At 39.1% G+C, this 55,670-nt stretch carries 53 protein-coding genes; 32 read left to right on the forward strand and 21 right to left on the reverse strand.

Going from position 1 to position 55,670, the window contains the following annotated elements:
• Positions 1–376 precede the first annotated feature (376 nt).
• Genes LRP81_RS17495 through LRP81_RS17505 form a run of 3 tightly spaced genes read left to right on the forward strand, consistent with a single transcriptional unit; the run spans position 377 to position 4,551 of the window.
• Positions 377–2,491: an MMPL family transporter gene (locus tag LRP81_RS17495; RefSeq protein WP_230503506.1), complete on the forward strand. Its 2,115-nt coding sequence runs from the start codon at positions 377–379 to the stop codon at positions 2,489–2,491.
• On the forward strand, positions 2,492–3,163 hold the full coding sequence (locus LRP81_RS17500; RefSeq protein WP_230503508.1) for a response regulator transcription factor: 672 nt from the start codon (positions 2,492–2,494) through the stop codon (positions 3,161–3,163).
• Positions 3,160–4,551, forward strand: coding sequence for a sensor histidine kinase (locus LRP81_RS17505; RefSeq protein ID WP_230503510.1), 1,392 nt, complete (start codon positions 3,160–3,162; stop codon positions 4,549–4,551). The genes LRP81_RS17500 and LRP81_RS17505 overlap by 4 nt, the downstream gene beginning before the upstream one ends.
• A gap of 47 nt (positions 4,552–4,598) precedes the next feature.
• Here LRP81_RS17505 and LRP81_RS17510 read toward each other — a convergent pair whose 3' ends face one another.
• From LRP81_RS17510 to LRP81_RS17525, 4 genes are all read right to left on the reverse strand, one after another.
• The gene (locus tag LRP81_RS17510) at positions 4,599–6,029 is read right to left on the reverse strand and encodes a four-carbon acid sugar kinase family protein (protein WP_399207997.1); all 1,431 of its coding nucleotides are present in this window, start codon (positions 6,027–6,029) and stop codon (positions 4,599–4,601) included.
• Positions 6,029–6,931 (reverse strand): 2-hydroxy-3-oxopropionate reductase, encoded by a 903-nt coding sequence (gene garR / locus LRP81_RS17515; RefSeq protein ID WP_230503511.1) that lies wholly within the window; start codon positions 6,929–6,931, stop codon positions 6,029–6,031. Before garR ends, LRP81_RS17510 begins: the two co-directional genes overlap by 1 nt.
• Positions 6,932–7,083: 152 nt before the next feature.
• Positions 7,084–8,451, reverse strand: a complete 1,368-nt coding sequence (locus tag LRP81_RS17520; RefSeq protein ID WP_230503514.1) for a GntP family permease — start codon at positions 8,449–8,451, stop codon at positions 7,084–7,086.
• 24 nt (positions 8,452–8,475) lie between these two features.
• The gene (locus LRP81_RS17525) at positions 8,476–9,321 is read right to left on the reverse strand and encodes a MurR/RpiR family transcriptional regulator (RefSeq protein ID WP_230503516.1); all 846 of its coding nucleotides are present in this window, start codon (positions 9,319–9,321) and stop codon (positions 8,476–8,478) included.
• 161 nt (positions 9,322–9,482) lie between these two features.
• On the opposite strand from LRP81_RS17525, the gene LRP81_RS17530 reads away from it, so the two are divergent.
• Positions 9,483–10,319, forward strand: coding sequence for a class II fructose-bisphosphate aldolase (locus LRP81_RS17530; RefSeq protein ID WP_230503518.1), 837 nt, complete (start codon positions 9,483–9,485; stop codon positions 10,317–10,319).
• A gap of 112 nt (positions 10,320–10,431) precedes the next feature.
• Here LRP81_RS17530 and LRP81_RS17535 read toward each other — a convergent pair whose 3' ends face one another.
• Positions 10,432–10,773, reverse strand: a complete 342-nt coding sequence (locus LRP81_RS17535; protein ID WP_230503519.1) for a winged helix-turn-helix transcriptional regulator — start codon at positions 10,771–10,773, stop codon at positions 10,432–10,434.
• 173 nt (positions 10,774–10,946) lie between these two features.
• Between LRP81_RS17535 and hxlA the strand changes: the two genes are divergently transcribed.
• Positions 10,947–11,579 (forward strand): 3-hexulose-6-phosphate synthase, encoded by a 633-nt coding sequence (gene hxlA / locus LRP81_RS17540; RefSeq protein ID WP_230503521.1) that lies wholly within the window; start codon positions 10,947–10,949, stop codon positions 11,577–11,579.
• Positions 11,580–11,582: 3 nt separating this feature from the next.
• On the forward strand, positions 11,583–12,140 hold the full coding sequence (hxlB, locus tag LRP81_RS17545; protein WP_230503523.1) for a 6-phospho-3-hexuloisomerase: 558 nt from the start codon (positions 11,583–11,585) through the stop codon (positions 12,138–12,140).
• A 357-nt stretch (positions 12,141–12,497) separates the two neighbouring features.
• Here the strand turns inward: hxlB and LRP81_RS17550 are convergent, their stop codons facing one another.
• Both LRP81_RS17550 and LRP81_RS17555 read right to left on the reverse strand, forming a co-directional pair.
• On the reverse strand, positions 12,498–12,983 hold the full coding sequence (locus tag LRP81_RS17550) for a PH domain-containing protein (protein ID WP_230503525.1): 486 nt from the start codon (positions 12,981–12,983) through the stop codon (positions 12,498–12,500).
• Between the two features lie 333 nt (positions 12,984–13,316).
• Positions 13,317–13,937 carry a hypothetical protein gene (locus LRP81_RS17555; RefSeq protein WP_230503602.1) on the reverse strand — a complete coding sequence of 207 codons (621 nt, stop codon included), beginning with the start codon at positions 13,935–13,937 and terminating at the stop codon, positions 13,317–13,319.
• A gap of 296 nt (positions 13,938–14,233) precedes the next feature.
• Here LRP81_RS17555 and LRP81_RS17560 point away from each other — a divergent pair, with 296 nt between their 5' ends.
• The 8 genes from LRP81_RS17560 (at position 14,234) to lpdA (ending at position 23,378) form a co-directional block, all read left to right on the forward strand.
• On the forward strand, positions 14,234–15,232 hold the full coding sequence (locus tag LRP81_RS17560; RefSeq protein WP_230503527.1) for a DctP family TRAP transporter solute-binding subunit: 999 nt from the start codon (positions 14,234–14,236) through the stop codon (positions 15,230–15,232).
• Positions 15,233–15,359: 127 nt separating this feature from the next.
• Positions 15,360–15,839 (forward strand): TRAP transporter small permease, encoded by a 480-nt coding sequence (locus tag LRP81_RS17565; protein ID WP_230503529.1) that lies wholly within the window; start codon positions 15,360–15,362, stop codon positions 15,837–15,839.
• Complete coding sequence (locus tag LRP81_RS17570; RefSeq protein ID WP_230503531.1) at positions 15,836–17,122, forward strand: TRAP transporter large permease; 1,287 nt, start codon at positions 15,836–15,838, stop codon at positions 17,120–17,122. The genes LRP81_RS17565 and LRP81_RS17570 overlap by 4 nt, the downstream gene beginning before the upstream one ends.
• Positions 17,123–17,141: 19 nt before the next feature.
• Positions 17,142–18,602 (forward strand): MocR-like pyridoxine biosynthesis transcription factor PdxR, encoded by a 1,461-nt coding sequence (gene pdxR, locus LRP81_RS17575; RefSeq protein ID WP_230503604.1) that lies wholly within the window; start codon positions 17,142–17,144, stop codon positions 18,600–18,602.
• An 80-nt stretch (positions 18,603–18,682) separates the two neighbouring features.
• The gene (locus tag LRP81_RS17580; protein WP_230503533.1) at positions 18,683–19,675 is read left to right on the forward strand and encodes a thiamine pyrophosphate-dependent dehydrogenase E1 component subunit alpha; all 993 of its coding nucleotides are present in this window, start codon (positions 18,683–18,685) and stop codon (positions 19,673–19,675) included.
• Positions 19,668–20,645 (forward strand): alpha-ketoacid dehydrogenase subunit beta, encoded by a 978-nt coding sequence (locus LRP81_RS17585; protein ID WP_230503535.1) that lies wholly within the window; start codon positions 19,668–19,670, stop codon positions 20,643–20,645. Before LRP81_RS17580 ends, LRP81_RS17585 begins: the two co-directional genes overlap by 8 nt.
• A 23-nt stretch (positions 20,646–20,668) precedes the next feature.
• Positions 20,669–21,991 carry a dihydrolipoamide acetyltransferase family protein gene (locus LRP81_RS17590; protein WP_230503537.1) on the forward strand — a complete coding sequence of 441 codons (1,323 nt, stop codon included), beginning with the start codon at positions 20,669–20,671 and terminating at the stop codon, positions 21,989–21,991.
• A 4-nt stretch (positions 21,992–21,995) separates the two neighbouring features.
• Entirely contained in the window at positions 21,996–23,378 is a 1,383-nt protein-coding gene (gene lpdA / locus LRP81_RS17595; protein ID WP_230503539.1) for a dihydrolipoyl dehydrogenase, read from the forward strand.
• 59 nt (positions 23,379–23,437) lie between these two features.
• On the opposite strand, the gene LRP81_RS17600 is transcribed toward lpdA, so the two are convergent.
• Both LRP81_RS17600 and LRP81_RS17605 read right to left on the reverse strand, forming a co-directional pair.
• On the reverse strand, positions 23,438–24,199 hold the full coding sequence (locus LRP81_RS17600) for an SDR family NAD(P)-dependent oxidoreductase (RefSeq protein ID WP_230503541.1): 762 nt from the start codon (positions 24,197–24,199) through the stop codon (positions 23,438–23,440).
• A 74-nt stretch (positions 24,200–24,273) separates the two neighbouring features.
• On the reverse strand, positions 24,274–25,203 hold the full coding sequence (locus tag LRP81_RS17605) for a bile acid:sodium symporter family protein (RefSeq protein WP_230503543.1): 930 nt from the start codon (positions 25,201–25,203) through the stop codon (positions 24,274–24,276).
• Positions 25,204–25,303: 100 nt separating this feature from the next.
• On the opposite strand from LRP81_RS17605, the gene LRP81_RS17610 reads away from it, so the two are divergent.
• On the forward strand, positions 25,304–26,071 hold the full coding sequence (locus LRP81_RS17610) for an SDR family NAD(P)-dependent oxidoreductase (RefSeq protein WP_230503545.1): 768 nt from the start codon (positions 25,304–25,306) through the stop codon (positions 26,069–26,071).
• Positions 26,072–26,208: 137 nt separating this feature from the next.
• On the opposite strand, the gene LRP81_RS17615 is transcribed toward LRP81_RS17610, so the two are convergent.
• Positions 26,209–27,387: an MFS transporter gene (locus LRP81_RS17615; RefSeq protein ID WP_230503547.1), complete on the reverse strand. Its 1,179-nt coding sequence runs from the start codon at positions 27,385–27,387 to the stop codon at positions 26,209–26,211.
• Between the two features lie 78 nt (positions 27,388–27,465).
• Between LRP81_RS17615 and yeiL the strand changes: the two genes are divergently transcribed.
• Positions 27,466–28,137, forward strand: coding sequence for a transcriptional regulator YeiL (gene yeiL, locus LRP81_RS17620; protein ID WP_230503549.1), 672 nt, complete (start codon positions 27,466–27,468; stop codon positions 28,135–28,137).
• Between the two features lie 283 nt (positions 28,138–28,420).
• Here the strand turns inward: yeiL and cntE are convergent, their stop codons facing one another.
• The 6 genes from cntE to nikA all read right to left on the reverse strand — a co-directional run bounded on the left by cntE (position 28,421) and on the right by nikA (position 34,876).
• The gene (gene cntE, locus LRP81_RS17625) at positions 28,421–29,590 is read right to left on the reverse strand and encodes a staphylopine family metallophore export MFS transporter CntE (RefSeq protein WP_230503551.1); all 1,170 of its coding nucleotides are present in this window, start codon (positions 29,588–29,590) and stop codon (positions 28,421–28,423) included.
• A 378-nt stretch (positions 29,591–29,968) separates the two neighbouring features.
• Positions 29,969–30,730: an ABC transporter ATP-binding protein gene (locus tag LRP81_RS17630; RefSeq protein ID WP_230503553.1), complete on the reverse strand. Its 762-nt coding sequence runs from the start codon at positions 30,728–30,730 to the stop codon at positions 29,969–29,971.
• Entirely contained in the window at positions 30,727–31,527 is an 801-nt protein-coding gene (locus LRP81_RS17635) for an ABC transporter ATP-binding protein (protein ID WP_230503555.1), read from the reverse strand. Before LRP81_RS17635 ends, LRP81_RS17630 begins: the two co-directional genes overlap by 4 nt.
• Positions 31,527–32,372: a nickel transporter permease gene (gene nikC / locus LRP81_RS17640; protein WP_230503557.1), complete on the reverse strand. Its 846-nt coding sequence runs from the start codon at positions 32,370–32,372 to the stop codon at positions 31,527–31,529. The genes LRP81_RS17635 and nikC overlap by 1 nt, the downstream gene beginning before the upstream one ends.
• Entirely contained in the window at positions 32,372–33,316 is a 945-nt protein-coding gene (gene nikB / locus LRP81_RS17645) for a nickel ABC transporter permease (protein ID WP_230503558.1), read from the reverse strand. The genes nikC and nikB overlap by 1 nt, the downstream gene beginning before the upstream one ends.
• Positions 33,317–34,876 carry a nickel ABC transporter substrate-binding protein gene (nikA, locus tag LRP81_RS17650; RefSeq protein ID WP_399208009.1) on the reverse strand — a complete coding sequence of 520 codons (1,560 nt, stop codon included), beginning with the start codon at positions 34,874–34,876 and terminating at the stop codon, positions 33,317–33,319.
• 268 nt (positions 34,877–35,144) lie between these two features.
• Between nikA and LRP81_RS17655 the strand changes: the two genes are divergently transcribed.
• Both LRP81_RS17655 and LRP81_RS17660 read left to right on the forward strand, forming a co-directional pair.
• A complete protein-coding gene (locus tag LRP81_RS17655) occupies positions 35,145–35,618 on the forward strand; it encodes an RNA polymerase sigma factor (protein WP_230503560.1) in 474 nt (157 codons plus the stop codon).
• A gap of 5 nt (positions 35,619–35,623) precedes the next feature.
• Positions 35,624–36,148: a hypothetical protein gene (locus LRP81_RS17660; RefSeq protein WP_230503562.1), complete on the forward strand. Its 525-nt coding sequence runs from the start codon at positions 35,624–35,626 to the stop codon at positions 36,146–36,148.
• A gap of 46 nt (positions 36,149–36,194) precedes the next feature.
• On the opposite strand, the gene LRP81_RS17665 is transcribed toward LRP81_RS17660, so the two are convergent.
• The 4 genes from LRP81_RS17665 to LRP81_RS17680 form a co-directional block, all read right to left on the reverse strand.
• Entirely contained in the window at positions 36,195–36,719 is a 525-nt protein-coding gene (locus tag LRP81_RS17665; RefSeq protein WP_230503564.1) for a hypothetical protein, read from the reverse strand.
• A gap of 39 nt (positions 36,720–36,758) precedes the next feature.
• On the reverse strand, positions 36,759–37,289 hold the full coding sequence (locus tag LRP81_RS17670) for an AAA family ATPase (RefSeq protein WP_230503567.1): 531 nt from the start codon (positions 37,287–37,289) through the stop codon (positions 36,759–36,761).
• A gap of 132 nt (positions 37,290–37,421) precedes the next feature.
• On the reverse strand, positions 37,422–37,964 hold the full coding sequence (locus LRP81_RS17675) for an HAD-IIIA family hydrolase (RefSeq protein ID WP_230503569.1): 543 nt from the start codon (positions 37,962–37,964) through the stop codon (positions 37,422–37,424).
• A 32-nt stretch (positions 37,965–37,996) separates the two neighbouring features.
• Positions 37,997–38,392, reverse strand: a complete 396-nt coding sequence (locus tag LRP81_RS17680; RefSeq protein WP_230503571.1) for an NUDIX hydrolase — start codon at positions 38,390–38,392, stop codon at positions 37,997–37,999.
• Positions 38,393–38,542: 150 nt separating this feature from the next.
• Here LRP81_RS17680 and LRP81_RS17685 point away from each other — a divergent pair, with 150 nt between their 5' ends.
• Complete coding sequence (locus LRP81_RS17685) at positions 38,543–39,022, forward strand: GNAT family N-acetyltransferase (protein ID WP_230503573.1); 480 nt, start codon at positions 38,543–38,545, stop codon at positions 39,020–39,022.
• A gap of 327 nt (positions 39,023–39,349) precedes the next feature.
• Here LRP81_RS17685 and LRP81_RS17690 read toward each other — a convergent pair whose 3' ends face one another.
• Positions 39,350–40,189 carry a polysaccharide deacetylase family protein gene (locus tag LRP81_RS17690; protein ID WP_230503575.1) on the reverse strand — a complete coding sequence of 280 codons (840 nt, stop codon included), beginning with the start codon at positions 40,187–40,189 and terminating at the stop codon, positions 39,350–39,352.
• A gap of 180 nt (positions 40,190–40,369) precedes the next feature.
• Between LRP81_RS17690 and LRP81_RS17695 the strand changes: the two genes are divergently transcribed.
• The 13 genes from LRP81_RS17695 (at position 40,370) to LRP81_RS17755 (ending at position 55,348) form a co-directional block, all read left to right on the forward strand.
• Positions 40,370–41,605: a hemolysin family protein gene (locus LRP81_RS17695; protein ID WP_230503577.1), complete on the forward strand. Its 1,236-nt coding sequence runs from the start codon at positions 40,370–40,372 to the stop codon at positions 41,603–41,605.
• Positions 41,606–41,809: 204 nt separating this feature from the next.
• The gene (locus LRP81_RS17700; RefSeq protein ID WP_230503579.1) at positions 41,810–42,841 is read left to right on the forward strand and encodes a serine hydrolase domain-containing protein; all 1,032 of its coding nucleotides are present in this window, start codon (positions 41,810–41,812) and stop codon (positions 42,839–42,841) included.
• Positions 42,842–42,918: 77 nt separating this feature from the next.
• Positions 42,919–43,665 carry a methionine ABC transporter ATP-binding protein gene (locus LRP81_RS17705; RefSeq protein WP_230503582.1) on the forward strand — a complete coding sequence of 249 codons (747 nt, stop codon included), beginning with the start codon at positions 42,919–42,921 and terminating at the stop codon, positions 43,663–43,665.
• Positions 43,658–44,320 carry a methionine ABC transporter permease gene (locus tag LRP81_RS17710; RefSeq protein WP_230503583.1) on the forward strand — a complete coding sequence of 221 codons (663 nt, stop codon included), beginning with the start codon at positions 43,658–43,660 and terminating at the stop codon, positions 44,318–44,320. Before LRP81_RS17705 ends, LRP81_RS17710 begins: the two co-directional genes overlap by 8 nt.
• A gap of 21 nt (positions 44,321–44,341) precedes the next feature.
• A complete protein-coding gene (locus tag LRP81_RS17715) occupies positions 44,342–45,163 on the forward strand; it encodes a MetQ/NlpA family ABC transporter substrate-binding protein (protein WP_230503585.1) in 822 nt (273 codons plus the stop codon).
• Between the two features lie 161 nt (positions 45,164–45,324).
• The gene (locus LRP81_RS17720) at positions 45,325–47,091 is read left to right on the forward strand and encodes a sensor histidine kinase (RefSeq protein ID WP_230503608.1); all 1,767 of its coding nucleotides are present in this window, start codon (positions 45,325–45,327) and stop codon (positions 47,089–47,091) included.
• The gene (locus LRP81_RS17725) at positions 47,066–47,800 is read left to right on the forward strand and encodes a LytR/AlgR family response regulator transcription factor (protein ID WP_230503587.1); all 735 of its coding nucleotides are present in this window, start codon (positions 47,066–47,068) and stop codon (positions 47,798–47,800) included. The genes LRP81_RS17720 and LRP81_RS17725 overlap by 26 nt, the downstream gene beginning before the upstream one ends.
• A 141-nt stretch (positions 47,801–47,941) precedes the next feature.
• Entirely contained in the window at positions 47,942–49,747 is a 1,806-nt protein-coding gene (cstA, locus tag LRP81_RS17730) for a carbon starvation CstA family protein (RefSeq protein ID WP_230503589.1), read from the forward strand.
• 171 nt (positions 49,748–49,918) lie between these two features.
• Positions 49,919–51,511 carry an ATP-binding protein gene (locus LRP81_RS17735; RefSeq protein WP_230503591.1) on the forward strand — a complete coding sequence of 531 codons (1,593 nt, stop codon included), beginning with the start codon at positions 49,919–49,921 and terminating at the stop codon, positions 51,509–51,511.
• A complete protein-coding gene (locus LRP81_RS17740) occupies positions 51,508–52,185 on the forward strand; it encodes a response regulator (protein ID WP_230503593.1) in 678 nt (225 codons plus the stop codon). Before LRP81_RS17735 ends, LRP81_RS17740 begins: the two co-directional genes overlap by 4 nt.
• A 221-nt stretch (positions 52,186–52,406) precedes the next feature.
• Positions 52,407–53,354, forward strand: a complete 948-nt coding sequence (locus tag LRP81_RS17745; protein ID WP_230503610.1) for a tripartite tricarboxylate transporter substrate binding protein — start codon at positions 52,407–52,409, stop codon at positions 53,352–53,354.
• A 12-nt stretch (positions 53,355–53,366) separates the two neighbouring features.
• Complete coding sequence (locus tag LRP81_RS17750; protein ID WP_230503596.1) at positions 53,367–53,825, forward strand: tripartite tricarboxylate transporter TctB family protein; 459 nt, start codon at positions 53,367–53,369, stop codon at positions 53,823–53,825.
• Between the two features lie 20 nt (positions 53,826–53,845).
• Positions 53,846–55,348, forward strand: coding sequence for a tripartite tricarboxylate transporter permease (locus tag LRP81_RS17755; RefSeq protein ID WP_230503598.1), 1,503 nt, complete (start codon positions 53,846–53,848; stop codon positions 55,346–55,348).
• Positions 55,349–55,670 lie beyond the last annotated feature (322 nt).

A 55,670-nucleotide genomic window follows, 5' to 3' on the forward strand; every position in this document is an offset into this window, starting at 1 on the left:
CTCCTGCGGGAGAAGTGGCCAATGTGAGACCCCGCAGGCGAAGCCGAGGAGGCTCGCGGGTCACCCGCGGAAAGCGAAGTCTTGCACGGAAATCAATAGCGGTATTTATTGTCGGCCATTAAATTGTTCGTCTTTTTGTTTGTGTTCTTTAGTTTTGTCCCAGCCTCTTTATTTTGATAAAAGTCATTCATACTTACTTCCATAAAATATGTGGGTTAGAGAATACTCTTTGAGCAGAGACGATGCCGTTCATAATTGTCATATTTATGAACTTTCCGCCATTTCTTGGGACAAATAGCCTGATGACTACCTTAAATTTATATAAAGTTTATATATGAAATATATACTGGAAAGGGTGATGAAAAGGAGGAAGATCATGAATTTTTTAAGATCATTTACAGATAAAGTAGCTACAAGAAAAGGTGCATGGATAACGGTTGTACTTTGGCTAGTTTTCATGATTGGCATTAGTGCAGGACCTAGATTGGGTGATTATAAAGTAACCAATTTTCAATCATTACCTGATGAAGCGCCATCTATCATTGCACAGAATAAATTAGATGAGTATTTTCCGAATGATCAAGGTACACCTGGGATATATGTATTCCATCACCCTAATGGAGAATTGGATATAGAAGAGGTTACTACCATTATTGCTGGCATTAAAGAAGCAAATATTGAGGGGATAGAAGAAATTTTAGATATTACTGCATTACCTCCTCAAGCATTATCGGGATTCTTATCAGAAGATAAAACGACTATGATTGTTCCGATGAATCTTCAATCTGGTTTAGGTAGTGCAGAATATGCAGAAATTAATGATGAAGCGACCGAAATTGGTACCAAAATAGCGGCAGATTTAAATACAGACTTTTATATCACTGGCCCAGCAGGTATTGCAGGAGATACTGTAAAGTTGTTTGAATCTGCAGATTTCCAGCTTTTATTGGCGACGATCGGTATCATTTTAGCTTTATTAATTGGAATTTATCGTTCGCCATTATTAGCGATCATTCCTTTATTTGCAACAGTAGTGGTGTATCAAATAGTCAATCAAACCTTGGCCTTACTAGGTGCAGGTGGACTTGAAATCAATAACGCGACAACCTCCATCATGAGTATCTTATTGTTTGCGGCTGTTATTGATTATTCACTATTTGTATTCTCTCGTTATCGGGAAGAATTAAATCATTATGAAGATAAATACGAAGCAATGAAAGTGGCCATGCATGCAACTGCGACACCGGTATTATTTGCTGGTGGTACGGTATTTGCTGCCATGATTATTCTATACTTTGCGGATTTCCGCGATTATCAAAACTTTGCCCCGGTCTTCGGTACAGCCATGATAATCATAATGATGGCATCTGTCACACTTATTCCTGCTTTATTTGCATTATTTGGTCGTAAAGCATTCTGGCCGAAAGTACCTAAATATGGTGAAGCAAAAGAAGTGAAACATGGTATTTGGGGACCTGTTGCAAAGTTTGTGGTAAGTAAACCTGGTTTAGTTGGCGGTGTGGTATTACTATTTTTAGTAGTGACATCTGCCAATGTATTTAATTTAAATTATGAATTCAACTCAGTGAAAAATTTCCCGGAAGATTTACCATCTCGTGTAGGATTTGAAATAGTAGAAGAGAAGTATAACAAAGGGGATTTGGCTCCAATATCGGTACTGGTTACTGGTAAAGAGTTAACGCAAGAACACTTACAAGAAATCTCCACCTTCTTCTCAGACAATGCCCAGATTGGATCTGCTCGACCATCTGGATTAACAGAGGATGCAGAATACGGTAAAATTACGGTAGCATTAAAGGATAATCCTTATAGTAAAGAAGCTATTGATTTTTTATCAGATTACCGTGAAGATTATGCAACCTATCGTTTATCAAATGATCAAGTAGTGGAGCTTTCTTATGCTGGCACAACGGCAAAATTAGTTGACGAACAACAAATTAATAATCAAGATATCATTAAAATTGTGATTCTTGAAACACTCCTGATTTTTGTGTTGTTACTGGCTCTTACACGCTCTATTAAAATGCCAGTTTATATGATGGCAACGATTTTAATTTCATTTGTATCAGCTTTAGGTCTAGGGATTTTCTTGGTAGATGTATTATTTGGATTTGATGCTATTTCCACACGTGCACCTGTGTATGCCTTTATATTTTTAGTGGCCCTTGGTATTGACTATAACATTATTCTTGTAAGTCGATTCTTGGAAGAGCGAAAGAATCTAAACGTTAAAGATGCCTTAGAAGTAGCTTTACGCAATACAGGTGGGGTAATTTCGTCTGCAGGTATTATACTTGCAGCAACATTTGCTGCATTAACGACCATGCCGATTATTGATTTATTTGTTTTCGGATTTATCGTAGCAATCGGAATTGTCATTGATACTTTTTTAGTTCGGGGTATGCTATTACCATCACTCATTTTATTTTTTGAAAAAGACAATAGGAAATCTATAAAGGAGGAAATGTAATTGCCCATATTAATCGTCGATGATGACGAGGTCATTTTGCAATTAGTTTCCATCCATTTAGAAAAGGCTGGATATACCGTGGAGAAAGCAAGCAATGCCGAGGCAGCGCTTGCTTTTTTGCAAAAACAATCATTCGATTTAACGATCATCGATGTCATGATGCCTGGAATGGATGGATTTCAACTAGCAAACATCGTCACTAACCAATATGAAATTCCTGTTATTATGTTAACGGCAAAAGGGCAAATGGAAGATAAGGAAAAGGGCTTTGAACAAGGAATTGATGATTATATCGTGAAGCCTTTTGAAACAAAAGAGTTACTTTTTCGTGTTCGCGCCATTTTACGTCGTTATCAAAAAGCATATCAAGCTCAAAGTGTAGTGGGGAATGTCAAAATGGATAAGGACACCTGGGATCTTAGGATTGGAGAGAAACAATATATTTGGCCGATGAAGGAATTAGAGATTTTATTATACTTTTTGCAACGGTTAGGCAGAAATGTGAATCGTTGGGATTTAATTGATGAAATATGGGGTGAAACATTAGATCAACCAGAATTTACTTTAAATACCCATATCAATCGGGTTCGGGAGAGATTAAAGAAAGCCGAGGCAACAATTGAAATCGTTACAATACGGGGTTTAGGCTATCGTCTTGAGGTAAAAGGATGAAATTACTGCAACGTTTTATTTTATATACCTTTATTATTATCTGTATCAGTGTTTTCATTGGTTTTATCTGTTCGAATATCATTTATGTCTCTTTTGTAAAAGAAAATTTGAATAATCGTTACTTAGCTATTGCGGAACAATTAACAGAGCAAATGGAAGAACATGAGATGACTCTTCAAGCGTCTTCTGATTTTCTTCAAACAATGAGTCACTTAGGGTACCAAATTGCCTTAGTGAAAGAAGATGGGGAACAGATTGTATTTGGAGAACCCTTTCGTCAAAATCAATTAAATGATCAGATGGTTTCATTATTTGAAGGAGAAGAATCGTATCATGGTGTCGAATCTTTTAAAAACTCCTATTTGATGATGAGTCATTTTGAAAATAATATAAAAAATACTGTTGGGACAAAGCTGGAGCTTGAAGGGGAAGAATATGCTTTATTTTTACGTTCCAATAATACAAGCTTCTTTACAGAGTTCCATTTAATTATTTTTGGATTTATATTTTCAGTCTTTTTTAGTAGCATTATTGGAATTTTATTAATTTCACGGAAGCTTACCCAATCATTATCTGAGTTAACGAGTGCCACGCAGGAAATTGCCAATCATAATTTTGAGTATCCGTTAATGATTAATCGAAAAGATGAAATCGGACAGCTCGCAGATAGTTTCCGTATAATGCAACATAGGTTAGCGAATACAGATAAAGCTAGGAAAAATTTTGTGAATAATGTATCCCATGATTTTCAATCACCACTTTTGAATATTCAAGGGTATTCAGAGTTATTAGATCAAGAGATAACTTCAAGCGAAGGTAAAAAATATAACCAGATTATACAAACAGAAGCAAAAAGGCTATCAAATTTAACAAAACAATTGCTTGTCCTTACCTCTATTGATCAAGGAACATACCCAATTAATAAACAAATAGTAAGAATAGATGAGCAGCTTCATCAGGTTGTACATTCTATGCTTTGGCGTATAGAAGAGAAAGGACTTGAAATTAAGATTGATTTGCAGCCTGTAAAGGTTTATGCTGATCGCTCGTTGTTAATGAATGCATGGGAAAATTTAATTGGAAACGCGATTAAATACAATAAAGAAAATGGGGAAATAAGCATTCGATGTTATGAAGAGAAATCCCAGGTTATTGTGGAAATTAAAGATACGGGTATTGGGATTGAAGAGCAGGCATTGGATAAAATATATGATCGATTTTATCGCGTCGATAAGGCGAGAAACAAAGAAGGAATGGGATTAGGGTTATCCATTGTTAAAGAGGTCTTGTCCTATCATCATGCATCCTTTCATGTTGAAAGTATGGTAAACGAAGGAACTACTTTTGTGATCGTTTTTCAAGAAGAAAAGCACCTTTCCACTGTGTGAGAAGGTGCTTTTTTATCAACTGAAGTTCGTAAAAATCGCCATTATTATTACTTACCTTCCAAAACCTCCACAACGTCCTTCAATGTCTTAGGCTGTCCAACGTTTCCAGGAAAAATCACATAAGCCGAGCCTGGGAATTTACTCTCCTCGCCTGTTTTCCAAACGGGAATTCCTGGCTTTACTTGGCCCATTACATCCGCTCGCTTTACAGACAAGCCCTCGGTACCAATGGAGCTTGAAGTGATTCCACCTTTAGCGACAATATAGGAAGGCTTCACTTGTAAATCTTTGACGATGCTTGTTACAGCGTCAGAGATTTTTACAGATAGCTTGAGCTCTTCTTCCTTCATATTTTCGCCAAGGTCGAGACGTTCACGGCGAGTGTAGTAGACGACAGATTGTCCGTTAGCAATCGCTTCTTCACATGCAAGACGTACACGTTTTGTTTCGTTTTGGAACTTTTCCTCATCTAAAACGAGGTGAACATCGAACTCAATGCCTTTCACTAATCCACTTTCTAGAAGGTGACCTAGTTGTTGGGTCGTTTTCTGCACATGTGATCCAACTGCAATCAATCCGCCATTGGTTGTACCAGCATCCACTAAATCTTGACGGGTTAGCAATGCCTTATCAGGAATCCCACCCAAGACCTTCGTTAAGGCTGCTGCACTTCTGCATAAGAATTGCTTGCCAGCTTTTAGGGCTTGTAAAAAGGCAGTGGAGAACACTTCTACGTCTTCGTAACCAACTGCATTGACAACAATCTTTTGGAAAGAGCTTGCCTTCAGAAGTTGGTCTTTAATTTTTTCGACACGTTGGTGACGTAAATCATCCAATGAGATGTAAATGGTTTGTTCTTTAGTAAAACGTCCTTCTGTTTTCTCTTCTACCCACTCACCTAGATGAGAAGACTGAAAGCCAAATGTGCGATCTTTTGCAAATTCGGTTTGGCCAGCTGGAACTAACACGTCACCATCTTGTACGTAATGCACGTTATCGATTGTAAAGCGTCCACCTTCTTTAAAGAATGGAATAATCACTTCTCCATCAAAAGAAACAGCAGAGTTTGCTTCAATTGTATCTTTGAGTACTTCTGTTTCTAATGGGTAATGCCCACGTAATGTTGAGTCACCGCGACTAATAATCACATATGGAATGTTTTCTTCGTCAGATACCTCTTGTACCCGTTTAGCAATTTCTTCATGAGCAGTTGTTGTTTCTTTCTCCGTAAAGCTACGAGAATTCGTTAAGATGAAGAACATCGAGTTTTCTTCTGAAAATCCTTGTTTAATCGAATCTTTTTCCCAATCGGTATAAACTGAAATACCATGAACGGTTTGAATACCAGTCGGATCGTCGTCTAATACGACAATTTTATATGGAGAGTTGTCTAGCTCCTTTTGTAAGGCGCTTTGTGTTTCTTTACGGCTTACAAAAGGTATAGTAGTCATAGTTGTCGTTACATCTAGTTGTTTCATTATGCGTTCTCCTTTCGAGATACCGTTACATTCGCCATTTTCTCGTAGTGTTGAACGATGCTTGCGTGGTCAAGTGCTTCCTTTCCATCAGCTGCAAGGGAGTGGAAAATCTCCAGCAATTGACTTGATAATGGAAGCGGGACATGCAATTCATGCGCAGTATTCATCACATTTGTTAAGTCTTTCATGTTAATGTCTACTCGTCCACCAGCTTGGAAATTACGGTCAAGCATCATCGGGATTTTTGCGTCCATTACGGTGCTTCCAGCTAGACCGCCACGAATCGCTTGGTACATTTTTTCAAGATCAATCCCTGCTTTTGAAGCAAGTGTTAATGCTTCAGAAACAGCAGCAATATTAAGGTTTACAATGATTTGATTTGCAAGCTTGGCAGTGGTTCCGCAACCAGATTCACCAACTAGCACGATATCTGTTCCCATTGCAGTAAGCACTGGCTTTACTGTTTCAAATACATTTTCTTCTCCACCAACCATAATCGCAAGTGTTCCATCAATTGCCTTTGGTTCTCCACCACTTACTGGAGCATCAAGGAAATGAACGCCGGCTTGTGCAGCAAGTGTAGCCATTTGTTTGGAATCAACAGGAGATACAGAGCTCATATCGACAATAATAAGCCCTTCAGAAGCTCCTTCCATCACACCGTTATCACCAAATACAGCGGCACGAACATGTTCCCCTTTCGGAAGCATCGTAAACACTACTTCGCTATTTTGAGCTACTTCTTTACTAGAAGAGGCAGGTGTAGCACCAGCAGCTGTAATGGTTTGGACAGCTGCTTCGTTTAAATCAAAAGCAGTCACCTGATATCCAGCTTTCAAGAGGTTTCTTGTCATTGGCATTCCCATAATTCCAAGTCCGATAAATCCGATTCGTTGTTTCATTTATATCTCCACCTTATTTAAAAATTTAGTAAAGTTTAGGGTTGGTTTTTAACAACCTAGCTGCTGATTGGAGCACAAGACTCCACAAGCGTCCGACAAAAAGCGAAGCCTTGTGCGGAAATTAACAGCTGTGTTTATATAAAGTTTTAATTTTATAGTCCAGGTAAAACCCCTGAAATCGCACTTAATAAGTAAATAAAAGTTAATGCTGTTACACCAGCGATAAAGCCACCAATACTCCAAACACGGATTGTTTCAGGAACTGTTAAGCGTCCGAATTTAGATACAACCCAGAACCCAGAGTCGTTCGGAAGGGATAAACCGATACCACCCGCACAAATTGCAAGTCCAAGTAAGACAGGTGATACGCCAAGGTCAACTGCCATAGGCCCAAGGATAGTTGCTGTTGTCACTAGGGCAACAGTTGCACTACCAAGTGATGCACGTAAAATTTGTGCAAAGACGAATCCAAGTAATAACGCAGGCATATTTAATCCTTGCATGACATTAATTATTAAATCACCTAGGCCAGTTTCCTGTACGACTTTTCCGAATGCTCCACCCGCACCAGTAATTAATAAAATCATCCCTGATGCTTCAAAGGCATGCTTCATCACATCAGCTGTGCTTTCTTTTATGAAAGGTTTAAGAACAAAGATGGCAACGATTACACTGATAAGCAAGGCACTGTTTTTATCACCGATAATGGCAAATAATGTTGGGATAAACGCCTCTTGGTTGCCGCGGAAGACGACATTGTTCATTACTGTATTCGATAAGATAAGTACAATTGGCAGTGCAAGCATTGCATATGCTAACCATGTTGGTATTTCTTTGCGGTTAGTCGTCTCAACTGTTTCGTTTAAATCTTCTACTACATCATTTAACTTATCACCAGTAGGTATGCGCTTTCCTATGAATTTCCCGTAAAGCACACCACCAACAAGTGTTGCAGGAATTGCTACTAATAAACCGTATAGGAAGAATACTCCGATATCAGTTCCCATTTGATCCGCTACCACAAGAGGTCCAGGAGTAGGAATAATCAAACTGTGGGAAACGATTAATCCAATTGCTAAAATGGCTACTAATGTAGCAAGGGAGATTCTTGTTTTTAACGATAAGCTATATACTAGCTTGTGTAGAATAATGAATGCTGCATCAAAAAATACAGGGATGGCAACGGTTACAGAGGTTGCCGCAAGTGCATAAGGTGATTTTTTTACACCAAAAGCTCGAAGCATGGAGTTGGCAATCTTTTCAATCGCTCCTGATGATGCCAAAAACTGCCCAAAGATAATACCAAGACCAATAAGTATTCCAACACCAGTCAAGGTAGCTCCAAATCCTTCTGCAATAACGATTGGTACCGTTCTAGCAGGAATAGCAGAAACTAATCCTAACCCAATGGCAACCACTAAAAGGGCAACAAATGCATCCCATTTAAATTTAATAATAAGTACAAATAGTAATATTAAGGCGATGATAAAACCAATGATAAGTCCATTACCTGTTAACATAAGTGTCACCTCTAATTTAGTATATTATTTTTTCATTCTTGTTACGGCAAGATGAGAACGGCTAATATTCTCTTTTACAACTAGATCAGACTCTGCTGCTACTTTAGTAAAAAGAGTGTCCATTAAAGACAATTGAATGAGCCTAGAAACGTATGCTCCTGGTTGTTTCATGGTTTCCTGAGCGTGTGTCACAAGAACCATATCTGCAAGCTTAGCAAGTGTTGCATGCTTACTGGAAGTAATGACAATTACATAAGCATTATTATCTTTTGCTATTTCACATACGTTAATGGTGTCAATAGTTTCACCAGAGTGAGAGATAGCAATAACTACATCTTTGTTTGTCATATGTGTTGCATAAATTGCTTGATAATGCGGGTCCTTCACAGCCATTACCATACCGCCAAGACGCAAAAACTTATGGGCACCATCCTCTGCCATCGTTCCAGATAATCCTTGGCCAAAGAAGTAAATACCTTTTGCATCCTTAAGCTTTTCAATCGCAACGTCTAATTGCTCTAAAGGTAAGTTCTCTTTTGTTAATGAAACCGCTTGAAAAAATTGCGAGCCGAATTTCTCAAAAATTACGTCGACGGAATCGTCGGGTAAAATATCTAAGTCACTTTGAGATGGTGTACGAAATTCTGCTTGTTCTTGGGCAAGCGCCACTTTTAATTCTTGATAGCTCTTGTAACCGAGTTTTTTATAAAGTCGAACAACACTAGGTTCACTTACCTCACTTAACATGGCCAATTCATTCATTGAAAGAAGAAAGGGCTTTTCGTGCTGTTTTAATTGAAAAATTATTTTATCTTCTGATTGTGTAAGCGTATTCTTTTTTGCCGTACAACGGTCAAGAAAGCTTTCCATTGACATACCTCCCACGTAATATGTAGTAATTTTACTACAATTACATTCTGTATTACAAGTGGTTTTTTAATATTATACTAGAATCGCTTGTTTTTGTAGGTGAAAACGTTATATTATGAAGGTATAAATGTAGTTTTACTACAAAGATAAGGATGATTGACTTGTTTACTACAACAAAAGAGATTCTTGCATTTGCTGAACAAACGAATAGTGCGATTGCCGCCTTTAACTGCTATAACGCGGAAACAATTCAAGCAGCAGTTAGAGCTGCAGAAGCTGCAAACCAACCCGTCATAATTGCTTATGGAGAACGATACCAATCATATATGGATTTAGAGGCATTTGCCGCTTTTACTAAGACGATTGCAGAAAAGGCTTCTGTAAATGTAGCGTTACATTTAGACCATAGCTATCAGTTTGAAACGATCAAACGCGCTGTTCACGCAGGTTTTTCCTCGGTAATGTTTGATGGCTCGGCTTTATCGTTAGAGGAGAATAAGGAAGAAACGAGAAAAGTAGTGGAGTATGCTCATGCACATGGTGTGGACGTTGAAGCGGAAATTGGTTCTATGGAGCGCGGGGCTTATTCCGATGAAGAAGTAGGCGAGGGACGTTTAACTGATCCTGATGAGGCCGCTCAATTTGTACAGGAAACAGGTGTTGACTTTTTAGCAGCATCCATTGGGACGGTTCATGGTATGTATGACGGTGAACCGAATATCCGCTTAGATTTATTAGCGCAGATTAAAGAAAAAGTAGATATACCTTTAGTATTACACGGAGGATCAGGTACACCGGCAAATCAAGTGCTCGCAGCCATTAATGAAGGAATCCGTAAAATTAACGTAAACACAGAAATTTCCCTAACAGCGGTGGAAACTATCGGTGAAGCACTAAATAAAAATCCAAAAACACATTTGAGCTATGTGATGGAAGAAGCGCAAGATGCGATGACCGGTCATATGCAGAAGATTGTGGAGACATATAAAAATAATTGATCGTATGAAAAATCCCTCCTATTTAAAGGAGAATATCCTTACTACACTTTATTCTTAAAGCTTAACTACAAGAAAACTCTACTGTTTGAGGGAATCACAGTAGAGTTTTCTTTTAAGGTTTTTCTAACACATTTTCAATGTAATCTTTCCCCCATTTATACATCGCATCTAATATGGGCATTAAGCTTTTTCCGTGTTCTGTAAGGGAGTACTCCACTTTAGGTGGCACCACTGGATAGACTTTACGATGTAAAATATGGTGCTCCTCAAGCTCACGCAACTGATTTACGAGCATTCGCTGGGTAATACCAGGTATAAGCGCCTTAAGCTCACCAAAGCGTTTCGTTCCTTCCTTTCCTAAATGCCAGAGGATGAGCATTTTCCACTTTCCCCCGATAACAGATAGCGTTAATTCTTTCTCGCAATTAAAGGTTCTTTCTCCTAAATTTGGCACAAGGGTTCACTTCCTTCTACATTTAAGTATAGATCTCACAGTATACTTTCAGACACTATATGCGTTTAAAGTGCGTACTTTTAACCTTTTAGTGTACTAAGTATAATGGGATGCAGACAGTTAAGCAAATCGTAAAAATGACTGTCAAATTACTTTTAAAGGAGTTCTTTACTATGAAATTACAATTAGCATTAGATTTAGTTAATATACCTGAAGCAATCGAACTTGTTGCGGAAGTTCAAGAGTCCATTGACATTGTTGAAGTTGGGACACCAATCATCAATAGCTTAGGACATGCAGCTGTTCGAGAAGTCAAGAAAGCATATCCAAACTTAACTGTTCTAGCAGACGTGAAAATTATGGATGCGGCAGGCTATGAAGTGGAACAAGCTTCCGCTGCAGGTGCTGATATTGTAACTATTTTAGGAGCAGCAGAAGACAGTTCTATTCGTGGAGCAGTGGAAGCAGCTAAAAAAGCAGGAAAAGAAATTTTAGTCGATATGATTGCTGTAAAAGATATTGAAACGCGTGCGAAAGAACTTGATCAGCTCGGAGCAGACTACATCTGCGTTCATACTGGCTATGACCTTCAAGCGGAAGGAAAGGATTCCTTCGAAGACTTACGCAAAATTAAGGCAGTTGTTAAAAATGCCAAAACTGCAATTGCAGGTGGAATTAAGCTTGAGACTCTTCCAGAAGTTATTAAAGCACAACCAGATCTTGTTATTGTTGGTGGCGGAATTACATCTAAAGAGGATAAAAAAGCAGCTGCACAAGCAATCAAAGCGCTTATCAATCAGGGATAATCGATGAATACAATTACGTATCTGGAGACAATCATTAAAGAGCTGCAAGGCACTATAACTGAAGTGTCTGAGGTGGAGTCTGAGCAGTTAGTAGAAGCTATATTATCTGCAAGAAAAGTTTTTGTTTCTGGTGCTGGGCGCTCAGGATTTATGGGTAAATCCTTTGTGATGCGCATGATGCATATGGGCATTGATGCTTATGCTGTCGGAGAAACTGTTACAGCCAACCTTGAACAAGATGATTTATTGATTGTTGGGACAGGTTCAGGGGAAACAAAGACCCTAATACCTATCGTAGAAAAAGCCAAAAGCCTTGGTGGAACAGTAGCTGCAATCACGCTCTCTACTCAATCAACTATTGCAAAGCTTGCAGATCTAACCGTCACTCTACCAGGAGCACCTAAGAATCGGGAAGACGGTCAGTACGAAACAATTCAACCGATGGGCTCGCTATTTGAACAAACTTCCCTATTATTTTATGATGCCATTATTCTCCGTTTTATGGAGAAAAAAGGACTAGACTCCAAGCAGATGTATGGAAAGCACGCAAATCTTGAATAGATGGAAGAACATCTTTGCAAAACTGCAAAGTGGCAGTGGTATCAAAGGTGATGCACAAGGTATCAAAATAATCATCGTACGAAATAACAGCTGCACTTCGAAGTGTCATTCTTTCTATTTCAAAAGCCTTCATTGTTTTTTAATGTTCAAAATAAAAAAAGTCGGAAATACATATGGGTAAAAAACCTTGTGTACTTTCGACTTTTTTTAAATTTCATAGATATCTCAACGTAGGCTCCGTCTAAATATCAAACGCATTTCTGACAGATCCCCATTTAGCGTGGAGAATAGTAGTCTGTTTGAATCTAAATGCAGAAGAGATTCTCTTGTGAACACACTTCTCAATCATTCAATTTATTAAATCATTTCATGCAAATTCATACCAGATTCTTTCTTGCTGCTTCGTGAACGTTCAAGGATTTCTCTCCTCAATTCAATGGGATGAGAAACTCCTTTGATCCTAGTAACTGGATGAGTTATATCTGATGAAATTACTATCAGATCTCCAAAGTCAAACATTCTCCCCAATATTCCTTGCTGCAATTGAACATCCTTCACCCTATACCATTCCACCTGGTCAATTCTTCTAGAGATAATTCCATTTGTGCTAATCAGATAATTTTCAGTTATCTCGTAAGCAGTGGAAAGGATCCTCATGATCGGGATAATAAGCCACATAAAAGCAGTTAGCATAGCTAATATAATATTTGTTCCAGTAAGTAAGGTAAACCAGCTTTGTCTGAATACTCTACCCCTATGTAACGAATTAGCTCCTATCCCACTTAAATGATGGGTCTGCAACATATCCCGAAGCCTCATAAAAAAAGATTCTATTCTTTCCATACTTTGCTCCCCCTTTGCTCTTTATTGCATATTCTCTCTATATTTATTTTATCAAAAAAAAGCCATTTAAAAGATATTTTGTATAATATTCATGAATTTACTACTAATTTTTATTTCATTTTGGTTCATTTTAGAAGGAATTTGTTTTATTTGATTCTGCTATCTTATGTAAACAACAAAAAGACCCGAACTAATTTAATTTAAACTCAAATAAGTTCGGGTATTATTTAAAATTTATTATCTTTGTCCTGGACTGGTGATATAGAAATCTGCGTCTCTTATGCGGATTTCTGGAACTTCTAGTCAACTTACAAAGGTAGCCATGCTCTTCTTCTAGTTACAACGATACCTAAACTTAGGCTCCGTCTGAATATAAAACGCATTTCTTACTTGGGCACTCCAGTTAGCAAAGGCAGATCTCCATTCAGGAGTTCGGAAGAATTCTTCAACTGTTTGGGTTTCGGAGTGCCAAACGATGAAGAGGTTGAGTGGTGCAATGCCTCCTGCCCAAATACCATTATTAGTGTCTGTATCTTCTTCCCTTACTAATAATAGCGGCAGACCAAACTGAAAGGCCATCGATGGTTCTACTTGGGAATATACTGACCCTTGCCATACAGGAGTTGGAGGAGGAACCGGACCAGTGTTCACATCCATTGTTTCTACGAGAAATCGACGGAAGTTTACAGCGAGCATGCCGTAGCTGGATGAAACTAAACGGCGAATGTCGGTTAGTATCGACTCTGGATAGCTTTCGCTTAAAGGTAATGTCCGTGGAAAGAGCAATGCATTTTCAATTTCAAAAATTAAGCGGTCCAAAAACCGTTGTTGATTGGCATTTAGATGGGTGGTAGTACTTAAAAATATTGGAACACGAAAAGCACGGTCCATACACTCTTGGTGTTTAGGATCTAGTTTTCCTTTACGAGAGGGCCTATGATCATTATTACTCACCTGTTCGGCGTCTTTTTGGGATTGATACTTATACTCATAATTACTCACTTACTCACCTGCTTTTTAATTACTATATGGTGGTGTGAGGAAAAAGCTTGGACGTAAAAACTAATTTCTATAGGAAAGGCCTCTATCAATTTCTGTAGATTGGCTATAAAAAGGGGAGTTTTACCAGAGGTTTTTTCAGTATTTTCAAATAATTATAATACCAATTAGAAAATTGGCTATATTGAATACTAAATTTTTTCATTATTCTAAATAATGAAAGCGCAAACATTTTTTTGGGGGGATGAAAAATGAAGAGGTTCTTACGAATTGGCTTGGTCATGTTGATGGTGGTAGCGCTGATTGGCTGTAGTCAAGCTAGTGGTTCTGAACAAAAAGATATGAATTTAAAAATTAGTGTCACAGTGTCAGAGCATGATACTTGGGCTGTAGCTGCAAAGCAATGGGCGGAGGATGTTGAAGAACAGACAGATGGCCGAATCAAAATGAAAATATATGCCAATGAATCTCTCTCAAATGGAAATTCACCAAAAGGGTTAGAGGCGGTTCAAAATGGTTCAACCGAAATTTCTATCCATTCAACGATTATTTATTCTGTTTTGGATAATAAGTTTTCTGTGCCATCTCTTCCATGGCTGCTTCCGAATTATGAGCAAGCAGAGAAAGCAATGAATGGAGAAGGCGGCAAGGAGTTAATGGAGTTAATAAGATCGAAAGGTATTGAGCCATTGGCATTTGGTGAAAGTGGCTATAGACAAATTACGAATAGTAAAAAACCCATTACTTCTCCGGAAGATTTGAAAGGCTTGAAGATTAGAACACCTTCCATGGAGATGATGGTAGATACGTATAGAGAGTTTGGCGGTGACCCTACTGTTATGAACTTTGCAGAGGTGTTTACGTCTTTACAGCAAGGGGTTATTGATGGACAAGAAAATCCACTGCCAATTATTTTAAATTCTAAGCTAGCCGAGGTTCAAGACTATTTAACTGTTTGGAACTATATGTATGACCCACTTGTTTTCGGTATGAATAAAAAGCTTTTTGATGGACTGGATGAAGAAACTCAAAACATTTTAAGGGAAACAGCACAAGAGGCAGCAAAGTACCAAATTGAAATTAATAGACAGCAAAATGAAGAAATTCTTAAAGAGCTAGAAGCGGCAGGGATGGAAATTGTAGAATTGACACCGGAACAAATTGCAGCATTTCAAAAAGCAGTTCAACCTGTTATCTCTAAATATGAGGATTTAGTTGGAAAAGATTTGCTAGATTTATTCAGGGATTAAATTTTCTTATACAAAGTAAATTTTTTAAATGAGTGGTCCTTTATGAGCGGAAATGGACAGGTTACCACCTGAACTCCTCTTTCTAAAGGGCCTTTCTTATAAATATTTTCAAAGAGGAGGAGCGTCATTGGGGATATTGGTAAAGCTAGAAGAATGGATTCTTATTACCCTTATGGCCGTTATATGTGTTCTGACATTTGGGAACGTTATTTCAAGGCATTTGTTTCATACGTCATTTTCTTTTACAGAAGAGCTAACAACAAATCTGTTTGCCTTTATTATTTTTATTGGAGCGGCCTTACTTGCAAGAGAAAATGGGCATTTAGGATTTAGCTTATTAACAGACTATCTATCAGATAAATATAAAATCGTTGTTTTGATACTAGTAGGGTGTTTGACGACTTTCTTTTTTCTGGTGATTTTATGGTATGGAATGGGGATGGTGATGCAGCAGTTTACGTATAATCAACGAACACCTGCTATGGGGTTGCCTGAATGGATTATGGGCTTTTCCGTTCCTTTGGGGGCATTTCTATGTATCTTTCGTTTCTGGGAAGGCTACTTGATTGAATGGAAAAGAATTAAAGCAGGGGGAGAATTGAGATGAGTACAGTAGGCATCGTATTATTTGGTTTGTTTTTTGTGTTCCTTTTTCTAAGAATGCCTATTGCTGTTGCATTAGGACTCTCTACAGTGTTGACATTGCTATTTTTTGATTTACCCATTCAATCTGTACCAGCGACGCTCTATACTTCCTTTACAAAATTCACCTTATTAGCCATTCCGTTCTTTTTCTTGGCAGGCTTGATATTAGAAAGGGCGGGAATATCAAGAAGGTTAATTTACCTTGCGCAAACCTTAACAGGACATTTAACTGGCGGACTGGCCATTGTTGCTGTAGTAGCGGCATGCTTCTTTGCAGCCATTTCAGGCTCTGGTCCAGCAACAATGGCTGCTGTTGGTGCCATCATTATTCCTGCGATGATCAAGGCAGGTTATCGGAAGGACATGTCTGGTGGTCTTTTAGCTACTGCAGGTGGAATTGGAATCATTCTACCACCGAGTATTGCTTATATCGTATACGGCGTTATTGCAGAAGTGTCCATTGGTGAGCTTTTTATTGCCGGAATTATTCCTGGTCTTTTTATGGGCTTAGTATTGGCGATTACAAGTTACTTTATTGCCAAAAAAGAAAAGATACCAACATTGCCTAAGGCTAGTAAGGCAGAAATGTGGAAAGCCTTTAAAGATGCGACGTGGGGATTGCTTGCTCCGGTTATTATTCTTGGTGGGATATATAGTGGAATTTTCACTCCAACAGAATCAGCTGTTGTTGCAGTGTTCTATGGTTTGTTTGTTGGATTTTTTATCTATAAGGAAATCAAGATTAGCGATCTGCCAAAATTATTGCTAGATTCATCCAAAACGACAGCGATGATTATGCTTATTGTTGCTTCTGCCTCTACATTTGCCTGGTTATTGCATATCGAGGGAATAGCTGAAGACATGGCAAATGTATTAATGAGTGTTGCATCAAATAAATATACCATTTTGCTAATGATCACCCTTTTGCTCTTATTTGCAGGTATGTTTGTCGATGCGATTTCAGCCTATTATATTTTTCTACCAATCTTTGTTCCTATTATGGCAGCCATGGGAATTGATCCCGTTCACTTCGGTATCTTAATGACGATGAACTTAGCGATTGGTCTTGTTACTCCACCTGTGGGGCTTGATTTATATATAGCCTGTGGTTTGACCGGACTCTCACTCAAGGAAATAACCATCGGGGTTATTCCATTTGTGTTGGCAGCAATTGGAGTATTACTTGTTATTACGTACGTTCCTGCTATGAGTCTATGGCTGCCGGAATTATTAAATATGAGATAGGGGGAGTCCATTGTCCACGATGTTATGGGAGCAAATAATAGTAGATACAGAGGATAGAATTCCCCTCTATAAGCAAATATCACAGCAGTTTGAACAAATGGTGCATGAGGGGAGGCTGAAACCAGGCGTGCGCCTGCCTTCTGAACGAAAAATGGCTGAAATATTAAGGGTTAGCCGGATGACTCTAACGTTGGCATATGAAGAAATGAAGTCACGGGGAATTGTGCGCAGTCAGCAAGGAAGCGGTACGTTTATTATGAAGGGACCAAGAATCGATACATCTGAGCAAGCGATTACGTGGCATACGAATTTTGCGTACCAGACAGACAGCGTAAATCTTGCAATGGAAGAAATAATGCGATTTGGAAGAGATTCTAATTTAATTCATCTTGCAGGGGTAGGGACTGCGGCAGAGGTTCATCCAGGGATCGATTTTAGTCAATGCTTTGCGGAGCATTTACGGAAGAATCCTATTCTATTGCAGCTTCCAGCGCCAACCAAAGGCTATGAACCACTTATTCATGAAGTCCAATCATGGCTTCAGGATGGCGGGATTCTTGCGGAAGAGAAAGAAATCATGATCGTATCAGGAGCCATGCAAGGTTTAGATTTAATAAGTCGTTTATTTTTAGGGCCGGATGATTATGTCATTATGGAGGATCCTGGCTTCTTGGCTGCTTCTGATGCATTTGCTGCTACAGGTGCCAAGATATTGCGTATCACTCATGATAGAGAAGGGATTAAAGTAGATAGTATCGAAAATTTGCTCATGCAATTCCCTGTGAAATTTATTTACATTAATCCTACCTTCCATAATCCAACTGGTATAACGATGTCCTTGCAACGACGTAAGAAGCTATTAGAGATTGCCAAAAAGTATCGTGTACCAATCGTGGAGGATGATCCGAATAGTCTCCTTTACTACAAAAGAAAGCCTGTACCGTCCTTTAAGTCATTGGATAAAGATCATTTAGTAATTCATCTGCAGTCCTTTTCTAAATACCTTTTTCCAACGATTCGTGTAGCAGTATTGGTGGCACCTGTTGGGATAATTTCTAATCTTGTAAAAATAAAACAAAGGGTAGATTTGCATAGTAATAACCTTACCCAAATAGCGGTTCATGGGTATTTGGCGGAGGGAAGATTGCATAAGCATGTGAAAAAACTGCGCGAAGCCTACGATATAAGGCTAGCATTAATCAAAAAAATCTTAAGCAATAAACCAAACCTTGAATGTGTATTTCCAGATGGCGGTGTCTTTTTATGGTGTAAAATCCCCAAAGGTATTTCTTCCGAGCGATTGCTTGAAATAGCCTTAAAGAAAGGGGTCTCATTTGTACCGGGCAGCTGGATGAGTGGGGTTGGAATGTATGAGAACTACATTAGGTTAGCCTTCACCCACCCTCCACCGGAAGCTTTGGAAAAAGGAATCGATTTGATTGACCAGGCCATTAATGAATATTATTCATACCAATATTGAGATTGGTTATATTGATTTAAAAACGCGCCTTTTATACTTGATGTAAGCACTTACATTTAAAGGATAAGAGGTGTTTTTTAATGGAACATAACGTAAAAGAAGGTCAATTACAGGATTGGTATTATCGAATGCTTTTAATCAGGCGGTTTGAAGAGACAATCAATGAAAAGTTTTTGGCAGGAGATATCCCTGGTTTTGTCCACCTTTATATTGGCGAGGAAGCCACTGGAGTAGGTGTTTGTTCCGCCTTAACGAAATCCGATTACATCACAAGTACCCACCGTGGTCATGGCCATACGATAGCAAAAGGTGCCGACATTAATCGTTGCATGGCTGAGCTATATGGACGGAGAACAGGCTATTGTAAAGGAAAAGGCGGTTCCATGCATATTGCCGATTTTGGAATTGGCATGCTTGGGGCAAATGGTGTTGTTGGCGGCGGATTTAATTTAGCTGCAGGAGCCGCACTTGCTATCCAATTGCGAAAAAGCAGTGAGGTTGCGGTATGTTTCTTCGGGGACGGAGCAAGTAATCGTGGAACCTTCCATGAAGCTCTGAATATGGCGTCTGTTTGGAAGCTCCCTGTTGTTTTTGTTTGTGAGAATAATCAGTGGGCATCCACAACACCTTTGCATGAGGCTACCGCTGTCACAGATATTTCTATTCGAGCACATTCCTATGCTATGCCAAGTGTCATGGTAGATGGAAATGATGTGTTTGAGGTATATTCTGCTGCTACAGAGGCAGTCGAAAGGGCAAGAAATGGTGATGGACCTACTTTAATAGAATGCAAGACTTACCGAATTAAGGGCCATTTTGTCGGAGACCCGGAGCAATATCGCACACGGGAAGAGGTCATAGAACAAATGGAAGTGAACGACCCTATAAAGAAATTTTTAGAAAAGGTATTAAGCGAAGACCTAATGTCAGAAGCGCAATTAAAGGAAATTGAAGATAGAGTTCAAAGGGAAATGGTAGAGGCGGTTAAATTTGCAGAAGAGAGCCCATTCCCTGAGCCAGAAGAAGCATTTGAGGATCTTTATGTGGAAGTGGAGGTAGCGGAGCATGCGTAATATTACTTTTTCTCAAGCAACGTTAGAAGCCATGCAGGAAGAAATGCGCAGAGATGAGCGAGTCTTTATCATGGGAGAGGATATTGCTAGTCAAGGAGGAATTTTCGGTCAGTTTAAAGGCTTACCAGCAGAATTTGGCCTTGACCGAGTCCGAGATACCCCTATTTCTGAAACTGCCATCGTTGGAGCAGGAGTAGGCTCGGCACTGGCAGGAGCAGTTCCTGTAGTTGACATGCATTTTGCGGATTTTATTGGAGTGGCAATGGATGAAGTGCTCAACCAAATGGCAAAAATTCGTTATATGTTTGGGGGTCAAGGGACGCTTCCACTTGTTTTACGTGCACCAGATGGGGTAACGCAGTCAGCAGCGGCGCAGCATTCCCAATCACTTGAAGCATGGTTTCTTCATATTCCTGGCTTGAAGGTAGTCATTCCGTCTAATCCGGCTGATGCAAAAGGACTTTTAAAAGCAGCCATCCGCGACCCGAATCCTGTTATTTATTTTGAACATAAACAGCTGTTCAGTCAAAAAGGAGAAGTGCCAGATGGAGATCATCTCACACCAATTGGCAAAGCTGCCATCGTTAGGGAAGGGAATGATGTAACGATCGTTTCTTACTCAGCGATGCTTGGAAAATGTTTGGAAGCAGCAGAGCAGCTAAGCAGTCTTCATGGAATAGAAGCGGAGGTCATTGACTTACGGACGATTGTACCAATGGATATGGAAACCATCTATCAATCTGTGAAAAGAACACACAAGCTTGTTATTGCACATGAGGCAGTTAAAACTGGCGGTGTTGGAGGAGAAATAGCTGCCGCGGTAAGTGAAAATATTCTTGAGTATTTGGATGCACCTATTATTAGGGTTGGTGCTGCATTTACACCAGTTCCATTTAGCCCTGCGTTGGAAAAGCACGTTATCCCGCAAGTGGAAACAGTCGTCTCTGCTGTATTAAAGGCACGCTGGTAGTGGATTAGGAAGGAGGGAATAGGATGGCAGTCGTTATTACAATGCCAAAGTTTGGCTTAACGATGAAAGAGGGTACTGTGTCCAATTGGTCAGTTCATCAAGGCCGCTGGGTTGATAGCGGAGAAACGTTATTTGAAGTGGAGACAGATAAAATTACCAATGAAATTGAAGCTCCCCAATCAGGTATTTTACGGCATATTTTTATAAAGGATGGAGAAACGGCAGATGTAGGAACACCTGTAGCAATCATAGCAGAAGAGAATGAGGATATAAGTAACTTTCTACAGACTGATAGTTTCTCAGATGACCAGGAGGTGGATGCTGTTAATAGCCCTCCACTACAGCCGGAGGAGGCAGCAAAGTCTGAATTTATTAAGGCTACACCACTAGCTAAAAAGCTTGCAAGAGAACAGAGAATTCCTTTAGACACGATAGCACCATCTGGACCAAATCAAGTAATTGTTGCTCGGGATATACGTGATGAAAGCACTAATAGAGCCAGTAAGCCAGCTATCTCACCACTTGCTAAAAAGTATGCAGAGGAACATCGTGTAGATTGGGAAAATGTGAATTTGAAAAATAGAATCATGCTACCTGATATCATTGAGGAACAACTCAAAAATCAAAATACGTATGAGGTTAAAAAGGAGCAGCAAGATTTGCCTCCAAGAACTGTCCCGATGTCTGGTATACGAAAAGTAATCGCAGAAAGGATGACTAGCAGCTGGAGTACTATACCACATGTGACATTGCAAAAAGAACTCGATGTCAGTTCTCTAAAAAAAGCCCTGTCTACCTTATCAATAGATGGAGATACAAAGCTAACCTATACCCACTTTCTTATTGCCATCGTTGCTGCTGCCCTAAAGAAACATCCAGCATTAAATGCTTGGTGCGACAACAACGAACTAACCTACCATGACAATGTCCATATAGGAGTAGCTGTTTCCTTAGAAGAAGGTCTTGTCGTTCCTGTGATACGAGATGCAAATAAATTGGATCTGCTCCAAATTGCCAAGCGTTTAAAGGATGTATCTGCCCGAGCGAAAGAAAATAGATTAACAGTCGATGAAATGCGTGGCGGCACTTTTACAATAAGCAACCTAGGCATGATGGGCATAGATGGTTTTACACCAATTATCAACCCACCTGAAACAGGAATTCTAGGGGTGGGACGAATTATAGATAAACCTGTATATGTTGGGGAGACAATCGTGAAATGTCCGATGCTGACTTTATCACTATCATTTGATCATTGTGCCCTCGATGGTGCCGAAGCAGCAAGCTTCCTTCAAACCATTCAATACTATATACAAGAGCCACTCAGACTTTTAGCGAAGGGGTGAGGAGATGAAAGAGGTAGTTGTAATTGGCGGGGGACCAGGTGGATACTCTGCAGCTTTAAGGGCAAGCCAATTAGGGGCAAGTGTAACCTTAATCGAAAAAAGCCTTCTAGGTGGAACATGCTTAAATACAGGCTGCATTCCAACAAAGAGTTTGCTGGATTCCTCGTACTTATGGTCGAAAAGTAATAACCTTTTCCAGATGCATACAAATCAGGCGGTACCGTGGGACCATGTAATGTCGCGTAAACAAAAAGCCGTTACTCAACTGAGAAGAGGGGTAGCAAGCCTATTAAAAGCAGGAAAGATTAGAGTGGTAGAAGGAATCGCATCCCTCTCTGGAACTAATCAAATTTATGTTCATGGAGATAATTCTCAAACCCTTCATGCAGATTTCATTATCCTTGCAACAGGAAGCCGACCTATTCTGCCTCCGATTGAAGGGATTGAAACAGAGGGTGTTTTAACGAGCAATGAAATCCTTTCGCTTCAAAAGCTACCACCCTCTCTCTCCATTATTGGAGGTGGTGTTATCGGCATCGAATTTGCGACCATTTTTGCAGAGCTGGGAGTAAAGGTACACGTAATAGAAGCCGCTGATCGAATTTTACCGAATATGGACAGAGCAATTTCCGAGCAGCTGCAAGCCCATCTAGAAAAACAAGGTGTTCACTTCTCTCTTGAAAATAAAGTAACAGCTATTGGAAAATCGGACAAAAGTGAAGTGCAGTTGACCGTTAATGAAGGGCAAATGTTAACGTCGGATTTAGTTTTAGTGGCTGTAGGAAGAGAAGCAGTGATAGGAGGCTTGCAGCTTGAAGAGAACGGTGTGATGGTAGAAAATAAAAAAATAAAAACCAACTCCTATCAGCAAACTAGCATTTCATCTATTTATGCCGTTGGAGACTGCTCCACTTCCATCATGCTTGCACATGTTGCTATGGCGGAAAGTAAGGTTGCAATCGAGCATGCACTTGAATACGAGACAAAACCAGTAATCTATGATTATATCCCACAATGTGTCTACACACATCCCGAGGCAGCAGCTGTTGGATTAACAAAAGAAGAAGCGGTTAAAAGAGGGTTTGAAGTTGAGGAAGGTGTCTTTCCGTTACAAGCAAATGGCAGAGCATTAATTGAAGAGGAAACAGTAGGATTTTTGAAAGTCATTGCTGATAAAGAATATGGACGGATACTAGGAGTCCACTTGCTGATGCCACATGCAACAGAAGTTATTTCGCAAGCAACTCTTGCTCTTCAACTTGAAGCAACGACAGAAGAGCTATTGAATATGGTTTACCCGCATCCGAGTATTACAGAGGGAATTCAAGAAGCAGTAATGGACATGACGAATAGTGCCATTCACCTTCCATCGTTGGAAAAGGTTTAATAAGAAAAGGCTGACCAGAATACATCTAAGTAATCTAGGTCAGCTTTTCTGCAGTATTTTTATGTAACTGTTAAGCCTCCACAAACATTTAAAGACTGTCCAGTAATATAATTTGCGTTGTCAGAGGCGAGAAAAGCGACACTTTTAGCTATGTCAGAAGGTGTGCTTATCCTCCCAAGTGGAATGGCTCCGAGATAGTTTTGTAAAGACTCTTCAGGACTTGTCCCTGATAAATCTCCCATTTCAAGTGACATCTTTTCAAGAAGCTCCGTCTCCATCGCTCCGGGGCAAATGGCATTTACTCTTATACGCCTTGGTGCAAGCACGATGGAGGCAGTTTTTGTTAGGCTAACCATTCCAGCTTTGGATGCCGCATATGCGACAGAAAGTGGACGAGGGCTATTGGAGGCTATGGAAGAAATATTAATGATGGAACCACTATCCTCCATTAACGGTGCTGCATGCTGAATCATAAAAAAAGAAGCCTTTAAATTGATATTCATGACCTTGTCCCAATTATCAGAAGTAACTTCATCAAACGGTTTCACGATATTGATGCCAGCGTTATTTACGAGTACATGTATCTTTCCATGTTCTACTGCTATTTGAGAAAGAACATCTTGAATTTTCTCAGTATGCTCCAGGTCTATTTCAATACCGCTAGCTTGGTGACCTTGCTCTAAAAGCTGTTCTGTTGCAATCTTTAATTGCTCTTTTTTGCGATCAAGCAATATAACATGAAAATGGTCGTTTGCTAATTCATTTGCAATGGCAAACCCTAAACCTTGTGCAGCTCCAGTAATCACAGCAATTTTTTTCATAGCTAGCCCTCCAGATTTTTACTTTATTATGACATTTAGATTAGCAACACTCTAGAGCCAATTCCATGAATGGACTAGGGAGAAGTTTGACGTGCAAACCGGGTCGCAACAAAAGAGCCAATCGAAAGGTTTACAATCATATTTACCATTGGTGCAATCGCAGCATGCTCTCCAATAAATTCAAACGCAAGAATGGCTGCGAGCGCTGTGTTGCATAATCCAACATGAAAAAGAATGGCTCGTGCATCTACTTCCATCATTTTCATTTTTCTAGCAATTAAATAAGCGGCAAACATCGGTAAGGTGACTTGAATGATTGTAGCCAATACAATTAAGGGAATGAGACTAAGCTCTAGCCTAATAGCTTCTTTGCCACTTCCAACAATGGTATGGATAATGAGCAATAACGAAATGGAAGAACCAAGCTGGGTGATGGAAGGAACAATATGTATTTTCTTTGGCAATATCTTTTGAATCAAAATGCCTGAGCATAAAGGCAGTAGAACAATGAGGGTGAACGACTGTAGTAAGTTGAAAAAAGAGATAGACACAGTTGTTCCTGAAAGAACTAGCATGGAAATTGGGGTAATAATGGGACTGATTCCTACATCAACGAAGGATGCGACAATGACTAAAGATGTATTGCCACCTGCAAGAAATGTATAAAGAGTAGCTGCTGTTGCACTAGGCACTGTACCAGATATAATAATGCCAGCAGCTACTTCAGGATGATTGGCAAAAAGAAAATAGGCAAGACCTATCGAAACTGTAACGGTTAATACCCATTTTAACGATACAGCTAAAAATAGTTCCTTCCCTTTGCTTTTCATTTTCTTAATTGTCGACACATCCATGGATAGTCCAGTGAAAAAAATGACAATACCTAAAAGTAACCCTGGGACCCAAGGCGCAGTCGCTAAATGAATAGGAGATAGATAAGTTCCTACACCCGTTATTAGTATGAGAAAAGGAAGTCGCTCTTTTAATAGTTTTATGATAATCATACTACACTTCCGTTGTAATTATTTTGAATATTAAAAAAATAATAGTAGTTTCCAGAGATGAAGTCAATTAATTTTTCCAACAAAGGAAAGGTGAGAGAAGATGAGAATAGAAAACCATGTAGCGATAGTGACAGGAGCATCAAGAGGAATTGGAGCAGCGTGTGCAAAAGTATTGGCTCGAGAAGGAGCACACGTTGTACTAGTGGACCTTCACTCATGTGAGGAAACGAAAACACAAATAGAAGCAATTAATCCCCGTGCGAAAACAAGCTTATACGAAGTGGATATACGGGATAGAAATGCGATTCAAAAATTAGTGGATGACACCTTTGAACAATTTGGCAGAATTGATATTCTCGTGAACAACGCAGGAACGGCAAGTAGACTTAGTCTAGAAGAAACAACGGAAGAGGTGTGGAACAGAGATTTAGATACCAACCTTAAGGCAGCCTTCTTCCTGACACAATCCGTCATCTATCCATATATGAAAGAGCAGCAATATGGCAGGATTGTCAATATAAGCTCCATTTCCGGAATTATAGGAGGTCTCGTTTCAAGCTCAGACCAAGGTACTGCTACAGGACGTTCCGGCCCTGGGTATGCAGCATCAAAAGGCGGAATCATTGCCTTAACAAAATGGATCGCAAAGGAAGTAGGTCCATTAGGTATCGTTTGTAACAGTGTAGCTCCTGGTGCAGTGGAAACCGAGCTAACAAAATGTGCTTCCTACAACTTGGACAACCAAGTCATTAAAAGAATGGGAAGCCCTGAAGACATTGCAGAAGCAGTCCTCTATTTCTCATCGAAGGAAGCTGGCTATACAACAGGTGAGGTGCTTAAGGTGTGTGGGGGAGCGGCGATTGGCTAGAACACAAATAAATTTCGAGGGAAAATACAATTCAACGTGTTTTCCCTTTTTTATTGGTAATTCATTATCAAACTCCCCCATTAGTACTCAAGAAAAAAACCAGTAGTCACTGGTTCCTTTGGTTGTAGGCTGTCTTCTTAAGAGTTAAATAAAAGTGTGCCTTCTTTTTTTATTTCAACTTTTCGATATACAAGTGCAAGAAGCATTGCTGGCAAGGTACATACTAGCATTCCCAGGAAAGCATATCTTGGTTCGATTTCGTATAAGAAGCCCCCGAAGATTGTAAAGAAAGCGGTGCTCCAGCTAAGTGCAAATGCTGAATACAAACCTTGGGCTTTCGGAATTTGCAGTTGTGGGATGTTTTTATTCAGGTATTTCATAAAAGCATAGTGTGCCATTGCAAACGAGAATGCATGTAGAATTTGAGCGAGAGAAAATACAATCACATTTGGGAAAGCAAAAACTAAAAACCATCGTAAAGAAGAGCCAGCTGCTGCTAATGTCAGTAACGAACCCACTGAAAATTTATGAAAGATTTTATCTGCAATAGTAAAGAAGATAATTTCTGCAATCACTGCAATGTTAATGATCACACCTATCAGTAATAGTGGTGCTTGGATATCCTGTAGAAATATATAGCCGTAAGTATAATAAGTGGCATGTGCGGCTTGCAGTAAAATAACGATAATTAGTACTGTACTAAAATATTTAGACCGAAATAAATGTAGCATACCGGTTTTATGCTCTAAGTCTATTTGCGGTTTTTTAGATAAAATAGACGGTGCACGCATAAAACCCAGACTTACGAAAATCAATACTCCAAGTAATAATGCCCAAAAAATCACGTTTTCACCGAGTGTTCCAGTAAAAAGGGTTAAAATCATTCCAACAGAGACAAATCCTATAGAGCCCCAGCTACGACTTCTTCCGTAATGTTTCAATTGTTTACTTTGTAAAAGTATACCAGCGGCGGTATCTAATGCTGGCATTAAAACGGGATAAAACAAATGCAAGATAATGGTGACAAATAGTAAGCTTATATAGGAGCTTGCAGGAAGATAAAAAAGAATTGCAACCAAAGTACCTATTCCTGCTAGGCTTAAAAGTGCCTTATTGCTAAACCTCCCAGATAGATATGGAAAGGCAAATAAAGTAGACAAGCCTCTTGCGATTAATCCAAAACTCATAATCAAACTAACCTCAGAGACTGTCAGGCCTTTTGTGAAGACCATCCATCCAGACCAATAGGGTAGAAAAATGCCCCATGTCATATAAAAAATAAAGTAATAGATACTCATCCAGCGTTGTGTATTCATGTATATCCTCCTCACAAATGCATGTTATCATGGGTGTAAAAGGAATAATAGGAGATATATCATATTTTGAGGTGAAGTATGAAAGTTTACAAAGAGGACAAAAAACGCCTTTACATGGAGCATCATTCCATAGCTCATCTATTTTCTTTTCCAGTGGAAGAGGTTCTAGAGGTGCATGAATATGAACGAGATGAATGGATCATCCAAGAAGGCATGAGACCGTATTACTTGTTTTACGTGGTGGAAGGCAAAGCGAAAATTTACGTGACCCACCAAAATGGTAAAGTATCCTTAATTAATTTTGTCCATGTAAATGACTACATTGGTGAGATGGAGCTTATACAGGATGTGTATTATACAAAGGGAATTCAAGCGTCAACAAAGACTATTTGTTTTGCGCTTCCTATCCAACAGTATCGAGCAAAGCTGATGGAAGATGCGAAATTTCTAAGGGAATTAACAAAATTCTTAAGTGTAAAAGCATCCTTCATGGCAATGAAGTATTCTCAAGGACTAGCTTTTCCTCTTGAAAACAGGCTTGCAGATTTTATTTTGCTAACGGCTGATGAAGGTATTTATAGAGAAAAACACGTCACTGTATGTAACTACTTAGGCATATCCTACCGACATTTACTGCATGTACTTAATCAATTTTGCGAAAAAAAGTTCTTGAAAAAAGAAGGACGTAATTATCAAATTACCCAGTATCAGTCCTTAGAAAAGCTTGCGGAGGAAATGAAGAATAATTAAAAAGGTTGATAATAAAGACCATTCTTTACAAACTCCAATCAACAGCTGGGTACCCTAAAAACCAAAGACATATTTCAGAAAAAGACCCGAACCAATTTGTTTTATTATTCAAATTAGTTCGGGTTTAATTTAGTCTAAGACCTTTTGGCTCACAATCGTCAGGTCGTGGAATGACTTGTTGTATATTTGCAGTTGATTTCAGATATTCTTCTACAGCAAACTGAATAATATCTGAAATGATCAATGTTAGCGAAAAAATGCTATCTCATATGGTTCCCCTATATTAAGAGAGGGCACCTTTGTCCAATGCGGGGAATTCTTCTTTCCTATTTCCCCAAATGAACATAATGGCAGTCAGACCAATGATAGAACAAGTAATAAACATCATTGTGAAAGAACTCATTTGTATAACAAATCCCATCACAAAACCACCAAGGGAAAAGCCTAATTCATAAGAAGCCAGAAAAATTCCGAGTAAAATATGCTTACTTTCCTTTGGAATAACAAATGTCATATACGTGATGATCGTTGGATATAGCATCGCTGTAGCCAGTCCATTAAATATAGCTGACACATAAATAAAGTTACCTATATAAGGCATCCATGCCAGTAAAATAGTTCCAATAACCAAGCTTCCTAATACAAAAGACATAAAAGATGGATGCCATTTCCCATCAGAAGGAATAGATCTCCTAAGTAAAAACCGACTTATCACTACAACTATTGCTTGTAAAAATAAATACAATGCTGCATTACCATATCCAGTGGATACCATATACAAAGGTAAAAAAGTAGTAATAGCTCCAAAAACACACGCACCGATTAGCATAACAATGGATGAAATTATAAGCCCTCTATGCCGGCATGCATCCCTAAATGCAATATACATCTCTCGAAACGTAAACATCCCTTTATCCTCTCTAGCTGCTGGTAATGGAGATCGGTATATAAATAAAAGTGGCAACACGGCTAAGGAACCAATGAAAAGCAATAAATAGAAATGATCAAATTGAGTCCAGAGTAGTAATGCTAACGCCGGTCCATATAAGCCTGGAAGCACAGTAGATAATGAGTACATAGACATTCCTTGACCCCTATCCTCGTCAGACAGAATGGAAACCACACCTATTTGCATGGCCATGGAAAAGAACGCAGTTACCACACCTTGAAGGGCTCGGACGATATACAGGCTCTCCACTCCTAACCAAACGTACAATAATAAGGCAAACGCGTGACCTACTAAAAGCCATTTCATGATGGATAATACACTATACTTGGCAATCAATTGACCTGCCCATGGTCGCAAAACCATACAAACAAACATGTACAGTCCCATCATAATTCCAATTTCACCTGCCCTAAAACCATGATCTGCTGCTTGTAAAGGGAATATGACGGTTATAACTGCATTGGCTGTAAAGAAAAAAAGAGCAAGTGCATATAATCGAAGCATTTTTATTGAGGGTGGACTAACTTTTATGATAGATTCATTCCTTTCTTCTCTAACATTTCCTCTCTAGCTTGTTGATGCCTAATAAAGCTACCTCATTAGCAAATAGCTTTCCTGAATGTAAATCATGGCTAATAAAAGATAGGTCAGACTAATTTCCTGTTGCAATTTTTTATTAACTTTAGATATTAGTATGAATTAACATATCTAAGACGATAGATTTAAGTATATCGAGCTCACTCTTGAAGTCGTAATTTGTTGTGTATGTCAACTACAAAATTGATAGACGTATTTTCTCATCAACCTCTGCGATTAATCCAACGTCCTCTAGCAATCTATTGCTGTAAAGTGAACTGATGGAAAACTGTTAGTTGAGTAGACTTAAAAAATGGAAATTAGTTTTTTTGTATAAATATGTCGATCGTTACTAAATAAATTATATTCATTAAATTGATCCACAACTTCCCCGGATTTCATTACTAGTGTACGTTGACTCATTTGGTTTACAGCTGCTAAATCATGGGAGATGAATAAATAAGATAAATCTAGCGTTTTACGAAGATCAGTAAGTAAGTTTAGGACAGCCTTTTGTGATAGTACATCGAGACTTGCAGTCGGTTCGTCTAATACAATGAGTTCGGGTTCAATGCTAATGGCGCGAGCAATTGTAATACGCTGCCGCTGTCCACCGCTTAATTCATGCGGATAACGATCAGCCAATTCAGACGGCAGCTCCACTGCATCAAGAAGCTGAAGGATGAATTGCTCCTTGGAGTGAAAGGAGAAATGTCTAAGATTCAGAGATTGTCGATATTGGTCATAAGGGTCAATCAATGAATCTTTTATTTTAAGCTTTGGATTTAGTGCAGATGAAGGGTTTTGGAACACAATTTGTATTTTTTTTCGGTAATGGTGTAAGCGCCGTTCACTTAGCTTTTCCATAGCTTCCCCATTAAAAACAATCGACCCTTTGTCTATATTTTCAACCCGCATTATGCAGCGAGCAAGTGTACTCTTTCCGCATCCACTTTCCCCCACAAGGCCCAGACACTCACCATTGTTCAGATTAAATGAGACTTTATTTACTGCCAATTTTCCAGATTTATATGTCTTTGTCACTTCTTTTAGCTCAAGCAAACTCATTTAGTCTGTCTCTCCTCCAGTCCCGATGGCAGTCCCTTCCCTAAAAAAGGAGCTGCTGAGATTAGCTCTTTTGTATATTGGTGAGAAGGATGGTCAAGTATACGATGCTTACTCCCTTTTTCTACGATGTTTCCATCCTTCATGATTGCCAGCCGGTCGGCATACCGCCTTACATGTCGCCAATCATGTGTGATGAATAGAATTGTACAACCTGTTTCCTTTTGCTTTGAAGCCAACAGCTCCAGGACATGATGCCCTGAAACGCTATCAAGAGCAGTTGTAATTTCGTCAGCAATGATTAAATCTGGTGATAATAAAAGCGCTGATGCAATAGAAACTCTTTGCAGCTGGCCGCCACTTAATTGGAAAGGATAGCGATTATATAGTGCATCCTCTAGTCCAACGAAGTGCAGTGAATGAATAGAATTTTGCAATCTTTCTTTTTTATCTAAGATGCCATGAGCTTTTTGGTATTCATCCAAATGCTGTCCAATTGTTCGAAAAGGAGTAAATGAACTCTGGTAATCTTGGAAAATATAAGCTATTTCCTTCCCGCGAATCCTTCTCATTTCCTTTTGTGTGAATGTAAGCAAATCCTTCCCCTTAAAAAGAATTTTTCCGTTAACCTTTAAATTTGGGGAGGAAATTTGCCCGATTGAGTGAGAAAGTAGACTTTTACCGCTACCGCTTTGACCAACAAGGGCGAACCATTCTCCATCTTTGATCGATAGGGATACATGATCAACCAATCTTGTTTCTTTATTTGTTATCGTTAATTGTTCCAAGGATAATATCACTATTTCACCTCTCTCTTCACATCAAAAGTGTCCCTTAAATAATCTCCTAACATGTTTGTCAACAGAACAACACTAACAATGGCTAATCCAGGGAAGATCATTAATTCGGGCTTTGATTGGAAATATGGCCGAGAGTCATTTAACATTCCCCCCCATTCAGGAGTTGGAGGTTGTACACCAAGTCCAATATACGAGAAGGCAGATATGAGTAGAATAATCTTGCCTAAATCAAGACTAGCAAGAACGAGTACATGTCCGACAATATGGGGAAATAAATGCTTTCGCATGATTTTCCATGAAGAAAGTCCATTGATTTTTGCTATTAGTATGTAATCTTTTTGGGACTCTATTAATACGGTGCTTCTTACCAAACGTGCATAATTGACCCATTTGACAAAAACGATCGCAAATACTAAATTACCTATTCCTGGACCCAGCAGTCCGCTTAATACGATTGCCACTATGGTATCAGGAAATGCCAAAAATCCGTCAGCAATGCGCATAAAAACCTTATCAATCAGTCCACGCTTAAAACCAGATATTAGCCCAAATGGCATACCAATGGCGAGCGCTATGACCAGTACAATCAAACTATAACCGAGTGTTTGCTGACCGCCCAGCAATAACCTGGTCAACACATCTCTTCCAAGCTGATCTGTTCCAAGGGGGTGCTGAAAGCTTATCCCTTGGAGGCGATGATCGAGATCGGTCATGAATGCGTCATGTCTTAAATAAAAGAAAGTATAGATGATCACTCCTAAAAAAGTGATGGCGACAAGAGGTATTATTATGCATTTCCAACTGTACTTTTTGAGGTTTTCCATCAATAACGGTGTCTCATTCATCAGTTGGTCTCTCTTTCTTTTAGTTTTAATTCAGGGTTTAAAAAGCGATAGGATAAATCTACGCAAGTATTAACTAAGAATATAATGATGGCCATGATTAAAATATATCCTTGAATTAGCGGATAATCGCGTTGTCGTATAGCATCGACAACCAACTTTCCTATTCCAGGGTAAGCGAATATAACTTCGATAACGACTACCCCACCTATTAAACTTCCTAAACTAACACCAAATACAGTGATAACCGGAGGGAGGCTATGTCGAAAAGCATGGAGAAAAAAAATCCGTGCTTCTGACAAACCTCTGGCTCGCGCTGATTTAATAAAATCCTGGCTTAATGAATCCAACAAGCTGGAGCGAAGTAAGCGTACATATACACTCGAAATAGCCAACCCAAGGGTCATTGAAGGTAGAATCATAGAGTTAAACCCATCTCGGCCCATTGTAGGGAACCAGTTAAGCCGCACTCCGAATAGATCAATAAAAATTAAGCCCAGCCAAAAGCTTGGCAAAGCAGCTCCAATGATAGATACGGTACGACTTGCTTGATCGATCCAGCTGTTACGATATATAGCAGATAATGAACCTAAAGGAATGGCCACAGCCAGCATAACAAGCAATGAACCAAAACATAACTCAAGTGTAGCTGGAAGGCTATTAAAAATGATAGCCATTACCGGCTGACCGGTTACATAGGATGTTCCAAGATCCAACTGGATAAATTTCAGCAGCCAATGCCCATACTGAATAAGTACAGGCTTATTAAAGCCCAGATCTTCTCTCAATTCTTCTACTTGCTCCTGACTTACTGACAATTCACTAACATTTAAAATATTCAATACGGGATCTCCAGGTGCCATTCTTAAAAATAAAAAACTAACAAACGTAAGAAATAGCATAAACAAGAGAACTTCAAGAAATTTACCTAAGACAATACGCCCCATCTAGTGCACATCCAAATTATTTGTTATCATGTAATATTCACTGCGTGCAGTAATCCAATTTTTCACTTTTTTCTCGTTATACGCAACAATCGTATCAGGATGTAAAATAAACGAGTTTATCATATTTTTATTAACAAAATCTGCTGCTTTTTCTGCTAAAACAGCCCTATCCGTCTGGTTTACAGTTTGGTTTAACATATCAATAATTTCTGTTAGTTCTGGTTCTTCTGCCCTACTGAAATTAAGGGCACCTGTTGGATGGTAAGTAGCATTTAAATAGTAGCCTGCATCCCCACGAGGAGCAGTCAAATTACTATAAGTGGCCAAGTCCCAATCTCGGCTGGACGCCATATAATCTTCTGGGGTATCAATTTGTCGGATACTAACATCAATTCCGATTTGCTTGGCATCAGATTGAAACACTTGAGCAATTAAAGGCAGATCTGCTCTTGCACTATATGTTAATAAGGTAAAGGAAAGCTGCTTCCCATCTTTTTGCATCATGCCATCATTCAGTGAATAGCCTGCTTTCTCTAAATAACTAATAGCCACATCTTTTCCTGTTTCGCCTTGTTCATACGACGGAGAAAACGGCAATGATGGCAAGAATGGTCCGACTGCGGGCTCTGCGTATCCTAACAGAATAGTGTCTACAATCTTCTGACGGTCTATCAGAGAATCAATCGCACGACGTACATTCACATCCTGTAAACTTTCACGCTCCAGGTTCATTGTCATTTGATGTACTCGAAAGGTTGGTGTTTCCTCTATTTTTATACCTTCTTGTACTCTTAAGGAATCTAAGCTTTCAACTTCTGGACGATAAACAATATCTACTTGTCCAGATTTTAGGGCAAGTGATCGAGCATTAGCATCCTCATTAAACAGGAATGATACAGAATCAAGTTTGGATGGCCCATCCCAGTATTTATCATACCTCTCCATTTCTAACTTACTTCCTGGGTTAAAGGACTTTAAAGAAAAAGGTCCTGTCCCTATAGGTCTATTGATAATATCATTTTCTGTCACATCAATAATGGATACATTTGGATTGACAAGTTCAGAAATGAATTCAGGGAATTGCTCTTTAGTGGTTATTTTTAATGTATGTCCCTCTGCCTCGATAGTATCAATCTTTAAAGCATTTTGTATGGCCACATTTTCCTGAAGAGCACGTTCAAGAGATACTTTCACTGCATTGGCATCCATTATCCTTCCGTTATGGAAGGAAATATCTTCACGAAGATTTATGGTCCAATGAATGCCGTCTTCCCCACTCCAATTTTCAGCAAGCCAAGGTTCAATTGTTAAGTTCTCTTCATCTAATTTTACTAACGTTTCTGTAATCCCGGCTCTAATTGGTACGTAACTTGAATCGACATGTGGATCAAGAGAATTAGTTGAAAAATTATAAAGAAAATTAATATGCTTCTTTCCTTCTCCTATATCACTCTTCCCAACACCTGTACACGCAGTTAGCATGCATGCAACAGTCAGTACGCAAATTAATTTAAAAACCGAATTGCCGTTACTCCGATTTTTAATCTTAGTTATATGCATTAGCTCCACCCCGTTCCTAAATCGTAATTGTTTCGTTTTGTATTATATAGGAATGATTACGATTTGGCAAATATGTTTTTTAGCTGAATTTGTCCTTCTAATATGAGTCAATTGAAGTTTTTCAGAGCCGGAAAGGACATCTCGCATTTGCTAGCTAAATAGTGTTCTTGCGGCAGAATCCTTTATACTAATCATTATTATTAAAAAATTCCCCCCACTGCACGAATATCCAATAATGAATCGTATTAATAAGTGAAGGAGGTTAGGTATGAAAACGTTCGCCGGCTTACGTGTTCATGAAATTGTTCAAACCTATAGTGACACCTTAATACGAGTTGCTGTGCAGCAGACAAAGAATATGTCTGAGGCAGAGGATATTGTTCAAGATGTGTATATGACACTTATGAGGCAGAAAAAGCCCTTCGACAATGAAAGTCATTTGAAGGCATGGCTCATTAAAGTGACTTTTAATAAATGCAAAGATTACTTCAAATCTTCACGTGTCAAAAAGACAATTCCGATAACTGAAGAGATGACTTTTATAGCCAAAGAAGAGCAGATGGTTCTCCCTGAAATTTTTGAACTTGAACCACAAGAGAGGGCTATCGTTTATTTATATTATTATGAAGGCTATACGACCGCCGAAATTGGCGATCTATTAGAAATGAAAGTAAATACAGTAGGTTCAAAGCTGAGAAGAGTTCGTTTGAAGCTACGAACCATATTAGAAGAAGGGAGCTAAACATGATGAGTGCTTATAAGAAAGTCATGAAGCAGATTCATGCTTCCGAAGAGTTCAAAAGCAAAATGCAAAATGAAATGATGGCATATAACAAAAAAGAAAAGAGGGTCTTCATGAAAAATATCAAATTAATGGTTGGAAGCTTAGTAGCATGTGCGGTAATTGCAGTAGTAGTTCTCGCCAATATCAATACAAATAATAATAGTGAAGCAATAAATTTAACAGATAGAATTGTAGTTGACAACAACGCTCCAGCAGCAAGCGTCATGCTTAATATTGAAGGATACATCACAGAAGTTGGCGAAGATGGACTAAGCTTCACATTAGATAACGGCATGAAAGTAGTCATAACAGACAATACAAAATTAGGAATTGATGGCCCAACTGCACCAGCTAAAGATGAGCAGCTATTCGAACCGACATTCAGAGTAGGTAACCTAATCGGTGGTTACACGGAAGATCCTTCTGCAGACATTGTTACCGCAGAAGTAATTTTTACAAACTGGAACTTTGAGGATCCTATTCGATAATAAATAGAGGGAGCTAGCTCGTCTTTGTGAGCTAGGTCTTTTTTATTTAAATAGGAACAGTATACAAAATCCCCCCGTTTTTATCATAAACCTCTATTTCCGTTAGTTCATCTAGATCGATTTCCACTATTTGCAGAAATGTCATTATGTAAAAATCATCACGAGCATTTATTTCAATTTCCATGCTTTTCCCACTACTTAACATTAATTTAATTGATCTTACTTTCTCAGGGGTTGTGTGAAATACTATACCGATATAATTGTTGTAATCGCCTTTTAAAGCTAAAGCAGTAGCATTTTCCTCATTAATTGTTTTTTCTATATTTCTTTCTGTATCAGTTGAGAACTCCATTATTCCAATCTTGTCTTCATCTCGTACCTTATATAAGGAATAGATGTATTCTTCTGTAGGCCGCAAATCGTAAACAAAAAATTTTTCCTGAATGGAATTTTCATATTGTGTTAATAAGGCAATCTCATCTTCTGTCGTTAAATTATTCAGTGCTACTGCACCAAAAGTAATGAACAGGATAAGAACAGACAAAATTATGACAAAAGCTTTGGTGTTCATTCTATCAACCCCCTCATTTTGAAAAAATTAGAGAAATGCTCATCTCGTACTCATGTATGTAAGAATCCATTCTTTTATCTGACTTGCAACATCTGTTACATTTGTTTCCGTAGTATCAATTGTTTGCAAAGATGGAGAAAACTCTTTATCAGCAATTTCCAATAATTTTTGTGCAAAATTTTTGTAATCCTGAATCATGTTTTCCGGCCAATCTCTTTCACGTAAACGAGTTTCACGCACTTCCTCACTACAATGTAAATTTAGATAATACACATGATTAAAGTACGAATAATCTAAAGCCTTCTCCACATCCCATGGCATGGCAGTTCCACAAATGATTGTCATCCGACCACTTTCCGCAACATTACGCGCTACACGAAGCCAAACATTTAATATTTGAGTTTGATCTGTAATGCCACATTCACGAAGGTTATCTATATCAAAAATATCAAAGTCGGGTAACACCTTACGTAATTCAGGAATTACGTAGGTTTTACCTGACCCACTAGAACCTGTTACGATGAATAATGGTAGTTTCTTTTCCATTTTCTTGCTTAATTCATTATGCATATTACGTTCCTCTACTCTCTTACAGAATATATACTATGATTAATAGGTATTGCATATTGTTTCTTTTACGCTTAACTTAGATCAAATATGAATAATCACTCCTTCAAAAACTTCGATGTAAATTTTTATATTCTATTCTTTTTTATCAATGATCCACTTCACAGCCTCTAATATGTTGTCAGCTATAAAATCAGGCTCTACATTTGCCCATTTGTGCCTGTATGGTCCGAGAGAACTTTTCCCCCAGCCAGTCAGTACTAGTATCTTGACCGCTCCTACCGAATGGGCAGCTACCATATCAGTTTCTCCAACATCACCAATAAAGACGGTTTTCGTTAAGTCTAAGTTATGTTTTTGAGCAGCTTTATGAAGTAAACCGGGGTTTGGTTTATGACAGTCACACCCATGGGTATGACTATGTGGGCAAATAAATATATCGTCAAACCCATATGATTCAAATTCATTAGTAAAATCACTTAAGGTTGCCTCGCCTCTACTAATTCGATGTTGGTTTGAACAGGCAAACATTTTAATATTAGTATCCTTTAATAACTGAAATGCTGTTTTGCTAAAAGAATATGGAGTAAAATCTTTTGGATGAATAAAGTGTCCTGTACCACCAATAGTTCCGTCACGATCAATAAAAACCGCTTGTATGTCTATTTTTCTTTCCAAAATAAACTCCACCACCTATCGGTTTTGTGTTTTTAAATGAATAAATCAAGAACCTTATTAGCAACCTCTTTCGGTCTAACATCAATACTAGATAAATTTTTTATATCTACCCATAATGGTAAATACATACCTCTATCGTTGTTTTCGACTGTATATTCTTCCCCTTGCCCAGTTCCAAAAGTTCCAGAAATAATTTCAGCTAGGAAAAAGTATTGAGTACCGTTGAATTCTATTTCAGAAATGCACTTGTTAACTTTTACGACTACTCCTAGTTCCTCAAAGGCTTCTCTTCTTGCTCCATCTTCTGGTGTTTCTCCATTTTCTATTCCACCACCAGGAAACACATAGTAAACGGAACCAGCTCTAACCCGTTTGATTAAACCGATATTATTATTTTCAATAATTACAACAGAACTTCTATTTCTCAAAAGATATCTCCTTCTTAAACTGAAATATTCATTAACAATTATTTCAAATTTTTAACTTCTTTACAATTATTACTCCCAGAAGTTGGACTTGTTTTAACAGGATTTTTAAGCCCCTTGTGGAATAAATACTATATAGAAAGGAGCATCAAAATGGATTACGAAATTATTAAGGCAAAAATAGATGATCAAGAAACAATGCAACATTTATTCCAATTCTACATTTATGATTTTTCTGAGTTTATAGAGGTACATGTGGAGGAAAACGGAAGATATAGTGACTATCCTTATTTGAGTAACTATTGGACAGAGGATGATAGGTACCCGTATTTAATTAAATTCAATGGAAATATCGCAGGTTTTGTATTAGTAAGATGGTTGGAAGAAGAAAGGAAATCACACTTTTCCATTGCTGAGTTTTTTATTATGAGAAAGTACCGAAGAACAGGATTGGGTAAACTCGTAGCAAAAGACATAATCCGTTCACATAAGGGAGAATGGGAAGTTTTCCAAATAGAAAAAAATAAACCAGCTCAGTTATTTTGGCGAAATGTAATAGCGGACTTTACAGGCGGCCAATATACCGAGCGGGTTGGAGATGGAAAGAAAGTCATTCAAGCGTTTATCAGTTAAAACATTTTTACATTCTTATAGGTCGATTGATGCCATCAGGAAGACATTTTTGAGTATCACCGGGTGGCTCTTATGTCTTCATAAGGGAATGAAGGCAATTTTGCAGCCCTTGTGGTCAGCTTTATGTCTTCATAAGGGAGTTGAAGACATTTTTAAGGTTCATCTGGTTGTCCTTTTGTCCTCACCACTTAAAGGATGCCCTTTTTCGATAATTCCTTTGCCAAATTTGGTCTTATTCGCTATATAAAGCCCTTCACCAAAAAGAACTTACCATATAGTCATTTGTGCAAGATCAAACAAATCGCACAAATGACTAAGCAAATAACCCTATTTCGCAAATGGAACATTTAACAGCTCTGGAATGGTGACAAACTCATAGCCTTGCTCTTTTAGGGTAGGGATTATTTGATGAAGTGCTTCAATGGTATTGGTTCGGTCTCCGTCCCAATCTGCACCGTCATGCAAGAGAATGTTTGCTCCTGGTTGAACGTTATCTAACACATTTGACGCGATAACCTCTGGGGAGTCTTCCTGCCAATCCAAGGAATCGACCGTCCATCCAATCACTAAATATTGCATCTCTGCAAGTTTTTCGACTAATTCATTATATAAGAAGCCGTATGGGGGTCTGAATAAACGTGTTCGGAAACCAATAATATTATTTAAGGCATCTTCTGTTCTGGTTACTTCTCGCTCAAGTGATTCCAGGTCAGAATCAGCGACAAGATTCGGGTGAAAATAAGTATGATTTCCAATTGCATGTCCTTCATTTTGAATTCTCTTGACAATTTCAGGGTAGGCAACTGCCCTTGAACCTAATAAGAAAAATGTTCCTGGCACATTGTATTGGTTGAGCACGTCTAGAACTTCATTAGTAAAGCGCGGATCCGGTCCATCATCAAACGTTAAAGCAACTCGTTTTTGATCTGTAGGACCACCTAAAAAGAAAGTTTCGGGATAGCGTTGTTGTAAGATTCTCATATCAACAGGTTGCTGGCGAACTCGCTCGCGGTTTTCAGGACCTCCTCTCAGGTCAGGAAAATCTTTTTTCGGAACATTCCCCCATTGCCCATCATTAGCGAGTGCATCTACCACATGGGCATTTGCCAGTTGAAAGTTACACAATAGACCCACAATTAACGTCCACTTTACTAGTTGACCTTTCATTAGTTCACCTCCAATTTATGCAGTCTTTTTGAAAATATTGATAACCCGTAATTACAGTTTTTTACTAAAAGTAAATTGTTATACAAGTGTCTCCGCTTTATGTAATCACTTTTCTCTGTTATGTTTGAATTAAATGAGGGAATAATTTAGGAAAACGATCGATAAAAGCAGGTGAAAAGGTTGACCATATTAATCATTTCTATCCTTTTATTGTTTGTCGCTTCCAGCTACTTCTCTGGTAGTGAAACTGCGTTAACGGCAACAAATGAAATGAAGCTACAAATGAAAGCGGCAAATGGAGATAAAAAGGCAGCACGTTTATTAAAGCTTGTAAACAATACGGAAGAGTTTATTCCAGGTATATTGATCGCCAACAATGTACCAAACATTGTGCTTCCTTCAATGGTAACGATTGTGGCACTTGAATATGGCTGGCATATCGGGATAACGACAGCAGTCTTAACCGTATTAATTATTGTTTTTGCGGAAGTGATGCCTAAGTCGATTGCGGCTGCATTTCCGGAACGAATAGCCCATATCGTTTATTTTCCAACTGTGGTCATTCTATTTATATTGAAGCCATTCATTTTCTTGTTAAATCTGTTAACAAGAACTGTCATAAAACTTTTAGGACAAGACCTAAATAATCAGTTAACGATATCTAAGGCAGAAATGAGAGCTATGGTGGACATTGCTCATACGGAAGGTACTTTCAAGCATGATGAGATGTATCGCTTAAAATCCGTATTAGATTTCAAAAATTTGAATGTAGCCGATGTATTAAAGACGCACCGAACAGAGATGAAATCAATCTCGATTGATACGTCATTTGAGGATGCACGCAAGTTTTTATTAGCAAATCAGTTCACGCGCTACCCTATTTATGACGGGGACGTAGATCATATAGTGGGTGTATTTCACTCGAAATTTATGTTGGTTTGGTCTGGAAACGTGGAGAAAAGTATTCAAGACTTTACTGATATGAACCCATTGTATGTATATGAATTTAATCCAATTGATGAAGTATTTAAACGAATGATGAAAGAAAAGAAGCATATTGCCATAGTATTAGATGAGCGTGGGGGAACGGAAGGATTAATTACCCTGGAGGACTTAATTGAAACGATGATTGGACAAGATATTGAGGATGAAACGGATAAAGGGGATGCATTAATTCATAGCTATACCGATACAAAAATCATTTGTGATGCAAAGCTTTCCTTACATCGATTAAACAATGTATTTCAAACAAATATTCCCGAAGATGCTGATAATGTGGCAGCCCTTGTTATCAATAGTTTTAGCTACTTACCAAATGTCGGGGAAACCTTCGTCTATGAAAACCTTGAATTTAAAGTGCTTGAAGTCAATGAACGAAGAGTTAATCGTGTGGAAATTAAGAAATTGGCGGATTAAATATACATAAATGAATACCAGCCCGAATCCGAATGGGGGACATTAGGCCATTTTCATGATGAAGATTATTTTTAAAGGAAAAACGACACGTTTGCCGTGATAGTCATGAATAAACAGCGTCGTTTCTTAGTATTTTCTATATAAAGGAACTGCCAAATGCCACTTTCTGGACAGTTCCGACTTTTCGTAAGAAGGGGTGCTGTGATGAACACGGAAAAAATAGAAAAAATCTTTCAACAAACAGTTAAAAATAAGTATATCTATGAGTGTGTGTTATACATGGAAAATGGAGATGGTGATTTTTCTTATGAAAAAGGCTACGGTGGAAAAGATATTGATTCACCGTTATTAATGGCAAGTATTACAAAGCTTTTCACAACTTCATGTGTGTTGGCCTTAGTTGAGCAAGGTAAGATCTCTCTTCAAGATAAAATCTCCAAATATTTCACTCCGACTGTTATTGACAATCTTCATGTTTATAAAGGAAAAGACTATTCTACTACATTGACAATCTCTCATTTATTAAAACAAACTAGTGGGCTGCCGGATATCTTTGAAGAAAAGAAAGGGAATTTGAAAAACCAGGTGATTAAAGACGATATTTCTATTAGTTTTGAGGAAAATATCGAAAAGACTAAAGGGTTATCAACACATTTTTCACCAGACCTTAAAAGGAAAGCCTATTATGCGGATATAAATTTCGACCTTCTTGGGGAAATCTTAGAGAAGTTGACAAATCAACGTCTAGGAGAGGTTTTCGAGACATTTATTTTTGAACCTCTGGAGCTTCAGAAAACATATCTTGTTGAAAAAGAAGCAGATTTTGTTCCTGATATATTCTATAAAGCACAGCGCATCTGCCGGCCCAATTATCTTCGAAGCTGCCGTGCTAGTGGAGGAGCAATGTCAACAGCACGTGAATTAATGATTTTTCTAAAAGCTTTTTTTGGAGGGAAATTGTTTCCTTCAAATTATATAAATAAAACAGAATTCTCTCGCTTACAGGCTTCCATGTATCCAATAAAATATGGTATGGGATATATGCACATTCCTTTACAGGGAATTTCCACTCTTTATATGGGGAAAGGAGAACTAATGGGACATTCAGGGTCTACGGGCTCTTTTGCTTTCTATTATCCTTTAAAAGATTTGTACATGGTCGGAGATGTAAATCAGATTTCCGCACCTTCTTTACCTATAAGAATGGTTATGCGTTTAGCGATGAATTCCCATTAATGACATATCTATAAAAAATAAGCTATAATAAGTAACGTTGTGATCACCTTTTCACTTTAGAGGAAGGGGATTTTTTTATGATTAAATTAAATAGCGTAAGCAAAAGGTTCGAGCAATTTGAGGCGATAAATAATGTTTCTCTTTCCATACCAAAGGGCGAGATTTATGGCATTATTGGGGCTAGTGGTGCCGGGAAGTCGACCTTGTTGCGGTTAATAAATTTGTTGGAGGTCCCGGATACTGGAGAGGTGGAGGTAAATGGGCAGGTATTAACAAGCCTGAGTAATAAAGAGCTTCTGCAAGCGAGGAAATCCATTGGGATGATTTTTCAGCATTTTAATCTTGTAGCGAATAAAACGGTGTATGAGAATGTGGTCATTTCCTTAAAATTAGCAGGTTATCCGCATAAAGGACGTAGGAGTAGAGCGGAGGAGTGCCTGGAGTTTGTGGGCTTGAAGCATTTCGTTGATAAATACCCCGCGCAATTAAGCGGTGGCCAAAAGCAACGGGTTGCAATAGCAAGAGCATTGGCGAATAACCCACAAGTCCTGTTATGTGACGAGCCTACCTCTTCCCTTGATCCTAATACTACAACGGAAATTCTTAGTGTGCTGAAGGATATTAACAAGCGCTTCGGGGTAACGGTTGTCCTTGTTAGTCATGAGATGGAAGTAATTAAGAGTATTTGTACACATGTTACCGTGATGGATCATGGACAAGTGTATAAGACATTAGTGACAAAACCAACAGGAATTGCAATAGTGGATAATACCCCGAATTACTTTATCAATCAGCTTGTGAAGGATGGGGAGCTTGATGCCTGAAGTACTCATTCAATATGAAGCTGCTATTTGGCAGGCGATTGGTGAAACGTTCATCATGGTCGGAGCTGCTATTCTTGCAGCGGTTTTAGTAGGTTTGCCTGTCGGAACGTTTCTTTTCCTCTGCCGAAAAGGTCAGCTGATGGAAAACAGATTGGTATTTTCCAGCCTAAATTTACTTGTCAACATTACCCGTTCCTTTCCGTTTTTGTTATTAGTCGTATTTTTAATCCCATTTACTAGATGGATAGTCGGGACAGCTATTGGAACGGCCGCTGCAACGATTCCATTAGCTATCATTGCGATTGCTCATTACTCACGCCTTGTAGAGCAGTCCTTGTTGGATGTGCCAAAGGGAGTAATAGAAGCAGCTGTTTCGATGGGAGCTTCTGTGAAAGAAGTAATCTTCCATTTTCTTTATGTGGAGGCCCGCTCGAGCCTTGTGCTTGGGTTAACGACATCCATCATCAGCTTTATTTCCTATTCCACTATCATGGGAGTGGTAGGTGGCGGTGGTATTGGAGATTTTGCGATTCGCTATGGGTACCAGCAATTTAAAACAGATTTAATGATGTATATGATTATTATTATGGTTATACTTGTACAACTGATTCAGTTTACAGGAATGACGATAGCTAGAATGATTGATAAAAGGTAAGTAACACCAGGAGGATATGGCATGAAAAAGCTTGTTTTATTAGTAACTTTAGTGATGGTTGTGTTGGCTGCTTGTAGTCAAAAGAAAGAAGAGCAGAAACCTGCAGAAACAACTGCGAATGAAGAAGTAAGCATAAAGGTGGCATCCCTTATTCCACCGATGACAGAAATACTAGAGCTCATTCAACCTACTTTGGAAGAGCAAGGAATTAACATGGAAGTCGTGGTGTTAGGTGACAATGTTCAACCTAATAATGCGCTTGCAAATGAGGAAGTGGATGCAAACTTCTTTCAGCATGTTCCTTATATGGAAGAATACAACCGTTCCAATGATTCTAATCTAGTTCCGGTTACACCAATCTATTTTGCTAACTATGGTGTCTATGCAAAAGACTTTTCATCTATGGATGAGCTACCTGAAGGAGCTGTGGTGGCGATCGCCAATGATGTATCGAATATTGATCGCTCATTGAAGCTGTTAGATCAACATGGGGTCATCACATTAGGGGAAAAAACAGATACGTATTTTACACAGGCTGACATAAAAGAGAACCCTAAAAACTACGAATTTAAAGAAGTGGACCTTTTAATGCTAGCTAGAATGTATGATGATGCTGATGCAGTTGTGATGACACCTGCTTATGCTGCGCCACTTGGCTTAACACCAAAAAGTGATGCGCTTTTAACTGAAGGAACAGACAATGACTTTGCCATCACATTAGTAGCACGTGAAGACAATGTGGACACAGAAGCGATCCAAAAGCTTGCAGAAGCAATGACAAGTGATGAAGTTAGAAAATTCTTAGAAGAAAACTTTGATGAAACAGCGATACCTGCATTCTAAGGACCTCATAAGCTCCCTATAGTAGACAGCTAAGCTATCTATTTAGGGGGCTTTTTTATTTATTTTCCAATATTTCCTCTCTGAATAAACTTAATCTTTTGATAAAATAAGTTAATACTAGTACTGGAGAGGGGGGCTTCACCTTGGAACTACTCCCACTGATGGTGGAACGCGCAGGTATTTTAATCGTACTTGCTTTCTTGCTTTCAAGATTAAATTTATTTCGACAGATGGTTGACTACACACATAATCTTCGAGAAAAGTTCCTTCTTATCGGAATCTTTGGTGTCTTTGGCATAGTAAGTAACTATACAGGAATCACCATCCATGAAGGAGTTATTTCTTCCCAAGCATGGCAAGTAGGACTGGCTGAGGAAAGTGCCATTGCCAATACGAGGATTATGGGCGTTACCATTGGGGGACTTTTAGGTGGTCCTCTCGTAGGAATAGGTGTTGGTTTAATTGCTGGATTGCATCGGATGACATTAGGCGGGTTTACAGCCATAGCTTGTGGCATTTCAACCATTTTAGCTGGTGTCATTACAGGATTAGTAGGTAAGAAATATAATATTAGGAAGCGTTTTTCAAGAGGGACTGCAGTAATGATAGGGGTACTAATGGAAATAGCCCAAATGGCGGTAATTTTGCTTGTTGCAAGGCCATATGATGCAGCATTTGGCTTGGTCCAAATCATTGCTGGCCCGATGATCATCATTAATGGTTTGGGGACGCTAGTTTTTATTCTTCTTATCCAGAGTATCTTATCCGAAGAAGAGAAGACCCGTACCCTCCAAACGCATAAAGCTCTTTATATCGCTGATCAGACAATGCCATTTTTCCGTCAAGGATTAAATAGAGAATCCTGTAAGAAGGTCGCTGAGATCATGTTGAAGTGGACGAAGGCAGAAGCAGTGGCGATCACTAATGGAGAAAAGGTGTTAACACATGTTGGAGTCGCAGAGGACCACCATATTGCAGGTGCAACACTTTCCACAGAACTGACAAGGCGAGTGCTAGAACATCGGAAGATTATGAAAGCAACCTCCCGTGAGGATATTCATTGTGATTATGAAAATTGTCCACTTCAGGCTGCTGTGGTGCTACCATTGAATGCGCACCATCAAACTGTTGGAACATTGAAGCTGTATTACACAAACCCAAGGCTTCTCGACCCGTTAGAACAAGAGCTTGCAGAGGGATTAAGTAAGCTTTTTTCAACACAATTGGAGTTGGCGGAAGCAGAATTGCAGGGCAAGCTATTAAAAGATGCGGAGATTAAGGCGTTGCAAGCGCAAATTCACCCTCATTTTCTTTTTAATGCTATCAATACCATTTCTGCGTTGATTCGGACGGATACGGATCAAGCAAGAAAACTATTATTAAAGCTAAGTACATTTTTTCGCAGCAATCTACAAGGGGCTCGCCAAATCCTTATCCCGTTGGAAAAGGAGCTCGAGCATGTGGAAGCTTATCTATCGATTGAACAAGCCCGCTTTCCGAGTAAATATGTTTTAAATTTGGAGATAGAGCCGGAATTAAAAAAGGTCTTGATTCCTCCGTTTACGCTACAACCACTCGTAGAAAATGCCATAAAACATGCTTTTTCAAAGCCGGACTTCCTAGGAGAGGGGATTGTCACCATTCATGCTTTTTCAGAAGGTGATCGGATGAATGTGGTGACAGAGGATAACGGTAGAGGGATACATTCTGAGCTATTAATGAAATTAGGTCAAGAAACAGTGGAATCAAAAGAAGGTACAGGAACTGCACTGTGGAATATAAAAAAGCGGATGGACGAAATTTATGGACAGCCTGATGCTTTCCGAATGGAAAGTAGACCAGGGCAGGGGACAAAAGTCTCTATCACGGTTCCAGTGAATCAATTGCAATGGGGGGATACGTATGCTGAGAGTTATGGTCGTGGATGATGAACCTTTAGCAAGGGACGAGCTTATTTATTTATTAAAACGAACAAAACAAATAGAAATCGTTGGAGAGGCAGATTGTCTCGATAATGCGATAAGTGCTCTTGATAATACCGAAGTGGATGTCATGTTTATTGATATTCAGCTCGCAGACCAAACTGGGCTTGATTTAGCTAGGAAGATAAACGAAAAGGAAAATGCTCCTAAAATTGTCTTTGCGACCGCTTATGATCATTACGCACTGGAAGCATTTAATTTAAACGCAGTAGATTATCTTCTTAAGCCTTTTGAAGAGGAGCGGGTTGTACAGACGATTGATAAATTACTTTTAACAAGGGAAAAGAGTCGTCTAGTAGACCAAGTTCGTTCCAATATATCGATTCGTCCTGATAAACTTGCCATCAATGTCGAGGACCGCATTGTGATGGTTGCTATCGAGGACATATTCTATTTATTTACGAGCAACGGCCTAACTATGATGGTAACGAAGGAAGCTACGTATAAACTGAGTGAACCGTTAGTCTTCTTCGAGCGAAAGCTGCAAAGCAACAGTTTCCTCCGTGTCCATCGTGCATACCTCGTTAATGTAAATTGTATTATGGAAATTGAACCTTGGTTTAATTCTACCTACAATTTGTACATGAGAGATGGGGAAAAAGTTCCTGTAAGTCGTACGTATGTAAAATTGTTAAAAGATGTAATTGGTTTATGATTGAGGAAAGTGTAATGTAACTGAATCTTCAAAATTTGTGAGTCAACCCCAAGTTTGTACGTGTTATCATGAAAACCTTTTGAAAGGGCTTTCATTTGATAGGATAGAAAGCAAACAATAGTAGGGGAGGTCAACAAAGAAATGAATGCGATTACAATAGTAATTGGTTCCATGTGTTTCTTAATGATAGCTTACCGTTTATATGGAACATTCATGGCAGTAAAAGTAATGAGGTTAAAAGCGCTTGAAGAAAAGAAAAAAACACCAGCGCATGAACTGAATGATGGAAAAGACTACGTCCCAACGAACAAATGGGTATCATTCGGTCACCACTTTGCAGCAATTGCGGCAGCTGGCCCGTTAGTTGGTCCGATATTAGCAGCTCAGTTTGGTTATTTACCAGGTTTATTATGGCTGTTAATTGGTGCGGTAATTGGGGGAGCGGTTCACGATGCGGTTGTCCTTTTTGCATCCATGCGTAAAAAAGGAAAGTCACTTTCAGAGGTAGCAAAAGAAGAGCTAGGACCGGTCGCCGGTTTCTGTACAGGACTTGCGATGCTTTTCATCATTACCATCACAATGGCGGGACTTTCCATGGTTGTGCTACATGCATTAGAAAGAAACCCATGGGGAACATTTGCAGTTGGAATCACCATCCCAATTGCGATGGGGGTAGGACTTTTTTATAAAAAGACAGGAAATCTTCGTTTAGCTACAACAGTTGGTTTTGCCTTACTAATGGTAGGGGTATTTATTGGCCCTTCTATCCAAGGAACAGCACTAGGTGATTTCTTAACAATTGATACAAAGACTCTTGCTATTATTCTACCTATTTATGCCTTTTTCGCAGCAGCCTTACCAGTTTGGTTATTACTTGCACCTCGTGATTACTTGAGTAGTTTTATGAAAATCGGGGTTTTCATCGCACTAATTCTTGGGGTGTTCATCATTAACCCAACGGTACAAATGCCTGCTTTAACAGAATTTATCCATGGTGGCGGTCCAATTATTGCAGGACCAGTTTGGCCATTCATTTCCATTACCATCGCTTGTGGAGCTATTTCCGGATTCCATGCCTTTGTTGGCTCCGGTACAACTCCAAAAATGTTGAACAGATGGCAAGATATCAAAGTAGTTGGTTTTGGCGGAATGCTAGTAGAATGTTTAGTTGCTATCATGGCTCTAATCGCAGCAATCTCGCTTCACCCTGGAGACTACTTTGCAATTAACTCCACTCCTGCTGTTTTTGAAACATTAGGAATGTCGGTAGTACACTTACCAGAACTTAGTCAGCAAATCGGACTTGATTTAGAAGGAAGAACAGGTGGAGCGGTATCACTTGCGGTAGGTATGACCTATATCTTCACAAGTATCCCTTGGTTCTCCGACATGGCATCGTACTTCTTCCAGTTTGTTATCATGTTCGAAGCAGTATTTATCTTAACAGCAATTGATGCTGGTACACGTGTTGCTCGTTATTTAATCCAAGACTTCTTTGGTGAATTCTATAAACCACTTAAAAAGGTCGATTGGCTACCAGGAAACATATTTGCGAGTGCCCTAGCATGCTTTGCCTGGGGTTACCTACTCTACTCCGGTGATATTGGTTCGGTATGGGCGCTGTTCGGAGTTTCCAACCAATTAATGGCTTCAATCGGGCTAATTATTGGAGCCACCGTTATTTTGAAAGTCGCAACAAAACGACGCTATATGCTAACATGTCTCATTCCACTATCCTATCTATTTGTCACAGTTAATGCAGCAGGATATTGGATGATCACAAATGTCTACCTAAATCCAGAGGCTGCAGGCTATAGCGTCGTAAATGGTACACTATCCATTATCATGCTAACGCTTGGTATCGTTATCGTCGTAACAGCGATTAGAAAATGGATTGAAATTTGGAACACTCCAAGCATGAGAGTTGATAACATTTTGTCGGCGTAAATCTATAACTTATAAACTTTAAATGGAAAGCAGGGCGGAAAACGATAAGTTTTCCTCGTCCTGTTTTTTTTATTGTTTTACATTGCTCATTTAGCGGTCTTCGATAAGAATTCTCTAATAGCCTACCAACTTGTCATGTAACTAGTTATACTGATAGAAGGGGGAATGTAGATGAAAGCTCGTTGGCCGTTGGAACGGAAATTTATGTTCCTTGTTTGTATATTAATATCAATGATTATGTGCATGGTAACTGGTGTATATATTTATTTTGAACAAAAGCAGGCACGAGAACTAGTGGGTCAGCAAGCGCTAACGACAGCCATTGCGGTCTCTGAAATACCTGAAGTGAGGCGAATACTTGCTACAAATGAAAGCGCTGCAGAATTGCAACCTTTTATTGAGCGGATTCGCGAGCAATCTGGAGCAGAATTTATTGTAATTGGTGATAGAGAAGAAATAAGATATACACATCCTCAGCCAGAAAAAATAGGACAAACCATGGTTGGTGGAGACAATGAGGATGCTTTAATTCATGGCAAAAGCTATGTTTCGTTGGCAGAGGGATCACTTGGCAGCTCTGTTCGAGGAAAAACTCCAATCTTTGATGAGAATGGAGAAATAGTTGGAGTCGTTTCGGTAGGATTTATGATTACCTATGTAGATTCCTATTTTATGCAAGGTTTAATAGGCGTTTTAATGTGGCTTAGCTTTATCTTTATTATTGGTGTGTTTGGTAGCTTCATGCTTGCCAAAAGTATTCGGAAAGATACATTTGGACTAGAGCCACATCAAATAGGACGAATGTATAAAGAACGAGGGGCCATTTTAGAGTCTATCAATGAAGGTTTAATAGCCACTGATCAAGATGGGAATGTGACACTAGTAAATCAATCCGCAAAAGAGATTCTTGGAATCGGGTTAGATGGACTAGGAAAGCCCATTAAAGAAATATTACCGCAATCTGAAATTGCGCATGTCCTTTCATCTAAACAGGTAACGGGTTCCTATGAAACAATCTTTAAAAAGAAACATTTAATAGTAAATTATGAAACAATCGATGATGGAGGCAGTTACGCTGGAAAAGTAGCTAGTTTTAAGGATCGTTCTGGACTGCAAGAATTGATTAACACACTATCAGAAGTACAGCAGTATTCACAAGGGTTACGTGCTCAAACACATGAATATACGAATAAACTGTATGCTATCTCAGGTTGGATACAACTAGGTCATACCGAGAAAGCGAAGCAATTTATTCATGAGGAAATCGGACAACAACGATCGTTTGAAAACCTTTTATTTGAACAAATTTCCGACCCAACGATTCAGGCTGTATTAATTGGAAAGCTATCAAAGGCATCAGAAAAGAAAATCTCTTTTTCCATAAATGAAGAAAGTGTCATAAACTTTGAATGGCCAAAGACTGCTACGGCCCCTTTGGTCACCGTCATCGGAAATGTAATTGATAATGCGTTTGATGCTGTTTTAGGAAAACCTAATCCCGAAGTAGATATTTTTCTAACAGATGTCGCAGATGATTTAATTATTGAAGTGGCTGACAACGGAAGTGGTATAAGTCCAACAGATTTAGAGCAGATTTATGAGCAGGGATTTACGACAAAAGAAGGAAAACAGCGTGGCTTTGGGCTTGCGCTAGTCCAAGCCGCCTTAGTAGAGTTAGGTGGTTCCATAGAAATAACGGAAAATCAATCCAGTGGAACCGTCGTTAATTTGTATATACCGAAAATTAGGAGAGTAATAACATGAATGTTTTAGTTGCAGAGGATGATTACCGAGTAGCAGATATTCATTGCCAATACTTATTAGGTTTACAAGGTATCAACGATGTGAAGAGAGTTGCTACAGCAAAGGAAATGCTCTTGGAAGTAGAAAAATGGAAGCCAGATTTAGTGTTACTTGATGTGTATTTACCAGACGAACTTGGCGTTGATATGATCACTCAATTAAAAAAGATTTGCCCAACACTTCAAGTAATTTTAATCACCGCGGCAACAGATATGGAGATTTTAAGGAAAGCATATCAAGTTGGAATCGTCGATTATTTAGTCAAGCCAATCGCGCTGGAACGTCTCGCTGAAGCAGTCGAAAAGGCAGAAAAAAATCAACAAATCCTCCAATCCAACGATGAAATTACCCAGCGCTTGGCAGATAAGCTATTCAGATTGCAACCAACAAGACAAACTGGTGCTCAAGATCTACCAAAAGGAATCGATCAAATTACACTAGAAAAAGTAAAAGAGTTGTTACAAGAACAAGAAGAAGGTATTACAGCCGAAGCATTAGGGCAGCTTCTCGGCGCATCTCGTACAACATCTAGGAGATATTTAGAATATTTAATTTCTATAAAAGAAGCACGTGCCGAACTTGTGTATGGAATTGTCGGACGTCCAGAACGAAAATATTTATTGCCTAATAAATAAAAGCTTTCAAAAGGAGTAATTGACTCTTTTTTGGAAGCTTTTTTTTCATGAACAAAATGAACAAAACTTTCAGAATAATCTTAATGAACAGTAAAATGTAAACGGTTACAAATAGTGAAGGTGCAAGTAAAATGAGAAAAAACCAAAAGGAGGCGCTTTCATTGTCTAAGAGATTACTAGTTTCCGCTATTGTTGGACTTCTTCTACTTTCAGGCTGTTCCATGCCTGTTCAAACTGGTTCTATAAATGAATTCGGAGAGTGGGAGCCTGACCGTTCCATAGAGATTATCGCACCATCTGCAGCTGGTGGAGGTTGGGACACAACAGCAAGGATGTTAGCTCGTACCATTGATGAAGAAAACTTGGCTAATCGGGGATTTGGAGTAGTGAACAAGCCTGGTGGAGGCGGCGCTGTAGGCTGGGCTTATATTCATAAACGTAATGACCCACATAACCTTTTCATTAGTTCCCCACCAATCCATTTTGTGGCATTAAACGGACAGTCGCCATATGGCTATGACGACTTCACGCCAATCGCCAATCTAATTGCCGATTACGGTGCATTTGCCGTCAGAGCGGATGCTCGCTGGGATACATTGGACGAACTGTTTGAGGAAATGAGAGAAACTCCAGAAAGCGTTACGGTAGTAGGACATTCCTCTCCAGGAAGCATGGATCATATGCAATTCATCATGTTTGCAGATGCAGCTGGTGTCGATATAACTAAAATCCGCTATATCTCTGACCAAGAGGGTGGCGCCATGACAGCCGTATTAAACGGTAGTATTGACATAGTCTCCACGGGTGTATCAGATGCTGCAGAACAAGCACGTGCCGGAAAAATGAAAGTATTGGGCATTACGTCTCCTGAGCGTTTAACCGGTGATGAGTACCTAGAAACATTACCAACTGGACGTGAACAAGGAATCGATGCGGAATTTATCGTTTGGCGTGGCATATTTGGTCCACCAGATATGTCGGATGAACAACTGGCTTACTATGAAAATATTTTCAAAAATACATCAGAATCAGAGTCTTTTGAGAGAATCAGAAACATGTATGGTTGGGATGAAAGATTTATGGACAGCCAAGAATTCAAAGCTTTCTTGGATGAACAATCAGATGAACTAGAAGCCCTTTTAAACGAATTAGGGTTTATTAGAAACTAAGGGGGTGTTGTGATGGGATTAACAGTTAACAGAGGGCTAGCTCTCGTATTAATAACCTTATCGGTCGTCTATCTAATTATGGCATTTAATCTACCGGAATATGCCTTTGTCCCAGTAGATTCAGATTTAATACCGAAGCTTTTAGGATTCAGTTTATTAATTCTTTCCATCTGTTTTTTCTTTAGCAAAGATGTGGATACAGAAGAACAAAAAAAGAAACGTGTGATTAAGAAACAAGAGGCAGGCATGCTTCTTGGCGTAATGGCGTTAATTCTAGTTTATATTACTGTCTTAGAAGTAGTTGGATTTGTCATCATGACAGCAGCCTTTATTATTGTTTGTACGAGATTTCTAGGATATAAAAACTGGGTTGCCATTATACTGACTGCACTTATTTTCTCCGTAGGTGCTTACACACTGTTCAACTACGGATTGGCAATTCGACTGCCAGCAGGAATTCTACCATTTTAAAAGAAAGGATGTGAGACTACATGTTAGAAGGTATTGCACAAGGCTTTCAAGTAGCGTTTAGTTGGGAAGCTATTTTATTCGTTTTTATAGGTGTATTTTTAGGAACCATAATTGGGATGATTCCGGGGCTTGGACCGATTAGCGCCATTGCCATCATGATTCCAGTCACATACGGAATGGATCCAACCATCGCACTTGTTATGATGGCAGGGGTCTACTATGGTTCCATGTATGGAGGTTCCACCTCTTCCATTCTACTTAACGCTCCAGGTGTAGCAGGGACGGTGGCTGCTGCATTTGATGGCTATCCGATGGCCCAGCAAGGAAAAGCAGGAAAAGCATTAGCCATTTCGGCCATTTGTTCGTTCGTTGGTGGAACAGTCAGTGTTATTTTACTAATGATGTTCGCACCAGTGCTCGCAAGTGTTGCCATTATTTTCGGACCACCAGAATACTTTGCGCTGATGCTTCTTGGACTAACAGCAATCGCAAGCTTATCAGAAGGCTCAACGATAAAAGCCCTCATTTCAGCAGTCCTAGGCTTCATAATTGTAACCATTGGAATTGATTCCCAAACAGGTACAAGCCGTTTCACATTCGGCAGCGTCAATTTATTAGATGGAATTGACTTCTTAATCATTGCCCTTGGAGTTTTCGCAATCGCAGAAGTCTGCTTCCTCATCTTAAATAGAAAACAAAAGCTCTCTGGCTTAAACAATATTGGTAGCTTGAAATTGACCAAAGAAGACTTTAAGGAAATGAAAGGTCCGATGACAAGACAATCCTTCCTTGGATTCTTACTAGGAGTGTTACCAGGAGCCGGAGCAACCATATCTTCCTTCGTCGCCTACATTACAGAAAAGAAAATGGCAAAAAAACCTGAAGAGTTTGGAAAAGGTTCTATTAAAGGCTTGGCTGGTCCAGAAACCGCCAACAATGCCGCCACAAGCGGAGCCTTTGTCCCATTACTGAGTCTCGGAATTCCTGGATCAGGTACAACAGCTGTCATGCTTGGAGCCTTTCTTGTACTCGGCGTCCAACCAGGACCATTGCTAATGTCAGAAAACCCAACCGTTTTCTGGGGAATTATCGCAAGTATGTACATCGGAAATGTCTTTTTACTAATTTTGAACCTGCCATTAATTCCTTATTTCGTTAAGATTTTGAAAGTTCCACGTCCTTTATTAATATCCTTGGTCATTATCTCAAGTTTAGTGGGGGTATACGCAGTAAGCTTCAGTACCTTCGACCTCTACCTTCTTGTTGTATTTGGAATCTTAGGCTATTTTATGCGAATCTTTTCATTCCCAGCAGCTCCATTTATCCTTGCTTTCATTCTCGGAGGCATGATGGAGAATGCCCTCCGCCAGTCCTTAACGATTTCGGGCGGGTCATGGAATATATTCTTAACAAGCCCACTGGCGATGTCCCTTTTCGTACTCACGACTCTAGCGGTAGTTGTACCGGTATGGAGAGATCGTGTGCGTCGCCAGAAGAATCAACAGACACCGATAGATATGTAATGAGTAGGAACCCCTCATTTGGTTTTTGGGATGGGGGGTTTTTGAAATGAAGTGCCTAGAAAACAGCAAAGTGGAAAAATCGGGCACATAAAAGAGGAATAAGTGCCCGGAAAACAGCAAAGTGGAAAAATCAGGCACTTAAAAGAGGAATAAGTGCCTGGAAAACAGCAAAATGGAAAAACCGGGCACATAAAAGAGGAATAAGTGCCCGGAAAACAGCAAAATGGAAAAACCGGGCACATAAAAGAGGAATAAGTGCCCGGAAAACAGCAAAATGGAAAAACCGGGCACATAAAAGAGGAATAAGTGCCCGGAAAACAGC

It is taken from the genome of Sutcliffiella rhizosphaerae (assembly GCF_917563925.1).
Lineage (GTDB): Bacteria > Bacillota > Bacilli > Bacillales > Bacillaceae_I > Sutcliffiella_A > Sutcliffiella_A rhizosphaerae.

What these genes read in the sequence shown, in the direction of transcription:
- LRP81_RS17685 (WP_230503573.1), top strand. Translation starts at nt 38,543, where the DNA reads ATGGATTACGAAATTATTAAGGCAAAAATAGATGATCAAGAAACAATG.
- LRP81_RS17630 (WP_230503553.1), bottom strand. Translation starts at nt 30,730, where the DNA reads ATGAGTTTGCTTGAGCTAAAAGAAGTGACAAAGACATATAAATCTGGA.
- nikB (WP_230503558.1), bottom strand. Translation starts at nt 33,316, where the DNA reads ATGGGGCGTATTGTCTTAGGTAAATTTCTTGAAGTTCTCTTGTTTATG.
- pdxR (WP_230503604.1), top strand. Translation starts at nt 17,142, where the DNA reads ATGTTATGGGAGCAAATAATAGTAGATACAGAGGATAGAATTCCCCTC.
- yeiL (WP_230503549.1), top strand. Translation starts at nt 27,466, where the DNA reads ATGAAAGTTTACAAAGAGGACAAAAAACGCCTTTACATGGAGCATCAT.
- cstA (WP_230503589.1), top strand. Translation starts at nt 47,942, where the DNA reads ATGAATGCGATTACAATAGTAATTGGTTCCATGTGTTTCTTAATGATA.
- LRP81_RS17525 (WP_230503516.1), bottom strand. Translation starts at nt 9,321, where the DNA reads ATGGAAAGCTTTCTTGACCGTTGTACGGCAAAAAAGAATACGCTTACA.
- LRP81_RS17590 (WP_230503537.1), top strand. Translation starts at nt 20,669, where the DNA reads ATGGCAGTCGTTATTACAATGCCAAAGTTTGGCTTAACGATGAAAGAG.
- LRP81_RS17715 (WP_230503585.1), top strand. Translation starts at nt 44,342, where the DNA reads ATGAAAAAGCTTGTTTTATTAGTAACTTTAGTGATGGTTGTGTTGGCT.
- LRP81_RS17690 (WP_230503575.1), bottom strand. Translation starts at nt 40,189, where the DNA reads ATGAAAGGTCAACTAGTAAAGTGGACGTTAATTGTGGGTCTATTGTGT.
- LRP81_RS17550 (WP_230503525.1), bottom strand. Translation starts at nt 12,983, where the DNA reads ATGGAAAGAATAGAATCTTTTTTTATGAGGCTTCGGGATATGTTGCAG.
- hxlB (WP_230503523.1), top strand. Translation starts at nt 11,583, where the DNA reads ATGAATACAATTACGTATCTGGAGACAATCATTAAAGAGCTGCAAGGC.
- LRP81_RS17660 (WP_230503562.1), top strand. Translation starts at nt 35,624, where the DNA reads ATGAGTGCTTATAAGAAAGTCATGAAGCAGATTCATGCTTCCGAAGAG.
- cntE (WP_230503551.1), bottom strand. Translation starts at nt 29,590, where the DNA reads ATGCTTCGATTATATGCACTTGCTCTTTTTTTCTTTACAGCCAATGCA.
- lpdA (WP_230503539.1), top strand. Translation starts at nt 21,996, where the DNA reads ATGAAAGAGGTAGTTGTAATTGGCGGGGGACCAGGTGGATACTCTGCA.
- LRP81_RS17570 (WP_230503531.1), top strand. Translation starts at nt 15,836, where the DNA reads ATGAGTACAGTAGGCATCGTATTATTTGGTTTGTTTTTTGTGTTCCTT.
- LRP81_RS17755 (WP_230503598.1), top strand. Translation starts at nt 53,846, where the DNA reads ATGTTAGAAGGTATTGCACAAGGCTTTCAAGTAGCGTTTAGTTGGGAA.
- LRP81_RS17710 (WP_230503583.1), top strand. Translation starts at nt 43,658, where the DNA reads ATGCCTGAAGTACTCATTCAATATGAAGCTGCTATTTGGCAGGCGATT.
- LRP81_RS17720 (WP_230503608.1), top strand. Translation starts at nt 45,325, where the DNA reads ATGGTGGAACGCGCAGGTATTTTAATCGTACTTGCTTTCTTGCTTTCA.
- LRP81_RS17655 (WP_230503560.1), top strand. Translation starts at nt 35,145, where the DNA reads ATGAAAACGTTCGCCGGCTTACGTGTTCATGAAATTGTTCAAACCTAT.
- LRP81_RS17745 (WP_230503610.1), top strand. Translation starts at nt 52,407, where the DNA reads ATGCCTGTTCAAACTGGTTCTATAAATGAATTCGGAGAGTGGGAGCCT.
- LRP81_RS17580 (WP_230503533.1), top strand. Translation starts at nt 18,683, where the DNA reads ATGGAACATAACGTAAAAGAAGGTCAATTACAGGATTGGTATTATCGA.
- garR (WP_230503511.1), bottom strand. Translation starts at nt 6,931, where the DNA reads ATGAAACAACGAATCGGATTTATCGGACTTGGAATTATGGGAATGCCA.
- hxlA (WP_230503521.1), top strand. Translation starts at nt 10,947, where the DNA reads ATGAAATTACAATTAGCATTAGATTTAGTTAATATACCTGAAGCAATC.
- LRP81_RS17705 (WP_230503582.1), top strand. Translation starts at nt 42,919, where the DNA reads ATGATTAAATTAAATAGCGTAAGCAAAAGGTTCGAGCAATTTGAGGCG.
- LRP81_RS17670 (WP_230503567.1), bottom strand. Translation starts at nt 37,289, where the DNA reads ATGCATAATGAATTAAGCAAGAAAATGGAAAAGAAACTACCATTATTC.
- LRP81_RS17600 (WP_230503541.1), bottom strand. Translation starts at nt 24,199, where the DNA reads ATGAAAAAAATTGCTGTGATTACTGGAGCTGCACAAGGTTTAGGGTTT.
- LRP81_RS17740 (WP_230503593.1), top strand. Translation starts at nt 51,508, where the DNA reads ATGAATGTTTTAGTTGCAGAGGATGATTACCGAGTAGCAGATATTCAT.
- LRP81_RS17605 (WP_230503543.1), bottom strand. Translation starts at nt 25,203, where the DNA reads ATGATTATCATAAAACTATTAAAAGAGCGACTTCCTTTTCTCATACTA.
- LRP81_RS17665 (WP_230503564.1), bottom strand. Translation starts at nt 36,719, where the DNA reads ATGAACACCAAAGCTTTTGTCATAATTTTGTCTGTTCTTATCCTGTTC.
- LRP81_RS17610 (WP_230503545.1), top strand. Translation starts at nt 25,304, where the DNA reads ATGAGAATAGAAAACCATGTAGCGATAGTGACAGGAGCATCAAGAGGA.
- LRP81_RS17505 (WP_230503510.1), top strand. Translation starts at nt 3,160, where the DNA reads ATGAAATTACTGCAACGTTTTATTTTATATACCTTTATTATTATCTGT.
- LRP81_RS17750 (WP_230503596.1), top strand. Translation starts at nt 53,367, where the DNA reads ATGGGATTAACAGTTAACAGAGGGCTAGCTCTCGTATTAATAACCTTA.
- LRP81_RS17725 (WP_230503587.1), top strand. Translation starts at nt 47,066, where the DNA reads ATGCTGAGAGTTATGGTCGTGGATGATGAACCTTTAGCAAGGGACGAG.
- LRP81_RS17735 (WP_230503591.1), top strand. Translation starts at nt 49,919, where the DNA reads ATGAAAGCTCGTTGGCCGTTGGAACGGAAATTTATGTTCCTTGTTTGT.
- nikA (WP_399208009.1), bottom strand. Translation starts at nt 34,876, where the DNA reads ATGCATATAACTAAGATTAAAAATCGGAGTAACGGCAATTCGGTTTTT.
- nikC (WP_230503557.1), bottom strand. Translation starts at nt 32,372, where the DNA reads ATGAATGAGACACCGTTATTGATGGAAAACCTCAAAAAGTACAGTTGG.
- LRP81_RS17615 (WP_230503547.1), bottom strand. Translation starts at nt 27,387, where the DNA reads ATGAATACACAACGCTGGATGAGTATCTATTACTTTATTTTTTATATG.
- LRP81_RS17700 (WP_230503579.1), top strand. Translation starts at nt 41,810, where the DNA reads ATGAACACGGAAAAAATAGAAAAAATCTTTCAACAAACAGTTAAAAAT.
- LRP81_RS17560 (WP_230503527.1), top strand. Translation starts at nt 14,234, where the DNA reads ATGAAGAGGTTCTTACGAATTGGCTTGGTCATGTTGATGGTGGTAGCG.
- LRP81_RS17520 (WP_230503514.1), bottom strand. Translation starts at nt 8,451, where the DNA reads ATGTTAACAGGTAATGGACTTATCATTGGTTTTATCATCGCCTTAATA.
- LRP81_RS17510 (WP_399207997.1), bottom strand. Translation starts at nt 6,029, where the DNA reads ATGAAACAACTAGATGTAACGACAACTATGACTACTATACCTTTTGTA.
- LRP81_RS17585 (WP_230503535.1), top strand. Translation starts at nt 19,668, where the DNA reads ATGCGTAATATTACTTTTTCTCAAGCAACGTTAGAAGCCATGCAGGAA.
- LRP81_RS17495 (WP_230503506.1), top strand. Translation starts at nt 377, where the DNA reads ATGAATTTTTTAAGATCATTTACAGATAAAGTAGCTACAAGAAAAGGT.